Here is a 55301-nt window from a genome sequence, read left to right as displayed (position 1 = left end):
CCCCAACTCAACGACCTGGGTGGGCATGGTGAAGCTGGTGGTTTTTCGAACTGTCCGGACGTTCCTGTGAACCTCCGGACACCGTCCACGCTAGAGAGCAAAGGTTGAAATTACATGGGTGCAAGATGAACAGTATTAAAACGACAATCCCCAGAGCCACACCATCCCCACCAGTCGGCTCGCTCCCTCACAAACCACAAAGAAATGCTCCGCACTGGTTTTACAGTGCGGAGCATTTCTTAGAAAGCTGGCTCTATTGTGAGCCCTCTTAGTTAATGGTGGCCTCGTACTCGCCGGACTCACCCTGCATCCAGGAGATGGTGCCGTTGGCGAATTCCTGTACCCAGCCGTTGCCCTCGGCCTTCTCCGGGGCGGTCGGCAGACCAACCTTGCTGTCCAAGCCGCCTTCCTCGGTCCAAGTCTCAGCGATCTTGCCGATGATCGGCTGGGAGCCATCTCCCTCGCTGAATGCCAGCAGCTTGTCCTTGGCGAAGGTAGCAACGCTACCGGCATCGGTGGACTCGATGGACTCCGGATCGCCCCACTCGGCGGCCTTGTCCTTGATGGCCTGCGCAAAGTCGGCAGGGACCTCTACATCACCGTTAGCGGTGGAGACGCTCTCCTTATCACCCTCGGCACCCTCAGAATCAGCGGAACCCGAATCGGAAGACTCCGCCTCAGAGGAGTCAGCGCCCTCGGAATCGGAAGCCTCAGAATCAGAAGCCTCAGCGGACTCGGAACCGTTGATAGAGTCCTTTGCCTCGTTAGCAGCGGAACCGGCAGCATCGGTAGCATCGGACGCGGCGGACTGTGCAGCGTCGCCAGCGTCCTTAGCGGCGTCCTCAGCATCGGAGCAGGCAACGACACCCAGGGAAAGGGTCGCAGCGGCGATACCAGCAGCGAAACGACGAGTCATCTTCTTCATTATCTAAACCTTTCTCTTTTGTTGAGCACTGTTCTAAGTACTTTTGTTGAGAACAAAGTCCACCGTAGGCTCGGCCGCGGCCGCCCCGCCACCGATGCACCTATGATTTGACAACAAAGAGCCTTCCTTATCTACGTTTCCGCTGCTGAGACCCCCTATATCTTTTCGATAACGGTTTGGAAATCGAGCCCTTGTGAGACTTTCCTTGCGACTTTCTGCGTGCTTGTTTAGCCTTTGCTTTGTCACGGGCACTGCGCTTCTCAGCAACATTGCGGGAAGAATTCCGCGTCCTTCCCTTCGCCACGCCGACGAAATCCTGAATCTCGTCACCATCGTCTGCTCGGCGCCACACCAAAGCGATCTCCGTGCGCGCAACAGTGGGATCCTCCAAGCCCAGTGCCACGACTTGCTTCTTGCTGAGCACCTTCAGCAGCGGTCGAGGTGCGATGGCCACGCCCACGTTGGCTGCCACAACTTGGAGAGCGGTACGCAGGGCAGGGACGTCGACGCTGCCATCCTGCGCAATCCGGTAATTCACGATCTCTTCGGCGACATCCTCCGGTGTAATGTCCTCCCCTACCTCGGCGTACACGGAATCCTTCGGAACTGCGATCCCAGGCGCTTCCTCGTACAGCCGAACCACATGGAAGCTGTCATCGACCCGTAGATCTGGCAGGCGGGTCAGAGCAAGGTCAGCTTCCTGGGCAAGAAGAGCCGCCATCGCATCATCGGCGTCGGCGGTCACCAGGGACTCGAGAGAATGCGAGTCACGGTAGCGGCGAAACCATTTACCGGGTTCTGTACCAGTGCAAAAGACAAGGCGGAGCATGCACCTCATACTACGGTGCTGCTAGCGTGGTGAGCGTGACTGATACCCCGAATAATGAAACCCCAGCCAACGAAACCCAGCAGCCTTCCGGTACCGCCATGCGCGCGCAAACCGCGGCTAAGAAGCTGGGCATCTACCTGCCGGCCGCCCCGGAGGAGTTTCAAGCCATTGCAGTAACGCACGCGCAATTGCGCGACTTGCAGGAGAACCCGCCGGAGTGGCTGGCCACCCTGCGCCGCGAGGGCCCGCACCCGCGCCCGGTGGTGGCACAGAAGCTGGGCATTTCCGTGACCGCGCTGAAGAAGAACGACATGGATCGCCCTCTCACCACCGCAGAAATCAAAGAGCTCCTCAGCGCAATGCCCGAGTGGCTCGAGGCCGCCCGGAAAGCTCACGCCGAGGAGCGTTCGGAAGCTTAGACCAGCTTCCAGTCCTCAAGGCCGTCGTACAGCGGGAAGTCCGCGGCGACCTTCTCCACGCGGGCGCGCAGCTTGGCGACGTCCGCGTTCTTGCCATTTGCCAGCGCGGTACCGATGACATCCGCCACCTCGGTGAAGGCCGCCGTGTCAAGACCGCGGGTGGCCAGGGCCGGGGTGCCAATGCGCAGGCCGGAGGTGACCATCGGCGGGCGCGGATCGTTCGGAACCGCGTTGCGGTTCACGGTGATGCCCACCTCGTGGAGGAGGTCCTCTGCCTGCTGGCCATCGAGCTCGGAGTTGCGCAGGTCCGCTAGGACGAGGTGCACGTCGGTGCCGCCGGTGAGGACGTCGACGCCCGCCTTGGTGCAATCCTCAGCGGTCAGACGCTCAGCCAGAATGCGAGCGCCCTCCAGGGTGCGCTCCTGGCGCTCCTTGAACTCCTCGGTGGCCGCAATCTTGAGAGCAATAGCCTTTGCCGCGATGACGTGCATCAGCGGACCACCCTGCTGGCCCGGGAAGACGTTGGAATTGATCTTCTTGGCAAAGTCCTGCTTGGCCAAGATAATTCCGGAGCGCGGGCCACCAAGCGTCTTGTGCACGGTGGAAGACACAACATCGGAGTGCGGCACCGGGGAGGGGTGCAGACCGGCGGCCACGAGGCCCGCGAAGTGCGCCATATCCGTCCACAGGTAGGCGCCGACCTCATCGGCGATGGAGCGGAAGGCCTCAAAGTCGATGGTCCGCGGGTAGGCGGACCAACCAGCAATGATCACCTGCGGCTTCTCAGCCAGAGCCTGCTCGCGGACCTTGTCCATGTCGAGGCGCATGGTCTCCGGGTCGACCTCATACGCGGCAACGTCGTAAAGCTTGCCGGAGAAGTTCAGCTTCATACCGTGGGTCAGGTGACCACCATGAGCCAAGGACAGGCCCATGATCTTGTCACCCGGCTGGATCAGCGACGCCAGCACCGCAGCGTTGGCCTGAGCACCGGAGTGCGGCTGGACGTTGGCAAATTCGGCGTCGAAAAGCGCCTTGGCACGATCGCGAGCCAGGTCCTCCACGACATCAACGTGCTCGCAGCCGCCGTAGTAGCGGCGCCCCGGGTAGCCCTCTGCGTACTTGTTGGTGAGAACAGAACCCTGCGCCTGCAGAACGGCGCGGGGGACGAAGTTCTCCGAAGCAATCATCTCGAGGGTATCGCGCTGACGAGCAATCTCACCGGAAATAGCATCGAAGACCTCGGGGTCAAGATCGCGCATCTCCTGGTAGCGCACGTCTGAATTGTTCGTAGTCGTCATGAAAGCGTGGTGTCCCTTCCTACAGATGGTCAAGATAGCCAGCGGCGCCCGCTCGCAGCACAACACCACCGACTTTAGAAATCGCCGAAGCTAGTTCTACATCCTAACGCCCCTATCCCCCGCGCGGGGGCCTCTAAGAATCTTTTCATTCGGGGCAATTGCACGAGGCGCCGGATGCAGTGCGACAATAGTCGGCATGGCGCGAATGACCGATGCGAGCCCGTACCTCGATTTTGACCGCGATACGTGGCGTGCCCTGCGTAAATCCATGCCACAGGTGTTGACGGCCACCGAGGTGGAAAAACTCCGTGGTATTGGTGACCGCATCGATCTCACCGAGGTGGCTGAAGTCTATCTGCCGCTATCCCGTCTCATTCACATGCAGGTGGAGGCCCGCCAGAAACTCACCGCCGCCACCGAGGCCTTTTTGGGTAACCCACCGACGCACGTGCCTTTCGTCATCGGCGTCGCCGGCTCCGTCGCCGTGGGTAAATCGACGACGGCGCGCTTGCTCCAAGTGCTCTTGGAACGCTGGGATTCCCACCCGAAGGTCGACCTCGTCACCACCGATGGTTTCCTCTACCCCACCGCCTACCTCAAAGAGCATGGGCTAATGCAGCGCAAGGGCTATCCGGAGTCTTATGACCGCCGCGCGCTCATGCGATTTGTTACCGACGTTAAATCCGGCAAACCACTGGTTACCGCACCGCTGTATTCGCACGTGTCCTATGACATCGTCCCCGATGAATTCCAAGAGGTCCGGCAACCGGACATCCTCATCCTGGAAGGCCTCAACGTCCTGCAGACCGGGCCAACCCTCATGGTGTCGGATCTCTTTGACTTCTCTGTCTACGTCGATGCCCGCGTGGACGACATTGAGAAGTGGTACATCGACCGCTTCCTCAAACTCCGGCACACTGCCTTCCGCGAGCCGGGCGCGCACTTCGCTTCCTTCGCGGACATGACGGATGAGGAAGCCTACGCGCAGGCACGTGAGATCTGGCAGTCCATCAACCTGCCCAACCTCATTGAGAATATTTTGCCCACCCGGGTGCGCGCTTCCCTGGTTCTGCGCAAAGGCTCACACCATTTGGTGGAACAGGTCAGGATGCGCAAGCTCTAGGCAGCGTATCCCGGTTAGCGCCCAAAGCGGCGCGAGCGCTGAGAATAGTCGCGCAAGGCGCGCAGGAAATCCACCCGGCGAAATGCTGGCCAGTAGGTATCCGTGAACCAAATCTCGGAATAGGCTGCCTGCCACAGAAGGAACCCGGACAGCCGCTGCTCACCGGAAGTGCGGATGACGAGGTCGGGGTCCGGCAACCCTTTGGTGTACAGGTTGCCCGTGATGGCCTCCGCAGTCACGTTCTCCGCGATTTCTTCAGCGCTCAGCCCCTTGCGTGCTTCACTGCGGATCAGGTTCTGCACGGCATCCACAATTTCTTGGCGCCCGCCGTAGCCCACCGCGATATTGACGATGACGCCTTGGTGATCCTCGGTAGCCTCAGCCGCACTCTGCATCTTGGCTGTGACCTGTTCGGGGAGCAGATCTAAGTGCCCGACGAGACGGATCTGACAGTCCAAGTCACCCTGGGAGAGGTGCGTGACGACATCCGAAATGATGTCGAAGAGCAATTGCACTTCTTGCTCGCTGCGCTTCAAGTTTTCCGTCGACAGCAAGTAGATAGTGACGACTTCGATGTCGGTGCCTTGGCACCACGAAATCATCTCACTGATCTTCCGCGCGCCTTGCCGGTGGCCGTGGCTGATATCCGTAAAGCCCGCCTCGCGCGCCCAGCGGCGATTGCCATCCGCCATGATTGCCACGTGGCGTGGTTGCGGTTTGTTTTTAATCTCACGCGTTAGGCGCGCCTCATACAGGGGGTATAGGAGCTGGCTTAGGAACTTCACGGTGGGGAAACGTCCTCTGCGTTAAAAGATGGACTTCTTGCTGTTATCGAGGATGCCGGCTTCCTTCATTGCCGCATCGACCGCCTCATCATCAAAAGGATCGATGCCATGATCCTGCGCGAACATGGTGCGGCGGCGGAAGCGCGAATAGCGGCGGTGAAAGTTCCAGCCTGCAAAAAGGACGGCCACTCCCATGAGAACGAGGATCAGCAAACCAATGGGCGAGGCCTTACCGAACTCCGGTCCCACCGGCCCGCTTTGGCTCCCTTGGGCGAGCAGGGCGACGTCATGCGCCGCGAAGTACAAAGCGTTCATACTTTAAGATTCCCCTACTTCCGGGATTCCCGCAAATAGGTCATCCTCCGGCAGCGAGGTCGACACACGGGTTTTGGCCAACTCGAACTCCTCCGTTGGCCAATGCTCCTGCTGCACGGCCACGGGCGTAGCGAGGAAAGCACCAGCCGGATCGATTTGGGTGGCGTGCGCGCGCAGGGCGTCCTCCCGGTTTTGGAAGTAATCCGCGCACTCTACCTGCGTGGTCACGCGCGCCATGATGTCACCAAAAGCGGTGTCCCAGCGCGCCAGCATCGGCTCATAGGGGCTAATCTTTCCCTCTTCTACTAGAAGGTCGTGAAAGATCTTCATCCTCTGGTACACGAAACCGTGCGTGTAGTAGAGCTTCTGCGGCTCCCACGGCTCGCCCAATTCTGGGTGGTACGCGGCATCGCCCGCCTTTTCCCAAGCCAACATAGAAGCACGGTGGACCATGAGATGGTCCGGGTGCGGATAGCCGCCGTTTTCGTCATAAGTAATGATGACCTGGGGGCGGAACTCCCGAATGATCTCCACGAGCTCTTGGGCCACATCATCATCTTCTTTGAGAGCAAAGCAGCCCTCAGGCAGCAGGTCCTTAATATTGGGCGCCAACGGATTACCCGGAAGGCCCGAGTCCACGTGTCCGAGCCACCGGTGCTGTACTCCCAAGGAGGCGGCGGCCTTCGACATTTCTTCACGACGAATACTGCCCATGTTCTCGAGGACGCCAGGGCGGTCCATGGCTGGGTTGATGATGTCCCCCCGCTCACCGCCGGTGCAGGTCACGACGAGGACCTCCGCCCCTTCCGCAGCATACTTTGCGGTCGTCGCAGCACCCTTCGAGGATTCATCGTCAGGGTGCGCGTGAATAGCCAAAAGGCGCTTTGTACTCACTGGGTGATACATCTCCCTACATCGCTTCTTTAAACAGAGGCCCAGTCTAGTGGATAGTAACTTCGTAGCGACCGTTGGATAGAATCAGACTCATGTCTGACGCCCAACCTGCTTCTCGCTCCGCACGCTCACGGTCTCGCTACGGTTCCTCGTCCTCCTCTGCTCACACGGGGAAATCCTGGACCAATCGGGCCCTAGTCCTGATTTTCCTGGGCATGCTGGTGGCGGCCGTCGTCTTTGGCGTGCAGTACGTGCGCAGCCAACAGAAAATTAACGCGGACATCTCCTATGTCACCCACGAGATTCTTTCCGACGATACCGCCCGCGTGTGGGTAGACATCACCCGCAACCGCGTGGAGGAGCCTGCCTATTGCATCGTGCAGGCTTTTGACTATTCCAAGGCAGAGGTGGGCCGCCGCGAAATTGCCGTGCCGGCTGGCGGCGAAGCCGCCCAGCGCGTCGCCGTGGACATCCCTACCAATCACCCTGCCGTCGCCGGTGGCGTCTACGGCTGCTCCGGAAATATCCCCTCCTACCTCGATATCAGCACCATGGATTCTGCGGGTGAGGCAAACGCCGAGTAAAAGCCCAGCTATGCTAGTATGTTGAGCGTTCTGAATGGGCCGCGCCACCTGCGCTTTTAGGCCCAGTCTTTAACAAATAAAACCGTTCATCAGGAACCGTCAACGGAAGGTTGCACTATGGCTGAGCAGCAGAAGCAGTACATCACCCCGGAAACCAAGGCCAAGCTCGAGGCCGAGCTGCAGGCCCTCATCGACCACCGCCCGGTCGTCGCCGCGGAGATTAATGAGCGCCGCGAGGAGGGTGACCTAAAGGAGAACGCGGGTTACGACGCCGCCCGCGAAATGCAGGACCAGGAAGAGGCCCGCATCAAGCAGATCTCCGAGGTTCTGGCTAACTCCACCACCGAGCGCACCGCCGTCCAGGAAGGCGTCGCCCACATCGGTTCTGTCGTCCACGTCTACTACAACGGTGACAAGGAAGACCGCGAGACCTTCCTTATCGGTACCCGCGCTGCGGCCTCCGATAACAAGGATCTGGAGACCTACTCCGAGCAGTCCCCGCTGGGTGCTGCCCTCCTGGGTGCTGCTGAGGGCGAAACCCGCGAGTACACCGCGCCGAACGGCAAGACCTTGTCGGTGACCGTGGTCTCCGCGGCGCCTTATGATTCCGCAAAGGCCGCAACTCCGCGCAAGTCCTAATTTATACTGCTCTTAGGTCATCGTTTTTCTGAGAAAGAGTTTTATCACATGAAGAAGTTCACTCGTTTCGCTGCCGCTGGTCTGGTTGTCTCCGCTGGACTCACCCTGGCCGCTTGCCACCCGCCGAGCGAGCAGGATTCCACTAAGAAGGTCGACACTGGCGCCACCTTCACCGGTGAGGCCCCGGGAGCTGGTGCATCCGAGTCCACCGCAGCAACGGCTGAGACTGAAGCCACGGCTGAGACTGAGGTTGCTCCGGCCGAGTACACCACCGCTCCGGTTCAGCAGTAGACTCACCGTCAGCTTAGAGCGAAAGCGGCGTCCCGATATTCGGGCGCCGCTTTCAGCGTTATGAGGTTATGAGAAAATCCCTCACCCCCAGTCCCCTAGTTTTCTTCCCGGGCCCACTCGCCGATGACCCCGGGCAGCACCGCGGGCGCTTCACCGAGGAGATCTCGGCGGTTCGGATCGCGCTCAACCTGCGTTGTGACGGATTTGATCCTCTTTTCGCTTTCACCGCCGCGGGCTGCGCCGCCCATCATGGGCATCATCCGCATCCCCGCGCCGCGGGTTTGTCCGCCGCCAGCCTTCGCGGCGCCCGCTCCCCCAGCGGCACCTACGACACTGTTTGTACCGCCAGCGTTACCGACACCACCGGCGCTGCCGGCGCCGACGCCGCCAACACCACCAGTGCCGCCGATCACTCCGCCTCCGGCCATACTGCCTCCGCTTAGCGACGCCCTTCCGTCCCTCTTCAGTCCAGTCCCCGCTACGGCCCCGGGTAGGCCACCGATAACCGGATGCGTACCCGTCTGCGGTCCACCGGGCGCAGTACCGAAGCCGCCCAGCCCCGCCGCGGCGGTCGTCGGATTCGCCGACATCTCCGGCAACCGGCCCAGCCCCCGGCCGCCGAGTCCAGCAACGCCCCCAGGCAGCGCGTTGCCGCGGGCATTCGCCAAGCCAACGGCGCCAAGCCCCTGCCCACCGACACCGCTGCCCAGACCTCCTAGCCCGCTCAAACCAGCACCAATGTTCGGCGCGCCAATCTGAGTTGCCGACGTCCCCGGAATACCAGCATGAGACGGGTTCAGTGTTCCTACGCCTGCGCTCGCGGCCGACGTGTTCACGTCCGCCGCACTAACGGGTGCCAACGAATCTCCGAAACCCAACTCGCTGAGGATCGTGCGTCCACGATCATGCAATGCGCTATGAAACTTCGCGATGTCACCAGCATCCATCCCAACGCTTTCAAGCCCCTGGATTTCACCGTCTGCAACGCCGAAGGAACCTGGCCCGACGGCGCCGCTTTCCATCGCCTCAGCAATCTGCTGCGGCCAGGCAACGCCTTCCGTGGTGTAGCGGGATCCATCACCTGCGACCGCGCCGAATTGGGTACTGACATCCCCACCACCGCTGGGTGGTGCCGCATCCATGAGCGCGTGCTGATAGGGCATGGCGGCAATAACCTGCTGTTGAAGCACGCCCTGCATATATCCCAACGCCGCCTGTTCTGCGGCCTCGCGTGCGACGGGATCTGGAATTGCTGCTACCTCGAAGGCCAAGGCGATTGCCTCTGGCTGCACATTCATTAGCTGCGCTTGGAAGCCGAACAGCTTTTGTTGCATGACCTCGGCATTGGCAATGAAGTGTGTGCCCGCCTTCGCAACTTCACGAATCTTCTGGGCCGCTCGCGTGGTGGCTTCGCTATCATTCTCCTCCTCCAACGACGCGGCCGAGTTTTCCAGCCCCGCTACGATATCGGCGACTTCTCCACTCAAGGCTCCCCACCGCGCATTCGCTTCCGAGACATCCCAGAAACGGGTGCTGAACAAGTTGGATGCCAGTCCCATGATTGATGCACCGGTGTCAACGATCGGAACCGTAAACCCAAATGGGCTATATCCCGGATCTGGTTGCGACACGATCGGCATCGCCTCCGCCGCGCCCCCGCCACCGGCGTCTGCGACATCCAGCCCTCTGCTGTTGAGTTCATCCTGTGATTCGAAGCCGGCGAGCTCGGTCTGGAGCGCCTCCCCAAGCCAAGAAACCTGTCCTCTAAACCCTTCCAAAGAATTACGCGCCGACCCCGGGTCCGTTGCCAGCACGCGTTGGTGGATTGCGCCGACTTCGCTTAAGCCAGTAACTGGAGAGAATCCTCCGTCAAGGGGGCTATGTGCCCTGCCAGACGCATTCTCAACCTTCATTCCCAAATCTGCTACACGCGCTACTTCTTGAGCTAGTGCATTCTGATTGATGATCATTTCCCCGAGCCCCTTAATTCATAATAGTTCTAACAATAATTTTCTCGATTGTTCACATTTTTCCTGCATAGAGACATCAGCTCGCAGTTCGGTCCATGCAACCGAAATGACACCCCGAGTTGTCTCGACGTAAGAGGTGCAAGTCGCACCCTTAATAAATGTGTCCTCTACCGTATAGATGCCTTCTTGAGCATTGTCCGGGCCGAAATACGCCTCAGGATAGAGCTCACGAATACGGTCCATTCCTTCATGCTGCGCTGCCAAAGCAATGGCGGCCTCCCTTCCATTACCCAAGTCCTTTGAGAAGAAGCAGGTCCTGTACCCTGACTCCTTTTCCGGCTCCGAAGTCATCTGCAGCTTCAACTCCGAAAAAGTCTCGCCGGGTATTTCTAAACATGGATCAAACACCTGGAAGCCAGGCTCCGTACGATCAAATTCACCAAGTGGCGGTAGTACCCCACCGCCCGCACGAGACTCACTGCTTGAAGCTTGAGACTCTCGCACCTTCGTGGCGGTGGCTTCAGCGACCCCCGAGTCCACTGAGCCACCGCCGGACATGTCGCCAGAAAAGTTGCTAAAGCCCCCCGAGTTTTTACCATTGTCGCGAGCACTAAGGCCCAGCGGAGCTGCGCAGTTTGAAAGCACCCCTATACAAACCGCCACCAACGCAAGGCCCCCGATTCGCTTCATGGTTTCCCTTCAACCAACTTTTCTGACTATCAGAAGCCCTTCGCCAGAGCCAAGCTCAGCGAGCGGCTTCTGCGACCAGAATGCACGAGAATGCGCAATATGTCGCGCCAACCCCACATAGTCCATTTTCAATGGGTTGCAAATAATGATGTATTAGATGCGAGTAATAAAAGGTTCATAAATAGGTGCTGGTCGTCGCCTGTAAAAATTGTGAGTGCGCGCCGTGAGACTCTTGTGCCTGCGCTGCCGATTATGACCATGCAGGTGCCCCCTAATTACAACACTGTTAACATTCGATTGTCGTTTTTCACCCTGCAGGCACGACCCCATCACGCGTTTCGGAAGTAAGTACCAGATTCATCCACGCAAGTGTCCATAAAACCACCTATGACCTTGTATAACTTCCATGGAGAAGGGTGGCAACCAGTCGTAGAAAGTGAATCCAGGCCACACGCCGTACTGCTGCCAAAGTTCACTCCGGAACACCGTGGACGGGATTCTCCATCCGTTTTTCCGACTTGGGTGATCGAACATTTCTCCCAAGACAACGGCATCTTCTCGCCGATTTGCACTTTTTGCAAGGCTTGTTTCTTTCTCTTCGCGCCCCGCCTGGCAAGGTGAGAAATTGCCAATTGAGGCACACAAATAATCGCAAGACCCCTGGCACACGTGTACTAACAATGGGGAAGGCACTCTTCTCATGCCTAGGACATCGCCACCTATCGCGCAGCACTGAGCGCCTTGCTTCCCCACGGGGGTTGTAGTTGCAAGCGAACTGGACATAGAAAACCGGCGGCCGGCACCCAGAAGTCGTTGTGGGTGCCGGCCGCCGGTTCTTAAAGGCGGTGCCGAGGCTAGTCCCTGAAGTAGCTCAGCAGACGGAGAATCTCGGTGTAGAGCCAGACCAGGGTCACAGCCAAGCCGAGAGCGATGCCCCAAGCATACTGAGCCGGAGCGCCCTGGCGGATGAGACGGTCAGCCTGATCGAAGTCCGTCATGAAGGACAGGGACGCCAGCACGATGCAGACGAGGGAGAAGATGATGGCGAGCATGCCGCCATCACGCAGCGGGTTAAAGCCGAAGAAGATGGCACCCAGCAAGTTGCCCAGCGCCATCACAGCCACGCCGGCGATGAGGCCGAACATGATCTTGTTGAACTTCGGGGTGACCTTGACTGCACCGGTCTTGTAGACCATCAGCATGCCGATAAATACGCCAACGGTGCCCATGATGGCCTGGCCGATAAGCGCCATACCATCGGAGTTACCGAAGGATACGCCGGCAAACATGAGCGAGAATCCGCCCACGAAAAGGCCTTCAAACACTGCGTAGATCAACGTCACCGCAGCAGATCCGAACTTCTTACCAAACGTTGAGACCAGAACAGTAACGAAACCGCCCAGCGCACCAACCAAGGTAAGAATCATTGAGATGCCCGGGTTGATCAACTCACCAATAGCGAAGTTGAGTACGGCCATAACGATAATGACGCCCAAGGTGATGCCAGTCTTGGTCACGACATCATCAACCGTCAGCGGACGATCAGCGCTGCGGTTTTCTTGGCTGAATGGATTGTCACTCTGCCCGTAGGGATTACCCTGGGTCTGGCTTTGGCTGGACGAGAGGGAACTCATCACGGGGTTACTAGAACGCACGCGAATCCCGATTCCTTTCACAGTCTTTCTCTAAAAGCAGCCCCGGAGGGGGTGCCGTGTTTGTCATTTCACTGGGATCAACGTGCCCCATTGCTAGGAAGTTCCCAAAAATCCCAAAATTCGCAAAATTGTCCACACGTGCCAACGAAACGTCGGGAAGCACCGCTGCACTGCGGTAGCACACTGTGTCCTTGGCTAAGGACTGTGAGGTCTTCTCCCCGCTCCTCGTCCAAGGACGCTACGAAGAGGCTAGGGTTCTTTTCATTCACTATCACTTCAATGGAAGGCGGCAAGCAGCATGAAGAAATTTAGCCTTGCGGTTGCTGCTATTGCTTTTGCCCTCGGCAGTTGCAGCACCGGGCCCGCACCTGAACCAAGCCCAACGAGTACTAGCAACAACGAAACTGGGCCCGACGAGGCGCCACCAAGCACAAGCCCGTCCAGTACCTCCCCCGCAGACGCCTCCACATCCACGGAACCAGAGTCCCACGTGGAAGAGGCACAACCTGACCCAGAACTTCCCGCATCCGACGCTCCTGTAGCAGTAGAACAAGTACCCGCGGAACCCACCGTCGTGGAATGCCTTGAGGGCACCCCTGGCCCAGCACGATGGTCAGATGGCACAGTCTCTTACTCTCAATGGTGTTTCGACACCCGAGGCGGCGAGCAGTACCTCGAAAATGAGGGCCAGGCCGGACTAGAAGAAACTGAGGAATGCGTCGGCCCGGCGGCAACATGTGGATACGGCACTGCAGATAATGGCGCCCGTAACCCAACCTCGGGCGAAATCCAGACTTACCACGGCTGCCAAGACGGATACATTGATGACCCAGACCTGTGCTCCGCAGTAGAAGATATAGTCCGAGCTGCCGACCCAGACGGCTCCATCTATCAGTAGACAAACCCCGCATCACAACAACCGATCCCGACGCTGAAAGCACGGCCCGAATGCAGGGGCGGTACCGCTAGGGGCTTGTGAGTCAGAGACACAGTTCCAGCAAAACTGTGTTGTCTAGCGATTTTTTAGAGGGTTTTTAGAGGGTTTTCACTTTTTGCTCCAATTTTTCCAGCATTTCCGCTGGTCATGGTGCCCCCAGTGGGACTCGAACCCACACTGAATCGATTTTAAGTCGACTGCCTCTGCCGATTGGGCTATGGGGGCCAAACCGTGCCCACTTATCTTAGGGCACGGGTGGACACATGCCGAAAATAGGGTCGGCAACCGTAGAACTGTGCCGGTCCGCGGGACGGTACCGGCCTAGTTCGCTTAGTTTGCGACAAGGCCGCTAATGATGCCATCGAGGATGTCCTTCTCACTGATGAAGAAGGAACGAGCATCACTGTTGCGCTCAATCATCGTCATGATGCCCTCCACGGCCACGCAGCCGCCGCCGATGACATCGGCGCGGCCCGGGTGGATGACGGGGTTGAGGGCCCTCACGTCCGAGGACAAACCGATCATCTGCCGGGTGAGTACCCGCAGAGCGTCGAAGCGCAGCTCGGATCCGTGGATGGAGTCAGCATCGTAGCGTTCCATGCCCTGAGCCAGCGCCGAGAGCGTCGTGAAGGTACCGGCGCAGCCGACAAAGGTTTGGGCTTTGTCGATGGGCACGATCTTTTCCACTTCAGCCATGCGTTCAGCGACGTAATCAGTAGCGATCTCAATCTCTGCTTCGGTAGGCGGATCGTTGCGCATCATGCGCTCAGTGAGTCGCACGCACCCCATCTGCGCAGAGTGGGAGCCGAGAATCTCGCCGTCGATTGTCCCGACGACGAACTCCGTCGAACCGCCGCCCAAGTCGATGACGCAGTAGGGCCCCTTCTCAGAGCGCAGGTCCCCCACCGCACCGGTGAAGGACAGCAGTGCTTCCTCCTCCCCGGAAATGATCTCCGCGCGGGCACCCGGCTGGACCTGACCAAGAAGCTCCTCGGTCATATCGAAGAACTCGCGGTGGTTTTTGGCATCACGTGTTGCCGAGGTTGCCACCATCCGCACGCGCTCAACCTTCTCAAATTTCATCTGCTTGACGTATTCTTCAAGGGCCGCACGAGTCCGTGCGAGTGCTTCTGGCTCGAACTCACCGGTGGCATCGACGCCTTGTCCGAGGCGGACGATCTCCATCGTGCGGGAGATATCCCGAATCTTGCCATCCTCTTGGATCTCACTGATGAGCAGGCGGATGGAGTTGGTTCCGCAGTCGACAGCAGCGACGCGAGTCATAAGGCTAGCCTTTCTCTTAACCGGCGTTAGAAAAATCAAACCGGGTCATATCAATGCCCAGTTCCCCCACGGTGGGCCAATCCTCCGGGATGGCGCTTCCTCGGAGTTTACCGTGTTCTGCAGCCATCGCGACGGCCTCGGTGCCAAAGCGCACCCGACCAGGGCCTTCTGCCAAGGCATAAGCAATAAGCACGTGGAGGCACTTAACGCGCTCAGGCATGCCGCCACCGGAAAAATCAGTGCCCAAGTCCTCCATGGCATTGCGGGTTTCCAGGTAGTGTTCGTGCGCTGCCTGGTAGTCCTTCTGCAAGTCCTCATCCGCGGCGAGACGCTGCTCCATCCATTTCATGACGTGGGCAACTTCAAGGCGCGATGCCTCGGCGGTCAGGCGCGGATCAGTGAGGTAATAGAGGGTAGGAAACGGAGTGCCGTCGGGAAGCTTAGGCGCCGTCTTAATCACGGCAGGAGCTCCGTCGGGGGTGCGGTAAGCAATGTCCACGACGCCGCGCGGAGTGCGGCCCAATTGTTCGCGGACGACTTCAAGATCAGCATCGGTCACGGTCATAGGAACCATTGTGACACGGAGGCGCGGGTGCGTCCTATTCAGCAGGAGCTTCGACTAAGTCTTCCGGCGGGTTCTCCGCTTCCGGTGGGGTTTCAGTGTTCGGTGGGGTCTCAGCATCCTGTGACACCGAATCCCACAGCACCGTGTACCACGCGCGCTCGTCGACGTCCTCGCGGCGTTCCGAGGTCACCGTATCGCCTGAGTCCATCCGCGGATCCATGATGCGGAACGCGGTTTCTCCTTCATCCATCACACCGAAGCGACGACGTGCTTCTTGTTTGACGTATTCCTCGGATCGATACTTATCAATCTCGGTGAGGAGGTTTTCCTTTTGCTCCTGCTTGGCGGCAATAGAGCTTTCCAGGCGCGCTATCTCCGACTGGCCATGGTAGTAATTGCGCAGCGGAACGGCAATGGATAAGAGGACTATGAGCACGACGGCGATAATGACGCCCACTCCCAGAATGTCGAGCCCCTTAGGCTGGGACGGATTCTTCTTCGGCTTGGTGCGCTGAGCGTCGCGGGCACGCGTGTGGACCGGAACGGTGTTCCGGCGCTTCGTGCGGGAAGAAGTAGTGCGTGCCATCGGGAAGTCATTGTATCCCGCTACAGCCCAGGTAGTGCGCGGCGCGCGTCGTGTCTCAGAAATAACATGCGCCACAGCGCTATGGAGGCCACCCCGACGAAAAAAGGTGCCACAGTTTCCTGTGACACCTTTCGCTTCGACGCTATCTCAGCGAGTGGCCGGTTCCCGGCTACTCCTAGAAATTAGCCCTGGAAGCGCGGGAATGCGGAGCGGCCGGCGTAGACGGCTGCGTCGCTGAGCTCCTGCTCGATGCGCAGCAGCTGGTTGTACTTGGCCACGCGCTCAGAACGTGCCGGGGCACCGGTCTTGATCTGGCCGCAGTTGAGGGCAACCGCGAGGTCAGCAATGGTGGTGTCCTCGGTCTCGCCGGAACGGTGGGACATCATGGTGCGGTAGCCGTTGCGGTGAGCCAGCTCGACGGCGTCGAAGGTCTCGGTCAGGGTGCCGATCTGGTTAACCTTCACCAGCAGTGCGTTGGCTGCCTTCTTCTCGATGCCCTCCTGGAGGCGGGCCGGGTTGGTGACGAAGAAGTCATCGCCCACGATCTGGACCTTGTCACCGATGGCTGCGGTGAGCTTGGTGTAGCCCTCCCAGTCATCTTCCTGCAGCGGGTCCTCGATGGAGACGATCGGGTAGTTGGCAACGAGATCCTCGTAGACCTTGGCCATCTCCTCAGCGGTGTGCTCGCCGCCCTCGAAGTGGTACTTGCCATCCTTAAAGAACTCGGAGGAAGCAACGTCGAGTGCCAGAGCAATGTCCTCGCCCGGCTTCAGACCGGCCTTCTTGATTGCGTCAACGATGAGGTCGAGTGCAGCCTTGGTGGACTCGACGGACGGAGCGAAGCCGCCCTCGTCGCCCAGACCGGTGGACAGTCCCTTGTCCTTGATGACGTTCTTGAGGGCGTGGTAGACCTCAGTACCCTGGCGCAGCGCCTCGGAGAAGGACTCTGCGCCGATCGGAGCAATCATGAACTCCTGGACATCCACGCCGGAATCAGCGTGGGAGCCACCGTTGAGAATATTCATCATCGGAACGGGCAGGACGTGAGCGTTCGGGCCACCGACGTAGCGGTAGAGCGGCAGGCCAGCAGACTCGGCAGCAGCCTTGGCAGCGGCAATGGAGACGCCCAGGATGGCGTTGGCGCCGAGGCGGGACTTGTTATCAGTACCGTCCAGCTTGATGAGGGCCTGGTCGATCAGGCGCTGGTCATCGGCCTCAAAGCCGGCAAGTTCATCAGCAATCTCTTCGTTGACGTTTTCAACTGCCTTGAGAACACCCTTGCCCAAGTAGCGGTCACCCCCGTCACGCAACTCGTGAGCCTCGTGAACACCGGTGGAAGCGCCAGACGGAACGCCGGCCACACCGCGTGCTCCATCGTCGAGGAATACTTCAGCCTCAACGGTGGGGTTGCCGCGGGAATCAAGAATTTCGCGTGCCATTACGTGGATGATGTCAGCCATGCTGCTTTCACTCCTATAGAGCCAAATTGATCTTGGGTTCGTGTTCTGGGAGGGGCTCCCAAACCACCTGCAGCCAATTGTTCCAGAAAACTTCGGAACGTGTCGGGCGGAAACGGACAACGTGATAAAGATCTAGAAAGGCGCTAGGACGTCGCAGGCTGTTCGATGGCATAGGAATTCGCCGCAGCGGCCACTTTACGCAGGTAATCCTCGGATTGGTTGTAATTGAGGATGGCTGAGCGCCAGCCTTCCGGCGTCGAAAGGTCTCTATCGCCGAAACACAACAAGGCGGCAGCGCCCAGCGCGGCATCATCGATTTGATTTGGATCGGCTACGCCATCACCGTTGGCGTCGCGACCAAAATGCTCCCACGAAGACGGGATGAATTGCATGGGGCCTACCGCCCGATCAAACTCAGTATCGCCATCAAACACGCCGCCATCGCTGTCCGGAACGTGGGTGGTGTTGTTCGTACCGTCGAGAGGGATACCCACGATGGGCGGCTCGGGGTGACCGTTCTCATCGAGTGAAGAACGGTGGAATATATTGCCGTTATAGGTCCCGTGACGGGTTTCCACCCAGCCAATCCCGGCGAGGGTATTCCAGCGCAGATTGCAGTTCGGCCACGACTGCCGCGCGATCAATTCGGCGTTGCCATAGGCCCGCAAAGCTTGGGCGGGGATGCTGGTGGCGTCGGCAAGCTGATCAGACCACCACGTCAACTTGTCCGCGGTGCGCCCTGGCGCTTCGACATCAATATTGGGCACCTCTGCCCCACCGACGGGTGGAAGATCCTCCGGAACGGGGGACAGCTGCCGGAACGGGGAAGGCTTATCAAGGAAGGAAAGACTCCACGCCACCAGGGAAATGATCAGAATGATGGCCAAGACAATGCCGAGGCCACAGCCCCCAATCCTCCGTAGCCCCTGTGTCATAAAGGTGAATACTACAGACGGTTTCACGTGTGGGTTAGACCGACACAGAGGGCGCCGCTTGGCGACGAAAGGAACCTAGCTAAGCAAAAATATTTTGAGTAATTATGTCAAAGTATTCCCATGCGTAACATTGTGCGCTACACTGCACCGATGAACGGTCCGCCGCGCCTACGCCGGTCCTGCACGTTCTTTCAACGCCCTTTCTTCAATCTCAAGGAGTTCCATGTTCATCCGCCGTATCGCTGCCACCGCTGCCGCTGTTGTCACCCTGGGTGCTGTCGTGCCCGCCACCGCGTCCGCCGCATCCCTCGAGGAGTTGGGCGGCTTCCTTTCCCAAGGCATCCAGAATGCTGACTGCAACACCCTCCGCAGCACCCTGACGCTGATGGATCAGGCGACCGAGGGCGAGCTGCTCGGCCCGGACACCACCCGCAACCAGCTATCAAAGAACCTCATGGCTCTGGGCAACACCGAGGAACTCGGCCCGCTGGCCCTCGCCGCTGTGAAGTACTCCGGCCAGACCGCTGACCGTGCCCTCGAGTGCAAGATCGTTAAGGAAGACACCATCGTCACCGGCGGCACTGGCCTGTCCTCCACGCTCACCGACTACGCTCCTCTGCTGTCCTCCATCATCCAGAAGGGCTAGTCCTTTTCTCGGGCCTTACCTTCGGCCCACAGGCGCTCCTGCTCCTCTACCTCCACGACGTCCTCCGTGCCGTCAAAAAGGTAGGGCGCGCGGGAGCGCATTTTGTTGACGAAGGACATGGCGACGTCATCGAGGCTAAAAGCTCCGCGGCGCGCCGCTATCTCGGCATGGAAAAGGACTTGTAAGAAAACATCACCGAGTTCCTTGAGCAGCTCGGCCTCAGAGGCGCGCTCCCGCACCGCCTCGGCGAACTCCGCGGACTCTTCCTCCAGATACGGCAGCAAGCTCTCATGGGTTTGATCGCGCTCCCACTCCCCGATGCGCCGGGCCCGCGTCATCACCTCGCGCGCCTGCCACATCGGCTCCTCCAGGGAGGGGGCAAGGATGAGCTCCGCGTGGGCGTCGATAAGCGCGCGCACCTGCGGGTGGGACGGATCTGTGCTCACCACAACACCGTGGCCTGCCGGATCCTCACCGCACAGGAGCTGGTCGAAATTCCACCGCACCTTCACCGGTACTTCATCGGTAAAAACAACAGGTCCCTGCAGTTTTCCAACGGCCTCCAGAGGGATTAGGGTGGGCCAGCGCGGATCTAACAACAGGACAGTCATAAGCAACGAGTATAGGTCCCGGGTTCCATGAGCTTTCGCTGCAGTTGCACAAAAGCCCGCCTTAAGGGGTATTTTTAACCAATGACCACTTCCAATCTCACCGAATCGCCGCGCACGCACTCCGTGACGCTGTGGACGCTTGTCGCGCTCATCATCGGTTCCACGGTGGGCGCGGGTATCTTCTCTCTCCCGCAAAACATCGCCTCCGTCGCCGGCCCGGGCGCCATGCTCATCGGCTGGCTCATCGCCGGCGTGGGCATGCTCTCCGTCGCCTTCGTCTTCCAAATCCTGGCGCACCGCAAGCCGCACCTCGACTCCGGTGTGTACTCCTATGTCCGCGCCGGCTTAGGTGATTTCATCGGCTTCACCTCCGGTTGGGGCTACTGGCTGGGCTCCGTGATGGCCCAGGTCGGCTACGCCACATTGTTCTTCAACACCATCGGCCACTACGTCCCCCTCTTTGACGCCGACCACCGCTGGGTTTCCGCCATTGCGGTGTCTTTGCTGTCGTGGGGTATTTTTGCGGTGCTGGCCCGCGGCATTAAGCAGGCGGCCATCATGAACATGGTCACCTCCGTGGCCAAGATCGTGCCCATCGTGGCCTTCATCGTCATCCTCGCTTTCGTGGGATTTAGCTGGGACAAGTTCACCCTGGATATCTGGGGCAAGGCTTCTGATAAGTCCCTCTTTGAGCAGGTGCAGGGAATCATGCTCTTCACCGTGTGGGTCTTCATCGGCGTGGAGGGCGCTTCGGTCTACTCCAAGCAGGCTCGCACGCGTGCCGACGTCGGCCGCGCCACCGTCATCGGCTTCATCAGCGTCTTGGCGCTGCTGGTGTCCGTGTCCACGCTGAGCTTCGGCGTCCTTACCCAGGAAGAGCTCGCAGCGCTTCCGGATAACTCGATGGCCTCCGTGCTCACCGCCGCGGTCGGCGAATGGGGCGGCGCGCTCATCTCCCTCGGCCTGTGCCTTTCCGTGCTTGGCGCCTATGTGTCCTGGCAGATGCTGTGCGCGGAGCCTATCGTCATGATGGCTGTCGATGGTCTTCTCCCCCGCAAGATCGGCACCGTGAACATCGCCGGCGCGCCCTGGGTTGCGCAGCTGATTTCTACGCTGACGATTCAGCTCTTCGTCATCGTCTTCTTCCTCAACGAGACGTCCTATAACGCAATGGTGCAGCTGGCCACCATCATGTACCTGCTGCCTTACATCTTCTCCTCGCTGTACCTGGTGCTCTTGGCGGTGCGCGGCAAGGGGCTAACCCACCCGCATGCCGGGGTGCGCTTCGACTTGTCTGGCCCGGAGGTGAGCCGCCGTGAGAACCGCCGCCACCTCTACATCGGCCTCGTCGCCTTCATTTATTCCGTCTGGCTCATTTACGCCGCCGACCCGGTCTACGTGCTGCTTGGCGCGCTGGCTGTGGTCCCGAGCATGATCCCTTACGTGGCCACACGCTTGCACAAGAAGGAGCGCGTGTTTAACACCTTCGAATGGTGCGTTGTGGCGCTGGTGATCGTCGGCGCTGTCGCCGCGGTGTGGGGCTTGGGCACTGGGCGTCTCGTTCTCTAGAACACCTCAGGTGCTGAGCGGTGCGAGAGCACCGCGTACGTGATGCAGCTTGCGAGCCACATCACGTGGCCGATGCCGCTGATAACGAGGAGGATGCCGCCGGTGATTGTGGCCGCTTCCTCGTTGCCAAACCACCACGTCGGTACGGTGGCCGGTCCGATATCTCCAAAATCCGGCAGGTTGGCGTTGCCCAGGATGAAGCCGATGAACACCAGGGCCATGGACACCCACGCCCACTCCAGCTTGCTCTCGTAATCACTGCGGATAAAGAGCGGCAGCAGCCCAAGCAACACCCAGACACCAACCAGGATTACCCCAAACATCATCAACATGAAGGTGAGCCAACCACCGTTCTCGCCGCTGAACTTTATGACCAGCGAGACGGGGATGCTGATCAACGCCGCGAACATCCACACCGCCACCATGACGATCCGTTGATTCGCCCGAGGATAGCCAAGGCGGTTGTTCGCGGCGTCCATTACTTCTCTCCTACGCTAATGACGTTTTTCTTAGTCTTAGCACCACTGACGTCAACGTGCTCGAGTTCAAACATCGACGCTAGGAAATCCGCCACCCATTGCAGCAGCTCAATGTCACGCAGCTTGGGGTCTGTGACATTCCGTCCTGCCTTGGGGAAGCTGAGCTGGATTGCTTTAGCCGCCGCACGGTAGTTGGAGCCCGGGTAGAGGCGCTTGAGGCGTACCTGTTTCGAATCCGCCAGCTCCACCGGGTGGACCTTGATGCGCGTGCCCTGCACCGTGATGTCGCTGACCCCAGCCCGGCGGGCCTGGTGGCGCAGGCGGGCCACGGCGAGAAGGCGTTCCACCGGCTCCGGAACGGGGCCGTAGCGGTCCTGCATTTCCTCCACCACGTGTGCCAGGTCCGCGTTGTCTTTGGAGGCTGCGAGCTTGCGGTAAACCTCTAGGCGCAGGCGCTCGGAGTTGATATAGGACTCCGGGATGTGGGCGTCCACCGGCAGGTCGATGCGGATTTCCTTCGGCCCTTCGTCCGTGACCACGGGGGTCTCCCCACGCGCGAGCGCCTTGAAGGTCTCCACCGCCTCACCGACAAGGCGCACGTAGAGGTCGAAGCCCACGCCGGCGATGTGGCCGGACTGCTCCGCGCCCAGCACGTTGCCGGCACCGCGCATCTCAAGGTCCTTCATGGCCACGGCCATGCCCGCGCCCAGATCGTTGTTCTGGGCGATGGTGGCCAGACGGTCATAGGAGGTCTCCGTCAGCGTGGCGCCCTTCGGGTAGAGGAAGTAGGCATAGCCGCGCTCGCGGGAGCGGCCCACGCGCCCGCGCAGCTGGTGGAGCTGGGATAGACCCATGTGGTGGGCGTTTTCCACGATGAGGGTATTCGCATTAGCGATATCCAGACCGGTCTCCACGATGGTGGTACATACCAGCACGTCGAACTCGCGGTCCCAGAAACCTTGGACGGTGCGTTCAAGCACGTCCTCGTTCATCTGGCCGTGTGCGACGACGATGCGCGCCTCCGGCACCAGGTCCCGCAGTTCGCGGGCCTTCTTTTCGATGTCGGCGACTTTGTTGTGGATGAAGAAAACTTGGCCGTCGCGCAGCAGCTCGCGGCGGATGGCCGCTGCCACCTGCTTATCCTCATACGCGCCCACATAGGTCAGGACCGGGTGACGGTCCTCCGGAGGCGTCAAAATCGTAGACATTTCACGGATGCCCGCCATGGACATCTCCAAGGTGCGTGGAATCGGTGTCGCGGACATGGTGAGCACATCCACGCTGGCTTTGAGCGCCTTGATGTGCTCCTTGTGCTCCACGCCGAAGCGCTGCTCCTCATCCACCACGATGAGGCCCAAGTTCTTCCACTGCACGCCCGTTTGCAGCAGGCGGTGGGTGCCGATGACGATGTCCACGGAACCATCCGCCAAGCCGGCGAGAATCTCCTTGGACTCCTTGGCCGAGGTAAAGCGCGAGAGGACCTCAATATCCACCGGAAAGCCCTGCATGCGCTCGCGGAAGGTATCGGCGTGCTGTTGCGCCAGCAGAGTCGTGGGCACGAGGACCGCCACCTGCTTACCGTCCTGCACGGCCTTGAAGGCCGCGCGCACCGCAACCTCGGTCTTGCCATAGCCCACATCGCCGACGACCACGCGGTCCATCGGCACCGTGGATTCCATATCCTGCTTGACGGCATCGATGGCCAGCATTTGGTCTTCAGTCTCGACGAAGGGGAAATTATCCTCCATCTCCGCCTGCCACGGCGTATCGGGCCCAAACTGGTGGCCAGGGGCTGCCTGGCGCTTGGCATAAAGCTCCACCAGCTCACCGGCGATCTCACGCACCGCGGCACGCGCCTTCTTCTTGGTGTTCTTCCAATCCGAGCCGCCCATCTTGGACAGCGTCGGCGCCTCACCGCCGGTGTATTTGCTCAACAGATCCAACGAATCCATGGGCACCCACAGCTGGTCGGCCGGCTGACCGCGCTTGGACGCCGCATACTCCAGCACGATGTACTCGCGGCGCGACGTCTCATCACCGGACTGTACGGTGCGTTCGGCCATCTTGAGGAACTTGCCGATGCCATGGGTCTCATGCACCACGTAATCCCCCTGCTTCAGGGCGAGGGGATCCACGCGGTTGCGGCGCTTTGCTGGGCGACGCTTCGCACCCGCAATATCACCGACGCGGTTACCCGTCAGATCAGTTTCCGTAATAACCACGAGCGGCAGCGCTTCAGCATCCTTCAGCTTGCGCACCTTTGGGAAAACCAGACCCGCATGGGACAAGGCCTGATAGAGGGTGACCTCGCCGGGGCTCGGCTCCCACCCAGGCGTGGCCACCTTGGTGGGAATCCCCTTCTCCGCGAAACGCTCCACCATGCGCTTGATCGCACCCTGGGCAGGAGCAATAAACGCAGCCCGCCCACCAGCGGTGGTGTGCGCTAGAAGCTGCGCCATCATCGCATCAATCTCTGAGATATCACCGCGTGGGGTAGGTCCGGGCTCAAAATCCAGCGGCAGAGTCTCCGATTCAGCGGCGGCGAACATCCCCGGCGGGGCAAAAGTCCACAGCGGGGCCTCGATATTCCGGCACGTCGCCTCAAGCGACTCATAGGAGCGGTAACTCGACGCCGAGGTATCCAAGCCCTCGGCAGCCAGCGGACCATCCGCGCCCATCGCGGCGGCCTCCCAGCCAGCAGCCAAGAACTCCGCATCGGTGGATTCCAGGTCCGCAATGCGCGTGCGGATCTTTTCCGGTGCCACGAGCACCACGTGCGTGCCCGCCGTGAGGAGTTCGGGGAGGGTGACAAAGGGGTCGTCGGCTAGCACGGCAAGCAACGCCTCCATACCGTCGGCAGGGATGTGCTCGCCTACCTTGGTCAGCAGTTCTGCCAGAGCCGCATTCCCGCCAAACTTCTGAGCCAGCTCACGGGCGCGTGCGGCAACCTCATTAGTAATCGGCAGCTCGCGAGCGGGATAGATGGCGACCTCGCCGACCTCAATCTCCGGGATGGCGCGCTGATCCGCCACGGAGAACTGGCGGATATCGGTAATCTCATCGCCCCAGAACTCCACACGCACCGGGTAGTCCGAGGTGGTGGGGAAAACATCGAGGATGCCGCCGCGCGTGGCGTACTCGCCGCGCTTGGCCACCATATCCACGTGCTTGTAGGCGCGAAACTCCAACTCCGAAAGGATATGTGAGAGCTCGTGCTCAGCTTCTTCCTTCAGGAAGATGGGCTCGCGGCCTTCCACTTTGCTCAGGATAGGCTGGCAATACCCGCGGGCAGAGGTCACCACCACTTGGGCTTTGCCCGCCCCCACTAGGTCGAGCACACGCGCGCGCTTGCCGACGATATCCGGGGCCGGCGACAGCCGCTCATGCGGCAACGTCTCCCACGCGGGAAAGTAGGCGACCTTATCCCCCAGCATGGCTGCCAGCTCTGCGGTGAGGTCCTCCGCCTCACGCCCGGAGGCAGTCACCACCAGCACCGGCGCGTGGTGAGCCAGCGTGCCAATGGCCCAGGGGCGCGCCTGGTCGATGCCCGTGATGTGCAGCGACGGTGTGCCCACTTGAGTAGCGAGACCTTTGAGTTTCGGATCTGAGGCGGCTACTTTGAGCAGCCCGCCCAGCATCGGCGTTGCCACCTACTTGGCTCCCTTCAACTTCGGTGCTGCTTCCATGCCAGAAAGACCATTCCAGCACAAATTGACGATGTGCGCTGCGACTGTCTCGCGCGAAGGCTCGCGCTCATCTAGCCACCACTGGGCCGTGGTGGCCACCATGCCGACGAGCGCTTGGCCGTAGAGCACCGACAGCTCGGGGTCGAGACCGCGGTGTTCGAAGGCCTCACCGAGGATATGCGCAATCTGATTTACCGCTGTGTTCAACAGCGTGGAGAAGCTACGCTCCTCCCCTGGCTTGGAGTCGCGCACGAGGATTAAGAAACCATCGGTCTCCTCCTCCACGTAGGTCAGCAAAGCGACGACCCCCTGCTCGATGCGCTGGCGCCACGAACCCGTCTGCAGTGATTCCGTGACGACCTTTTCCAAAGCGACGAGCTCGCGGTCGATGACGACGGCGTACAGGCCTTCCTTGCCGCCGAAGTGCTCATAGACCACCGGCTTGGACACGCCGGCGCGCGCGGCGATGTCTTCCACGCTGGCACCATCGAAGCCGCGTTCTGCGAAGGCCGCGCGCCCAATGGAGATCAATTGCTCACGGCGCTCACGCCCGGTCATCCTTTGTCGAACCATGCCTTCTACTGTATCTCCCCCACCGGACATCGCCCTCACCAGCCAAGAGCGCCGGCAGCAACGTGAAGGTCGGCCACCTGTTTAGGTCTCGTGTACACCCGTCAGGTAACATGTCCCCCAGCGCTCACTACAGTGTGCGCAGTTTCCCCATGGTGTAATCGGCAACACTACGGTTTTTGGTACCGTCATTCTAGGTTCGAGTCCTGGTGGGGAAGCTGATTAAGGTGACCCGTTGACCGGCGTATTTGCTGGTTGCGGGCCATTTTTGCGTTTGATCCCGGTTGCTTTGGCGACGTTTGGCGACCTGCGGAAACGGTTCAATCTCCGTCAATTCTCCGTCATTTGTCCGTCACGGATTTGGCCTAGTTTTCGCTCCCCAGCCTCTAGTCTGTGAGTTCTGTCACTATCACACTACTACGCTTGCTGTAGTACTACTACTCATGTAGCATTAGAGGTGTAAGGCAGAGAGCCACAAAAGAAAAGGACACAGACCAATGACCACCGCAGCACAGGCCCGCTACATCGAATCCCTCCGCGACAACCGCGACGCCCTCACCATCGACGACGACCACATCCAGGACAACATCGACCTGATTAACCAGCGCCTCGTCCGCTTCGGCAAGACCGTCGACCAGGAAGCCCTCAACGACTGGATGGAAAGCCTCATCGAGGTACACAACCACGAGTTGGAGTGCAACCTCGACGAGCTGACCACCGCGCAGGCCAGCGACCTGATTGAATCCCTGAAGGACGGCTACCACCCGGCCCTCATCGCCAACCTCAACGAGGTCGCCATCCACGTCATGCCGTACATCATCAAGCAGCTGGAGGCCTACATCGCCGAGCGCGTCGAGGACGTTGAGGCACAGATCCAGCGCGCCGAGCAGGTCGCCGACGGCGCCGACGTTGCCCACGGCCCCATCCTCGACGACATGGTCGAAGACGCCGTCGCCATCTACGACACCATCCAGATTCAGCAGGCCTTCGGCGTGCAGGGTGACTGCGAGACCACCATCATCAACGAGCAGGCCATGGAGCGCCTGGAGGCTCGCCTCAAGGAGGCCGAGAAGCGGCTCAACAACCGCACCGGCACCCGCGTGGCGGCGGATGTGGTGCGCCGCGCCAGCATGAGCATCCTGGCCGGGGATGCCGAGCGCGACCTGATGCGCCGCTACATCATCTCCTCCACCAACGCGATGGCCGCGATGGCCAAGAAGGGAGCATAAGCATGGGCCAGGATGAATTGCTCGCCCGGGTGGTGGGGATTGACCGCCAGGTGCAAGACGCCGAGGACGCACTGGCCGGGTTGAAGCGTGAGCGTGCGGAGGCCACCCGCGCCGCCCTAGATAGTGGCGTGACTCAGTACAGGGTGGCGCAGGCGACGGGGCGTCAGCAGTCTGCCGTTGCGCAGTGGAAGAAGATGCTTTAGGCTCAGTGGTGTTCCCCGCATTAGCGGGGGTGAGCCGTTGCTGATGCTCAGGCATTCAGGAAAGCTCGAACCTTCCCCGCCTCGGCGGGGGTGAGCAGTTGTCGATGTTCAATACATTGCACTGCAGCTCAATTTTCCCTGCGTTAGCAGGGGTGAGCCGTTGCTGATGTTCAATCATCATGCAGATTGCTCTTATTCCCCGCGTCAGCGGGGATTTTTTAATGCCCGAAAACGCAGAAAAGGACCCCCACCCGGCATAGGGTGAGGGTCAAAATTCAAAGACTTTCACAAGCCTAGTCAGCATCCGGGTAGGTCGATATTTTCCACTCGGGGTAGGTCATCATCGGCGGCGGCGGCAGGGTTATGTCCTTCTCCACAGCCCAGAATTGCAGCTTGCGCCAGTACCCGGCCACGTAAAGCTGATACTCATGGTGTGACTTGTCCTTGGCGCGTAGCTCCCCCACCTCCTCATCCAGGCGCTGAATCGTCTCCTCCATCCGGTCGAGGCGCCGCGCATCACTGGCCTCGTCTGCCGCAATAGCCGCCTGCTTGTGGCGGGTGAGTGCCTTGCTGGCTGCGCCTATGATGCCGCCGTAATTCTCCGCCGCCTTGGAGAACAGCCCTGATACGAAGGCGAGGATGATAGCGATGGAGAGGAAGAAACCCAGGGGGTTCTTGGAGCCGGATAGGAACGTGAGGATTTCGTCAATCTGCACTATGCTCCTTCCGGTTTTTCGCGACTGCCATGCGGACGGTTAAGGCCCAGGCGATGACTCCCCAGATGAAAGCGGCACTGAGGTACAAGGTGAGATAGCGCCAGTCGTCTATCGTGTCATCCATATAGACGTTGTCCACGACCATGAGAGCGAAGGCAAGGTAGATAGCCGCCGACAGCATCGCCCCTGAGCGCACGATATTATCCCGCTTGGTGACCAGCCCCGCCGTGATGACCAGGGCGGCGACGACACAGGCTAGTCCCCAGGCGAAGGCCGGGCCAATACTGTCTATCTCGAAGACGCCGGTGCCGGGCCTGCTGTCACCGAACAGGTAGTCGAGGCCGCGTGACGCCTCTTGGAAGGCGAGCGCGGCGATAATGAGCCGTAGGGTGCGGGTCACGGCGTCACTCCGCTGCTGTGGTGGGGCCGGTGTAGACCGGCAGGCTTGGGGCCGTAGCCTCGGCTTCTGCGGCCTGGGCTTGCTCCGCCAACCGGCCCGCCATGGACGGGGTCACCCCATCAATCGTGAGGCGGTTAACCAGAGTAGTCAGCACGAAGCCGACACCGCCAGCCACGGCAATAAACCACGCCGGGGCCTCAGCCAGATACACCGGCAGGATACCCGCCAACCACGCCAGTGCCTGCAACACCAGCATGATGGTGCCTTTGAAGCGTAGCCACCAGGGCTGAGCCACAAGCTCAGCGGCGACGGCCTCCGCTACCTGCTCCCCTACCGTGGTGAAGATTGGATTCTTGTAGTGCTTGGCCATTTACTTCTTCCTCCGCTTCAATTCGTCCACGTCCGCCTGAAGTTGCGCGAGCTGGAGTCGGATTGCCGCAAGTGCATCGACCGGAGTCAGGTTGCGGCCCTGACTGTCCTGCCCTAACTGAGACCAGCCCTTACCGGCAGGGCCTCTCAATTGCGTCCATATTTCCTGAATCGCATCAAACTGCGGGCCGAAAAAACCGCTGATGAAAGCCCTTGTGTGGGCATTAACTTGCTCTACCGCGTTCATGGTGACGCTACTCCCTCCAGTGGTCTTAGCCGGTTGCTTTGGTGTGGTCTTGCCGGTCATTTGGTCGTACCAGTACTGGGCGCGCCGAATGTACTGGTCGTGGTACTTATGGCCGGGGCGTAGGTGATACGGGCAAGCGGTGGAACCACCAGACTCAATACTGTGGAACCTGACGTTCTTGCCTGACTCTGGCCTGCCCAGCTTGTAGTAGCGGCACAGTGCGGCCACAAGGTGCGCGCCTGCTTCACGGGTGGCCTCCGAGATGGGCCAATCCTCGCTAGGGCCACCACTATTAGAGTGCTCAATGCTGATAGAGCGCTGGTTGGAGTACAAGTTTGCGTTACTCCACGCGGTATCGGAATCGTTGACGGCTTGGCCAATCATTCCGGTTGGGGAGATGGCGTAGTGGGCACTGGCGGGCCGGTCTTGCCACACCCTTACGCAGTCGTCGATGTCACCAATCATGGCCATGTGGTGCAGAGTGACGAACTCAATTTTTGCCCCGCCCCTGCCTGGTGTGTAGTGCTTTCGGAGCAGGTTATATTTGTCCGGCTCCACGTTCATCCAGTCCATACTGTGCCCTCCTTTAGGTATAAGAAAAGCCGCCCGAAGGCGGCGGTCAGTGGGGGTGTGTGGTTAGAGCTTTGTCCAGTAGTCGGTGGCGGTGTCTGGTCTGCGGTCGTCGCGTGTGGTGTGGAGGCGTTGGCAGACGTAGAGGGCACCGTTGTAGAGGCGTGTGGTGCCTTTGGTGATGAGTTCGCCTTCCCGCCATTCTGGGACTGTGGGGGCTGGCTCCACCGGCTCGTCTGGGGCGTCCGGCTCGGTAGGCTCGTCGGGTTCGGTAATCAGCCCCGGGGCGTCCTCGCCCTCGGTATTAATCGGCTCGTCACGCAGGAAGTCACGCGTCACGTCTTCCCAGCCGGAGAAAATTTCGCCTGGTGTTTTCGCATTCTGCCCAAGGCGGCGGTTTCGCCACAGCTTCCCGTCGTGGGAAACAAGCGCTGCTGGCGGGTATGCGGTGGCCCGGCTGGTGGGCTTGGCCCACGCGGCAACCTTCTCAACGAGCTGGTCAATGCTGGTTTCCGGCTCCACCTCCGTCGAAAACTGGGGCTTCAACTCGGGGTGGGTTTCCCAGAGTTCCTTAGCGTCCTCAGCGCGGGCCTGCTCCACAGCCGGTGCTGCTTTGCGGCGGTCGTATTCGTCACCACACACCCAGCCGAAAAGGTCAAAAAAATCGGCCTCGTCGAGGTTGCTGATGGTGGTCTTGAGGTCTTGTACAGACATAAAGTTTTCTCCTTAGATTGGTGTTAGATATGTAGCTGAATACCGCAGTGTGGTTTCCGGTTTCTCCCCATTAACCTGCATGAAGAATCGGTCTCCAGTATTGATGCGGAGTGTGGCGGTCACCGTGGGGGCTTGCAAGGAGGTCACGGGCGCGGATTCCAAAAAGAACGCATTAACGGAGGGGCTAGCGGCCCTGCGGTAGTACAGGCGTACACCATCACAGTCCACACCGGTCACGGTCACCGACCACACCCCAGCGGGGAGGGTCTGATACACCTGCCCACCAAAAGTCACGGTCTGCCAGCCGCTAGAGGTGACACCACCAACAGCCTTGTCGTACTCCAGCACCACCGGCCCGGGCTTCACTAGACGGAGTGCCATTAGGCACCACCGCCTACGGTGGCTAGACGGTGTAGGTGATGACTCCCCACCCTTTGCCCGAGTAGCCTTGCGGGGTGAGATACCCCCTGCTGTTGATGCCTACTCGGGGTGTGTAGGCACTGGTGGTGGATTGGGCGGACACGGGTGCGTACGTCTGCGATGTGGGCGCGTACTGTTCGGGGAAAGACTCTTGGGTTTCTAGCCCTTCGATGCGTAGCTCCACCACGTTGCCCGTCTTTTTGACAGACCAGCCCGCACCACTGGCGGTCTCTGGGGTGGGGGTGATTTTTCTTAGAGCCATGATGCCACCGCCTTAGCCACGCGGCGGCAGATTCTACGAAGAGAGAGAGAGAGAGAGAGAGAGGAATCCAGTTGATAACGATTTCCGCTTTATCGGTGGGGTTCAGCACACGCACCACAGCGGAACGCTGGCTTAAATCAAGCACACCCGAAACCGAATGAACAGTACCCGGCAAGCCAGATTCCAAAAACCGATCCTTCCCCCACTCAATCACCCGCAGGCCCGCCACATTCCACGCCGTCACAGTCATAAGACAATAACCGGAATGCCCAAACCAATACGGATTACTACTGTTGTTCGGGTCGGCACCCGTCACATTCACCCAACCCGAACCGGGCTTCACCACGCCAGGGCGCGTAACCGGCCCCTGCTTCACAAGCTTAAGCATGAACCACCACCCCCTGCGGGGTTAGGCGGGGTAGCTCACGGTGGCGTACACAGAGCCGAGGTAGTCGCCGGTGATGATTGTGACGGAGCCGCTGGTTTTCACGTCGATAGCCCCGAACCTGTATGGCAGGGAATGATTTTCCGCAGGGATAAACCCGGCGGGAAGGTTCAGTGAGCGGCCCGAGAATGCCCAAAACTGGAGGAACACGACGCCCCCGAGCTTCTTCACTGACCATCCCGCACCCGACGCGGATTCCGGTACCGGAACTATTTTCCTTAAAGCCATTTCGCCACCACCTCACGAATGCGGCGGCAAAGTCTCCTAGACCGAGGGGGGGGGGGAGCCAAAAACGTGAGCATCAAAGCATCACCCTTCTTCGCATACATCGCCAATAGCATTTCGCCTTCCTTAAAAGTCACGACCTTTTGATTCTTAATGGCCACACCCGTATTCGTCGGGCGATGCTCCACAGTGGCGTTCTCCGTCAACTCCACCCAATACGTACCCGGCGGCGGATAAATACGACCCAACGACCAGATACGCCACCCATCCGGAGTACCACCCATGATTTCCCACACCTCGCCGTTATAGAAAAACACCACCGGGCCCTGACGAATCTTCTTCAGCATCCCTCAGCTCCTTCCTTTCTTATTCCCACCAGTTACCGGTGGTCGGCACGACCACAACAGCCTGGTAGCCTTTTGCGCGGATTGCGGTGTCCGCCTGCTCCGCCGTTTTATCGTCCGGTGCTGCAAGCACAAGCTTCAACCCTGTGGGGGCCAGTGCGACGATGGCGGCGGTAATAGCCGCATCCATCTGGGATTTAGACACATCACCAGGCGCACCCTTCGGCCCAGTCAGCGGTGGGCTGAGCTTACCGGACACGCCCAGCCGGTCCCCCACCCAGAGGATGTCATTCTCTGTGAATTCATCCCGCCACTTCTGCAAAGCCTTCGTAGTTTCACTCGCGGCGGTTGTTGCTGACCTGCCAGCGGAAGTGGCTGAGCTGGCCGCTTTGGTTTCGGAGGTTTTCGCCGCATCCTGCGAGGATTTAGCGGACTTTGCGGAACTCCGCGCTTCCTTCTCCAAGTCGGAAACGGCGCGCTCCATCTCACCAGCCTGCTGCGCGTAGAGTGTCGCCTCACCCGCCGACGACCTAGCCCGATTCTCTGACGCCTTTGCCGACGATGCTGACGACGAAGCCCGACTAGCAGCCGAGTCGGCGTTCGTCTCCGACGTCTTAGCCTTCGCCGCCGACTCAGCAGCAGTATTCACATTCCGCTGAATTTCACGCAGGATGCGGTCGAGCTCGCGGACACTATTCTCATCCAGCAGGTCAGCGTTTTTCACCGCATCCGCCAGTGTCTGCGAGGACCCGGTGCCGATAAACATTTTCACGCTGTCCACCGGGTTGCCGGCGGACACCATGACCAGGATGGCCGGGCCGGGTGCTACCTGAAACTGCACATTCCCGCCCACTACTTTGTACCTGTCAGGGTTGCGGGTGATAAGGCCACCGGAGTGGCCGCGCACCTCCGGGGCGCGCACCCATACTTCATCAATGGTGTCTGGTCGTTGCGTGACGTGCTGCAAAACACCAGTCACAGTAGGCATAAAACCTTCTCCTTCACTTCTTCTAGTGCGCAGTAAAAGTGCCCTTTACTGTCGCCGACTTAACCTTGCGACTATCAGCCAATAGAGCATTCGAGAAGACCTGCACCTCAATAACAATATTGCTCGGCATATTCGCCCTAGTGCCGCTAACCGACTGACTACGAACACCATCACCAAAGACGGTCATCGGCCCCAGCTCCGTGGAGTACTCAGACCCGAGCATCCTGTCACCCGCCCATAGACGGACACCGTAGCCAGACCCACGGTCTGCTGCCGCCCACGTCACAGTCGCATCAATGACAAGGTTTCCACCGGACTTATGCGTGGAGAACGAGTAAATAGTTGACCAACTACCGCGAGGGACAGAAACATTAGAGAGACTACGGTCAATGACCTCCACAGAGCCTTTCGCACGCGTCCACCGGATATGCGCATAGTCAGTGCTCGGGTTAAAAGTAAAACGGCCGATATCGTCGCTTAACTTCTCCCCTTCTCGCGTCAGAAAGTTCGAGCTGCCCTTCGTGTACCACGTGGTGTGCACCATCGTTCGACCAGAAACGTAGGGCAGGTGCACGGTCCAGGTGCCGTCGGAATTGTTTGTTACCCGCGCATCGTCCCGGTTTGCCCCGGCCTTGGTTGCCATGAGTTCGTCCACAGCCAAAGACTGCGCATTGACCATTTCCTGCTGGAGAGCGGCCAGTCGTTCCATGTACCGGTTCTGCGCGTTGTTGATCTGGTTGTTGACGTAGTTGTAGTACTCCTGCGCCTCGCGGAACCGCTGATTGGCCTCGTTAATCCCCTCCTGCGTTTTCTTGAAACGCTCGTTCGCCAGGTTGATGTCAGCCTGGGCCTTCTGCCACTCATTAATCTTGATGAACTGGACGTTGTTCAGGCTGTTGACCTGCGACTGCATCCGCTTAAAAAGATCATTCGAATCATTAATCTTGGCCTGCTCAGTCTTCCACTCTGAGTCCTTCAGCCACTTAATGTTGTTGAACTCGTTGTATTTGCCCTGCGCGGATAGGGCCAGGGCGATGGCTTTGTTGACATCGTCTTGGTTCTTCGTGACCCAGTCCCCGGCCTTATTGGCGGTGTCGCTGACCCCGTTGATGCGCTGCCAGACTAGGCGGGCTGCGGTGTCCAAATCCTGGTTTTCGCCCTGCAGGGCACGGGTCAAGGCCTGCAGTTTCTTGTTCGATGCTTCCGCATCATCAATGGACTTCTGGATGTTCTCAGAAAGCGAATCGTATTCGCGTTGGTAGTCTTGCCGCTGCTGCTCAAGTTGCGCAACAATCGCATCCCTAGCAGCCACCAGCTCCCTATCCCACCGGCCCGTCGCCGCATTCAGGCTTGCGTTCCACTGGCCTGTGGCCGCATTCAGATTCGAGTTCCACGTCTGTGTCGTGCTGCTCAAATCACGGGAAAAATCCGACCTGGCTGACGAGACTGATGATTCAATCTTTTCGTCCAGGCCGAAGAGGTCCCTGCGGTCGTCGACCAAAGCGCGGCGCACCGCCTCATTCTCCGCCAACCGCGCATCCGCATCAGACACCAACTGCCCACCCACATGCACCACATCGTCATCAATGCGGGTAATCGGCAGGGTGACCACGGTGCCCCAGATTTCCACGCGGGCCTTATCCCCCACCTGAAAGTCCTTGAACGGTACCCACGGCCCGAGGCCTGCTTTGGAGATGTCGGTCTCGAGGAAGAAATCACCGCTGGTACGCTTCGCCGCAGCGTCCAAGACTTCTTCCACGTTGGTGGCCGGCGCCTGCTCACCACCAGCAGTGGTGATGGCCACATCCGAGCGGATAAACCGACGCGCCATACCACCCACACGCGGCCCACCCAGAGAAGCAACATAGCCCAGCTTATTGCCAGGTGCTGCAAGCGTGTACAAGTCCTCCAGAGTGATACCCTCCGGCAGGGTCAAGTCATAGGTACCGAACGCGGTGGATGCCAGGGAACGCATGACAGTGACCTGCGCGCTGTCAGCCACGAAGTATGGGGTGGGCATGTTACTGGACCTCCTTGACGGTCATCACAATCATCGCGTGGGGGAAGGTTTGTAGAATCTCGCGCCGCTGGGATGTTCCCTGCGAGGGGCTAATATCCACCTGCGCCGGGGACATGCGTGAGTTCGCGAGGCTCCATGAGCGCACTGGTTTATCCCCTGGCCACCACAAATACGCACCTAAAATCAGGCCGGCGTTTTCAGCCTGGCCTGTTACCGTCTCCCACAGAAAACCGTCCTTGGCCTCAAGGTCAATCGTTGGGGATAGGTCGGTGCGGGGCACTTCGACGATGTGGTACGGGTCATCAATCCAGCGTTTCCCGTTAGGGTCGGCCTGGGTCATCATCGTCGCGTCAAGTGATTCTTGCGCCAGGCGGCGGATGACGAAGCCCGCGGGGCCGTGTTTCCAGGTGAATGTGGTGCGGGTCGCGAGCTCAATCCTCGCCATGAGCCGGGGTGTTTTGTACATGAGACCTGACTCGTCACCATCATTCGGATACGGCGCCGCCGCCCACCACGCTGCAGGCCACGACGCCGCAGGAATCGTATTCCACACGTCCATGATGTTGAGAGCATGCACGGTAATTTCGGCAGGCACACCATCATTGTCGGTGTCGCTGGCCTCGACGTGAGTAATCATTCCACCGCGGCGCACCACCCCATCCTCACCAGGGAAAGCCACCAGCAGCATGTAGTCACCCTGGGCGGTGGGGAGCTTGCCCGACGGGTCGAAATCCCGCAGCGCTGACATCACCAAAAGGTCAGTCAGCCGGTTAATCTCGCCATCCGTGCCGCGGGCTGAGAAGGTTACCTCGAGGTCGGTGGACTCCATCCACTGGTCAGGGGTGTCCTTATCAATCGGCTCCGGCAGGGTAAAAAGTGGATTACCGTCGCCATCTCCGATGCCGTACCAGACCTCGCGCTTGCTGACGACGTAGTCGACGTGCTTGCGCCAGGACTCCCAATCAATGTCGGCCATTTTGTCCTCCCTTCTATCCCCAGGGGTCGGCTACCAACTGGCACCACTCAAGCTCTATCCGAGACCCCGGCAGTTCCCAGGTGGCGGTATCCCCCGGCTCCACACCCTCCGGGGGAATCCCATCCTCACGCAGCACCATCGGATCCGTGTCGATTACATCAGGCATTTTGGTGCCCGCATAGAAGCGTGCCCCTGAGGGGCTGACGATGTAGCCGTAAGTGCCATTTCTCCGGATTTTGGGGTATATAACCCCATCCCCAGTATTCGTCACTGTGACCGTACCGGACTGCACAAACGCAGCCGACCGAGCCAAACCCCGAGCATTAAAAACCGGAACCTCCAACCGCATCGACAAACGACGCGCAGGCTCCACATCAACACCCGGCAACACGCCACCCAGTACCGCATCCACAAAGAACGTGCCCCGCGCACCATCAATCCGAAACACACACGGGGCTGGGTCCTTCGCAGCCACAGTCTTCAACCACGCCCGACGAAACGACCAATACAACCGCTCCATCTCCTCATGCGACTCAGCCACAAGAAGAAACTCAATCGTGGTGTCCACCGGCTTAAACCGGCGCTTGCCGGGTACCACCCCAGAGCGCGCAGGCACCGCAAGGTCAGACCTCTCAGCCTCACCAGTCAACGACACCAGCGCACCCTCCGGGGCCAGCACCTTAGATGTACGCTCCGACCCGGTCAGCAGATACTCCTCACCAGTACCCGTCACCAAAGTAACCTCCATTAGCGAAGCTCCTTCCTACGAGCACTAGCCAACAACGTCGACGAAATACGAGTCTTAACCCCAGCACCCGTCGACGACCGCACCTCCGACAACATCCGGTCAACCTGGTCAGCGGTGTACACCTCATCACCACGCATCACCACAGTCGTCTCACGACGCACCTGGTCATGCGCGCTTGCGTAGCGCGGGTCCATCTTCCACCGCACACCCAAAGACTCCGCCGAGGCCTGATTAGCACGCGCCAAAGCCAAATACTCACCACGCACCTTCTCATTACCCTCAGCAAACGCCGCCGACGAAGCCTCCAGACCACGGATCGCATAATCCAGGCCCTTAATCTGCTCCTTCAACGGCTGCGTCTTCTCAAAATGGTTCACCTCAGCGCGGAAGTCCTCAGCCGTGCGGTCAATATCGCGCTTCTTGTCGCGAATATCCCAAATCGGCTTCATGGCCTCCTGCGTACGAAGCGCGGTCTCCGCAGCCACCAAATCCGGCATCTGCGAACGCAGCACCGACATTGCGTCCCCGCCGCGGAATGCGGCCTTGGACATCAAATCCAGTGTGCGGTCAATCTGCCCCTTGCCCACACTGACACCGGTTTCACGCATCACCGCATCCAGCGCGGCCTGCAGTGATTCCTGGCGGGCCAGCTGGCCACGGTACTCATTAGCGTGCGAGCCTTGCGCCCCCAGCTTGTAGCCCCAACGGCCGAAAACGTTGTTGTCGAGGTTCTTTTTGTTTTCGGCCATCTCGGCCATGATTTTCGCGACCTGCGCCTGACCAGTAGCGCCCTCCAAATCCATGCCGGAAATGCGGGCGGCCATCTTAATCACACGCTCCTGCGCGGTAATCAAATCGGCCTGGGTGCGGGCATTCTGGCGTACGCGTTCCGCGAGCTCGTACTCGGCCTCCAGCTGGGTCAGCTTCGCACTGAGTTCCTTCTGGAAAGCCTCAGCACGCGCCTTCTCATAGGTGAACAGGGCGGACAGGGCGGCATCCGACCACTGGGCCAGCACACCACGCCCCACCTGCGCCTGGAACGCATTATAAGAATCCCAGTCCTCATGGAGGCCCATCATCTTGAGTTGGGCGATTTTCGCGCCCTTCTCAATCTCACCGTCGAGCTTCATGCGGGCCTGAGCAATCGCCAGCATGCCCTCAGCCTCAGCCACCATCCGGTCACGATTAGCAACCTCAAGGTTGAAAGCGGCGACGCGCTGTTCGTTCAGGCCGCGCACCAGCTGCTGCTGCAGCGCAGCCACATTAGCCTGCAGCTCAAGGTTGAGCGCAGCATAGTCAGCGACGACCTGCAGACCCTCGGCCAGGGTTTTCAGCGCGGTGATACGCGCATCCTGAATCCGATGAATCAGATCCACAATCGCACCGACGATGGACTTGATGATGTTGATGCCGACCTTCAGCATGTCCATGGCCATGCCCAGGGTGATACCCGTCGGCCCGGCCAGGCCGGCGATGCTGGCCAGCTTGCCAACCACCATCCCAAGGCCGGTATTAACCGCGCTTGCTGGGGCGCCCATCCCGACAAGCTTGGAGGCCAGGGCCTCAGCCTGCGGAATAAGACCCTCTATCTGCTGCTGCGAGATGAGGACAACGTTGTCGAGGTCTTCGGCCTGCTTCCGGCGAGCCGTCGCCAACTCGCCCTCGGCCTTCATCACGGCCTCGTTTGCCTTCTCAATGTCCTCAACCCGCTTGGCTTCATCCTCCTCCTGCTTAATGCCCAGGTCCTCGCGGACACGGGACAGCTTCTCCTCGGCCTTGGCAATCTTGTCGTTTGCCTTCTCCGAGGATGAGGTGGACTTCTCACGGGCACGCGCCAGCTTCTCCTCAGCCTTGGCAATCTTGTCGGCATCCCCGCTCTCGCGGGCCTTCGCCAACGCCTTTTCCGCATCAGCTACCCGGCGGGCAGCCGAGGCGGAGCTGCTGGTGGACTTGCCGGCCTCGGCTTGCGCATCCGCCAACGCCTTCTCCGCGTCGGCAAGCTTGCGCTTGTCCTTGACGGAGAGCTCTACCTCACCGGTCTCCAGCTCACGCAGCTTCTTCTTCGCATCAGCCAGGGCCTGTTCCTTTTCGGCCAGCGCCTCCGTATGTCCGACGGCACGAGCGCGGGAATCCCACAGCTCCTTTTCGCCGTCGAGGATGACACGAATCTGCTCCGAGCCGGGAAGGTCGAGGCCCAGGTCGAGGACACGACGCACACCTTGGCGAGCATTAATACCCTCGAAGGTGTTGTAGTCCCCGGCCTTCGCCAGCCACGCCTGCGCGTTGTCAGCAAACTTGGCGAAAGCCTCAGTCTGCTGCTGCAGGGCGGGTACAAGGCGCCCGAGCTCGCGGGCAACATCACCCATGGATGCGCCGGAGCGGATCATCTGGGCAATCAGTTTCCACTGGTCGTGGTTGAGCACCGGCTCAGGCTTGCCAGACAGGTTCATGGCAGCCTTGCCGTGCTCCAGCCAGCCACCCTGGTCGTACAGCTTCATCAGGTCAACGATGCCACCCAGGGCATAGCCCCCGGCACGGTCATACGCCGCAGGCAGCGAACCGTAGGTTGCCACCGCGTAGTTCATCGACGCACGCAAGTTCGCCTCAGGGTCCCAAATATTGTCATACCCAGGGTCCTTATGCGCCTGGAACGTCGGGTCAATAACCTGCATCAAACCCTTCGACGGGGTGCCACGCTGCGCATTGATGTCCCAGTCGTTGATGGCACGCGAGTTACCACCAGACTCTTGGTTCATTCGGCGCAGCACACTGTTGGCGAGGGACAGCGGGAAGCCCTTGTCTTTGAGCACGGCTTCGACCATGGGGCGCCACTGCTCCACACCAGTACCCGGGTCACCCTGGAATGCGGCCTCTTCTTTCGCGGCCTTACCGGACACGAAATTCCAGGCTGCATCAATGAGCTTTTTCGCCATCGCCCCAGGCAGCTTGCCCCACTCGCCAAACTTGTCGGCGCCGGGAAAATCACCAATCTTGTTGATGAATCCGTCCCACAGGCGCTTGACCATATTGATGGGATTCCACCCGCCACCACCTTCACCAGCCACATCGTCCAAGACGATGTCATCACCGTCGAAACGCAGCGGAGAGTTAGTGCCCCAGTGGACGTGGTTACCGTGCTGAGAGTTGGTTCCCGCACCGTAGTCAAAAGGAGCGCCGTTCAGCAGGTTCTGCCACCCGTCGAGCGGGTGGTGAATCAGCTGGGTGGTGTTCGGGAAGTTCTTGTGAATCGCCCTGGCCAGTGCCTTCGACGCCGGGGTCGGCATCTGCGTTGCATACTGCCCATCGGCAGCCTGCCAGTCCGTAGCCGCAGCACGTGAGAAATCGTGCATCGAGCCAGGCTCACTACGTGACGCCGAGGTCAGCGTAAACATGCCTGGAAAGTACTTCGACACGAACTTCGCGTGCGACTCCTGAATCGCAGACAAAGCGCCTGCGATATTGGTGAATCCACCTTTGGCGAAGTTGCCGAGGTCGACGATGCCACCAGTGGCGAAGTGCGAGTGCTTCAGCCGCTCGCGAACAGCGGACACGCCACCCTGCCGGGCGGCAGCATTCACATTGTCTAGCCAGTCCTTACCCAAAGCTCGGGTGGCCTCGGGGCGCAGAATGCCCTCACCACCAGACAGGCCGATACGCATACCTGTATTCGGCTCGATGAAGGTGTAGGGGTCACGGCCCGGGGTGTACCCGGGGAGGATACCGCCGGTGGCGAACTTAATTTCCTGCAGCTCGTCTAGATTGACGAGCTTCGCGACCGCGTTCCACGCCTTGCGGATACCACGGTTGTAGACCACGTCCACAACGAACTGAACCGGGGCTTTGGTCTTTTCTTTGATGCCATCCCAAATCTTGCCGATAGCATCCACCGCGGTGCGGAACCAGTCTTGCATGGTGTCCAAAGCCCACTTGAACGGCTGGAACACGTACTGGTCCACAAATTCCCAACCGGCGCGCAGCAGGTTCTGGAAGCCCTGCCAGATAGCCAACATGTCGTCCACACGGGCGCGGAACCAGTCAGCGACGACCTGCAGGCCGAAGCGTAGCGGGGCAAGCACGTTGCTGTCGATGAACTGCCAGCCTGCCTGCAGCAGCCCCTGGAACCAATTCCACACGGCGACCATGTCGTCTACGCGGGCCTTAAACCACGCGGCGAGGTTGGACAGGCTGTCCATGAATGGGGCGAAGATGTTATCGCGCAGCCAGGACCACACCGCACCCATGGCGTCAGCCATGACCTGCCAAGCACTCTTAATGAAGTTGAAAACACCCTGCAGGATAGGCCACAGGGTGTTTTGTGCGAAGCCCACCAAGGCCTCCCACACCGGCTTAATAATGGTCTCCCACCCAGCCTTAATACCGGCAGACAGCACATTCCAACCCACCAGCAGCGGCGCAAGAATCAGCGTACCAATTACACCGATGGTGACCTTCGCCACCTGCAAAATGGCGTTGAAAATCGGCTGGATGACACTATTCCACGCCCAGGAAATACCATCAGAAAGTAGCTTCCACGCACCCATGAAAGCACCACTGATGAAGCCGGCGACGGCCTGCAGCGCGGGGATAACACCGGAGAGGAAACCTCCAACAACCTTGCCGATGACATCAATCAGCGGCACCAGAGCCTTCTCGACGAGCCACTGCACCACACCCAGCAGCACATTAAGCAGCTTCGCCGCGTACTCGACAGCCTTCACCGCGGCCATAATCGCACCCACGATGACGCCACCGATGATGCCGCCGAGCACCTTCAATGCGGGCAGCAACAAAGGCCCAATGAGGTCCCACAGCCCCTTCAGCACGTTGAGGAGCGCGCCGCCGACGGACTTGCCAAGGCTGACGAGGATTTCTACCAGCTTGCCAGCGGACTCGCGTAAAGCCGCGAAGGATTCGGCCAGGGAGCCGGTGATGAAGTCCTTCAGCCACACCAGGCCCTTAAACACGCCGGAGTCGGAGTCCATGCCGAACATGTTCTCCAGCAGGCCGTTGAAGTCGCCGGTGGACAGGTAGCCCCACAGCTCACTGAGCGTGTCTTTGAGCCACTCGATGCCCTTGGTGACCTTTTCGACAGCCTTATCCCATGCGTCGGAGAGAAAGGTGGTGAAAGTCTCCCAAATCTCCCGACCTGTTTCGGTCTTCGTAAAGAACGCCCACAGGGCTACCCCCAACGCGGCCACTGCAGCAATCACAGCGGCAACCGGAGCCACAGCCGCAATCGTGGATGCTGCCAGACCCATCATTGACGTGTTCGCCGCTGTCGCCGCCGCAGACCAAGCCGTCAGCACGGGAGCAATCATCGCAGCGCCCACAATCGCCGCCGACACCGTACCCACAGCACCAGCAACCGCAATAAAAATCGCCGGGTGCTCACCAATGACCTGGGCTACCGACGCAGCCTTATCAGCCAACTCCGACATGATAGGCAGCAGTGCAGTACCGATAGCTTCCTTCGCATCGTTGTACTTCGCGGTCGCCACCTGCTGCTTATGCGCAGCGGTATCAGTCTCGCGTGCAAACTGCCCCTGGGCGCTAGCCGTCTGCTCAGTCAACAGCTTCAGCAGGGTCTGTGCCTTCGCCTGCTTCTCAGCCTCACCAGACAGATTATCCAGCCCGTCAGCGGCCATACGCGCCTCAATATCAGCCTGCTTAATCGAGACACCATACTTCTCGATCGGGTCAGTCTCACCACGCAGCAGCGAGGTCACCGATTCCACCGCTTCCTTGGTGGTACCACCAAACGTGGCGGCCAGGTCAGCGGCCACACCTACGAGGTTCTGGGACTTGTCCGCAACCTCGTCCATGGGCATGCCCATGTTTTTGAGCATCGCGCCCATATTGGCGGACAGCTCACGATACTCACGACCGGAGACACCAACCTCGGTCGCGGCCTGCTTCGACTTGTCGATAATGCCCTGAGCATGGTCGGCGAAGATGGACTCTACCGCGCCGTAGGACTGCTCAGCCTCAGCCGCGTACGCCATCGACTCCTTCGCGATGAGACCGATACCACCAAGGGCGGCGGTGGCGTGAATCTTGTACTTCTCCGCGAACTCGCCAAACTTTGCCGCGCCGTCCTTAGCGGAGTCGGCCATGGACTGGATCTTGCCCTTCGCCCCACCAAAAGCACCGCTGGACTTCTCCAGCTCACGGTTCAGCTCGGACTGAGAGTCCTGCAGCTTCGCCAAAGTGTCATTGAGGTCTTCAAGCTGGTTCTTGTGCTTCTCCTCAGCCACACGAACATTAATTTCCGCCTGCTCAAGCTTCTCGGTCTCACCGATGACACGGGCCTTAGCCTCCTTGACCTTCGCCAACTCAGCCGTACCCTTATCGCCCTTCTCCAGGGCCTTCTGGTACTTCTCCTCAGCATCCTGCAGGCGCAGGGTAGCCGCCTCCAGCTTCTCCTGCTGTGCGGCACGCTTCGTCACCGACGTTTCATAAGCGCGGTCAAGGTCTTTCAGCTTCGTGGAGGAGGCTTTGACCTGGCGCTCGATGTTCTCCACCGCGCTCTCCAAGCCCTTGCTCATGGCGTCGCCGGCACGCTTACCCGACTCCTCCGCTGGCTTCTCTAGGCGCTGCGAAAACTCCTTGCTCATCCCTTTGAAAGTTGGAACTACGGGGACGGCGACGAAACCGGCAGACATTTAAGCCTCCTCAAAACTAAAAACCACCACCCGTTTATTGGGCGGCGGCAATCTCTTCCAACATGCGCAGCGACTCATCCGTCGACGACTCAAACGACCCACCAGAACCATCCGTGAGTACCGTCTTGCGGTCGTGGCTCATACGCTCGCGCTTCTCCGCGGCGATACGCGCATCCTCCAGCTCCTGGGCCAGCTTCTTCGGCGACTTAAGGAAGCTATGCTCATCCCCCGACTCACTAAAGCTCGCATGAAACATAGCCACAGCCAGGGCAGCCTTATCCGCTGGTTTGATATCCCAGCGCTTGGCCCCCACCAGTGTTTCCGGCCGCTCCAACAAATCCTGATAGAGCGCCACCACACGCCGCGTCGACAGGCCACCTTCGGGGTCGAGCCAGTCACGCACATCAAGACCAATGCGCAGCAAATCAACCTCAAGCAGGTCGATATTCTCTACCGCAAGCGCAGCCAAAGCCACCTTGTACACCGACAGGCCAGTCGCCTCAAAGTAAGCGTCCATCTGCTCATACAGGCCACCCTGCGCGTAGGCGGCGGTCATGGCCCGAATCTGCGAAGACTCATCAAACAGCCGCCAGATGAGACGCGGGTTTTCCGGTAGTTGGGTCACGAACTCGTGCCCGAGGTCCATGGGGTCGCGGCGCGCACGGTAGCGTGCCCCGGCGTGTATGAATTCGACCCAGGTGCCCGGCTCATCCTCGAGAATCAGCCGGGCAGACATTACACACCAGCCAGCTCAGTACCACGCTGCACCACCGGGGCAATCACCTCATGCAAATCCTTGCGCGTCGCGCCGGTAAGGTCGAGTAGCTTGCGGGTCAACGGGGTGACCTGCGCAAGAATCATGCCCTCCAAGTTTCCCTCAAACATCAGCGAAGACATGGAGGCAGGCAGCTGGTCCTTGTCAACAATGACCTCAATCTTGAGGGCTACACCGTTGGTGAGGGTGACTTCTTCGGTGTAGATGCCATCCACGATGGTGGGCTTCTCAGTAGTGGTGTCGGCGTCGAGGACTTCAACGTCCTCGGCCTTCGTGGTGGACTTGCGGGTGGTTTTGTTGTTGGCGGTTGCCATGGCGATTCCTCCTTATGGAATTGGAAAATGAAAGGTGTGGCGGTTCCTAGACCTTTTGGTAAAAGCCTGGGTGGGCTGTGTGCGGAACCGCCAAGAAAACACACAGCCCGGTAAGTCAACGACTACTGGTCAGAAGCGCCAGAAACACCGCCTGAGGTACGAACACCATCATTGGAGTTCTCCGCGGTCTCGCCGGTCTTCGGGTCCTCATACTCATGCAGGGTCACATCACCGGACTCATCGTCCTTGACGACCATCGCGGTCAGGCCATTAGCGGAGGCCTGCGGGTGGAACGCGGTACCAGCCTTAATCTGGGCCTCCACATCCGAGATATCCTTGAAGATCTTCTCCTCAACGCGGGTCACGGAGCCGTCCTTTCCGACGATGTAGAAACGCTCCTCGTAGTAGCGCTCATCGTCACCATTGTTGAAAGTGATCTGTACCGGGCGAGCCTGCGGGTCCTTCGCGACCACACGCTCATTAATGACCAGGTCAGCCTTCTCGCGAGATGCCCAGATATGAACCAATCCGGAGGTGAACTTGTGCACAAAGGCGACGTAGCCCTTGGCAACCTCGTCGGAGTGCTTGCCGTAGGTAGTACCCTCCTGCACGACGGCGCCCGGGTTTTCGATGTAGCGCATGGTTGGGGAGCCAGCGATACCGTCCACCGCGCCAGTGATAGCGCCAGCGGTGTAGGAAGTAGCAGTCTGGCCACCGGTCAGGTTGGTGGTGTTGGAGGACACCTCACGGGTGTGACCATGCTGGGAGTCTGTGGGCTCCAGGCCGAGGGATTCCCATTCACCGATGAACGCGCCGGTCTTCTTGTCAATGATTGCGGTATCGGAGAAGTTGACCAGTACCTCGCGGTCTTCAAGGACTCGCAGGTCAAGGCCAACGCTACGAAGCTTGGACATTGTTTATCCCCTTTCGAAAGGACATAGAAAAAGCCACCCCGCGGGGTGGCTAAAAAGGAAAAGTTAGTTGGTGGGTTTACGTCGACGGCTGGAAGAAAAGCTTGGCGATACCGACCGACAAACTCATCGTCGACACAAACCCGGTTGGCTGGTAGGAGGGCCCCGACCCGAAGAACGTGGAAGCGGACCGGGAAACCCCCAGCCCAACCCCCGTCAACCCTTGGGTCAGGGCGGTGTACAGGTTCCTGCCGAGGCGGCGCACCTGGTCATGGTCAGGCCCATACACACTGACCTTCACAAGGTCCCGCGAATGCGCAGACTCATCAACCTGCGCCACATCGCTAGAGACGACCACGCCCACGCCGTCGTTGTGGCAGTTGTATCCGTCGGGCAGGAAATGCAGGTGCACCATGTCCTGGTCAGCCTCAGGAAACAACTTCAGAACATGCTTATGGACAAGGACGACAGGGTCAGGAGTTACACCGAACTCAGGAAGCATCCTTCACCGCCTTCGTCACGAAGCCGTCCTTCGCCTGCTTCGCCACCGCACCAGGATGACGCACCGTCACCACATGCGTAGGACGGTTCGTGCCCCGCGTGGCTTCAGTGATTTTTACGACCTCGCCACGGTCGTCGTGGAGAAAGTCGCGGTCACGCTCGGGCAGCTCATTGACCTCGGGCCAGCGAATCTCAATGAATCGCTTCACCTGCTCCGCCTTCTTACGAGATGCAGCCTTCACCTGCGGTGTAGCCGCCATCTGCTTAAACAGCTGGTGGTAGTTAAGCGACACCGTCTGACACCTCCCCTCGCTCCACGATGAAGATAACCTTCGGCTGGTGCCAGGACACTACTGGGCGCCGACCAACGCTATAGTCGAAAGACTGGCGCTGCTGCACCGTGTAGTCCTCGCCGCGAATGGTGACCACGTCCCCGTCAGTGACTTCAGTGCCTGGTGGGGCGAGCACCTGAAGCTTCGTAATGTCACCATGCGCGAAACCATCACCGCTCACCACCTGGTCACCGGCTGGGGACACCACACAGTGCTCCACTACCCTGCCCGGCGCGTACTGCGGGCGGCCCCGGTGGTCACGGCCAACCAGTCCACCGCGGATTGTGATGGGCTCGCCGAATTCATCTGGGCGCCAGGCCATCAGCACCGCCCCCGCTCACTGAACTCAGCACCACCCACAGGCCAACGACGCCCGAACGGGACTACCCGGCCACCGCGCCCCAGCGGTACAGCACGCACACCCAACCCCAACAGGTCGAGGATGGCATCATCAAGGCCCACACCACCCCAATGAATGCCTACTCCTTGCGAGTAGGACACTGAATCGGACTGCGGGCCCGTTGTCGACGACGCAGACGCACGCCCCACGTTGTCGCCGATGAGTACCGCCTGGGACACCATGATGCGCACCGCCTGCTTCACAGCAACAGCACGCCACGGCTCGGCCTCAATCTCAGATGTGAGGTCACGTCCTCGGCGGGCGAACTCCATGACGATGAGCTCCAGCGCCTGGGCGATAAGCCCCTCGGCGCGTTTCTTCTCATCCTCGGTTAGTGGCCGGGGGAATACCGACAGGATGTCATCAACAGTGACCTCCATGGGCATAGCACCCCCTTTCTACTGGGCGTTAACAACCTTGATGATGTAGCCCATGATTTCGTTACGCCGCGTCAAACCCGTCAGCTTGATGCCATTGGTGCGGGCATACTCTTTCCAGCGGGCTACCGGTTCGGTGCGCTTCGGCAGCGGCGGATACCCGCCTGTTGGGGTGGCCTCCGGCTCCTCCACAGGCTCCGGCTCGGGCTCCTCAACAGGCTCCGGCTCCGGCTTCTCCTCGACAACCTCGTCGGCAACGACACCACGCTCACGCAGTACCGCCGCCTCATCCTCAGTCACCTCAAGAACCGTGCCAGACGGGTGCACCACCCGTGAATCCAGCGGATAGAACGCCGCTTTCTTCAACACAATCTGCGGCATGCTTATCGCCCCGCTTAAATAGCGCCGGTGAGCTTCACCGCGGCCTTCGGAGCACGCACCGCCAAAGCGCGCCAGTGCGCATAGTCAGAGCGCCACGACATGGTGGAACCACCATGACCAGACTGGCCATGCTCCTCGTAGAACGGGGTGAAAATCGGGTCACCGGTCTGGAAGCGCGTACCCACGGTGCCGTAATCAGAGTCAGCGAACACGTAAGCCACACCGTCCGGCAGGGCCTGGTCGGCCACCAGCTTGAACTGCTCAGCCACCAGCGGCTGCTCACCAATACCAGTAAACAGCGGGTTCGCGTGCGCCATGTCACCAATGTAGAAGCTGGAGGTCTGCTTATTGCGCTTCAGGGCGTTCAGCGTCTTGCGGTTCGCCCACACGTAGCCAGCGGAGTAGTTGAACAGGTTGCCGCGAGTGTCCTTCGCACCGGCAAGGAGGTCATCGGCAGCCCACAGGTCATCTACGGCCTGCGCGTCAGCGGTGTTCCACTTCTTTGCCACCGGCAGCTCCTCGATACCAGCCTCCTCAAGGGCAGCCATTGCATCAGCGGAGTTGCCGCGGCGAATCTCAGCCACGCGGCCAACGAGCTCGCGCTGAATATCCGCACCGGTACCGTAGTCGCGCTGTTCCTTGGAGATACGAAGACCGATAGCCTTCTTCGTCAGGTCAGCGTACTTACGCTCACCAGCATCCGGGTCACCAACCGGAATCTCGCCGAACTCCGGAACGGTCTGCACGGCCTCGTCCAGGCCCGGCGCCACATCAATGTTGTAGCCGATGGTGAGGTGGTCAACGTTGTGTGCGTTGAAGAGCAGGTCGTATGCCTGCGTGCCGATAAGCAGTTCGGAGGCTGCAGCCTCGAGAAGTTCGGAGGAGGTCAGGATGTCCTCGACCGGCAGCACTTCGAGGGCGTCAAAGTAAGAGTTGTTCGTAGCCATTATGGGTGCTCCTTCTAGGCCGCATCAGGGCCCGCGGTCGGCAGGCCATTAAGAATGGTCAGGGTCTTACCGTCAGCAGTGGGGCGGATTGCCACACCAATCTTGACGGTGCCGGTGGCGGATACCTTGCCGTCAGCGGCGGCGTACACCGCAGCACCGGCCTTAATCTCACCGTTGGTCTCCACCTTCACGGCGGCGGTGCCGTAGTGGACGGCGATGTTCTTCGCGCCTGGCTCCTTCGCCTCAAGGCGACCGGTTTCGGTTACAACGCCCAGGGCGCCGGCCTTACCGTCGGCGTAGGCAATCTTGCCGTCCTGGTTGAGGGCGACGACGCGGAACTTGTCGAGGTCGGTGGCGATATCGAAGCCAATCGGGCCATGCTTGAAAGTCGGATTAGACATTACGAGCCTTTCTTGTTGTTGTTGCGGATACTGTCGGCCTTCGCCAACAGCTCTTCAGCCTTCGACTTCGGCATGCCAGCACCAACGTGGCCTGCCTCCGTCATCGGGATAGTGTTCTTCGGGTTCGACCCGTACACCTCGCGGGCAAGGGCCTCGTTCTCGTGCATAACGGACAGCACCTTGTCGCGCTGCGCCGCAGCGACACGACCCTCGGCAATCCAGTTATCCACCTCGGCAATGCGGGCCTCACGGGCTTTATCGGACGCGGCCTGTGCCCCCTGCTTGGCCTGAGTCACCAGCAGGTTGTAGGTATCCCGGTCAAGGGTCACGGTGTTGGGCGACTCCGCCCCAGCCAGGGTCTCCGTGTCTTCAGTGCCAGTCGGCTGTTCATCGTCGTCGGCGAGGGCTCGCACCTTGAAGGCCACCGGCACCTCAGCGGAGTCATTCACCGTGACGGTCGCGGGGGCCGTGTCCCCCGGCTCCACACCAGCCGGAGCCTTGGCTGTGACCGCACCGGTGGACTCGTCCACGGTGATATCCCACCCATCCGGAGTATTAGATACGGCGAACGCCAGCCCCAGGGAGCCACCAGCTTCGCCGTCGGTGTTTGCAATGGTCGGCTCGACCGTTACGCGCTCAGTCGGGGCCACGGCGGTCTCCTCCGGGTAGGCCACATCAACCTGACCGGAGACCTCGACGGTCTCATTGAAAAAGCCGGACAGCTTCTCACGAAGCACATCCGGCTCGACACCCAGTTCCTGGGCGAGATTCTTGATGCTCATCGCATCTCCTTCCTGCCCATCACTGGGCGTAGTGTTTACTGGTGCCGATTCCGACCGGCAACCAATCGTCGGCGGCGGCGCCGCAGACCGGGACGAATACCGAAACTCAGCAACCATCCGGCCCGAATACGCAGCGGCCAACGCCACCGGCTGCTTCGCATCCTCAATCGCGTCCACCAGGCCAGCAGCCACAGCCTCCTCAGCCGTGTACCACGTCTCCGCGGCCATCACATCGAGCCAGTCGTCCAGTTCTCCGCCGGCCTTCTCTGCGTAGATAGCGGCAAGCTTCGCGTCCTGGCGGGATAGGTCAGCGCGCATCTTTTCAATGTCGTCAGCGTTGCCGGACAGCATCGTCCACGCCTTGTGGATCATCACCTCAGCGTTCGGGCGAATCACCACTCGACCACCCACGCCAACAGCGATGAACGACGCCGCCGATGCCGCTAGGGCCTCCACCACGACGGTGACCTCACCGGCGTAGGCGCGCAACGTATTAAGAATTGCGATGCCCTCGTACACGTCGCCACCACGGGAGTTAATACGCACCCGGACGGGTTCTCCGTCGAATTGGTTGAGCTGTTCCTGCACCTGCTTAGCGGTGTTCTCCCAACCAATATCCCCGTAAATCAGTAGGTCATTCATTGGGCACCTCCTCACTGTTTTCCCCACCTGAAGATGGGGGCTTCTCATTATCTGGGGTTAGCGACACCCCGAGTTTCTCCTCAGCGTCGCTGAGAGTCTTCTTGTCTTTCAGTGCTTCAAACAGCGACCGGGCCTTCGGAATACGGAACGACGAGCGCACCCACTGCTCCAGGTTCGGCTCCTTCGTCAGCACACCCTGGGCAGCCAGCTGCGAAATATCACCCGGCGTCAGGTCCTTCTGAACCTGAATCCTGGTAGATGTAATGAACGGCGTTGGCCCCTCATATTCGGGGAACGCCACCCGCACCAGGTCCTCCACAATGTGCTGCGAAGCAGTATCAGCAATCCACTCCGCCATCGACTGCAAGCCTTGAATGAACTCGCCAAGCTGCACGGAGGCCAGCGCGTACGAGCCGCCCCCGCCTGTCAGGTTCAAGTGTGTGGCATTGCAGGCGATAGCGATCTGGTTGGCGTGGTACTCCATCGACGCCGGAATGTCCGGCAGCTGGCCGGTGACACCTTCCACCGGCATCTCAGCGCCAGGGGGTAGTGAGTAGCCGGTGATTGAGCCGGCCGCGTATTCCTCGGCAAGCTGCTGCCCTGCCTCCATCTCCGCTTTAACTTCACTACGGTCAGTTAGCTGAGAAGCCTTATATTTGGCCACACCCAAGCCGTTGCGCTGCAGCACCAGCGAATTCAACTTCTGCAGCTTCTGCAACTCCAGCCAATTGTCGCGAGCCGGGGCGAACACGCTCGCACCCTCCCACGTGCCATCACGCCGACCATGCCGGTAAGCCACAAGACGACTAACCGGGATAAAGACCTCCTCGTGGCCGTTAATCCCCCGCTGGCGGATACCAACGAGGCCACCATCGTCAGCAACCTCGATGCTTCGAATCGACAGGTTGGGGCGCGGGGCGAGCTTGCGCAGATGATTACGACCATCCACACCAACCTCGTACACCTGCTCAAAGAACGCCACACCGGTAAAGATCGCCTCCAAGGCAACCTTCAGATGTTCGTCCCAAGACACGCGACCTGTACGCCGCGGCTGCTGCCCCTCCTCCCCCTCGACCGGTAGTCGAAGGTCATGCGAGACCAGGTCGACAATTTCCTGCGGGGCACCGTTCGGCGCCACCGACCAAGTGGCCTGCTCAATCGGCTTACGGATCGCGTTCTCAACCTGCGCAATCTTCGCCGTCAACCGCATCTGCACAAGCTCACGCTGAAATGCCTCCCACGTCATCCCCTCGGGGCGCGCCACACGCTTACTAAAGCGCGGCACCGCGGCATGGCCAACCTCGCGAACAATCTGCACATTGTCAGGCAACTAAAACACCTCCCTGCTTACGCTTCGACCACATCGGCAACACGCCATGCGGATTCATCTTCTTCTCCTCAACCGGCCGGCCAGCACCCTCACGGGACTCCACCAGCCACCGCTGCAACCCCCACAGCGCGAACGTGGCAGCCACCAGCTCCGACACATCCCCCGAATAGCGGTCAATCGCCGGATACTTACCGCCCTCCTGGCGGCCGCGGGCGACCTCCAACTGCTCCATCCACAACTCGGACGAGTCCAGCGAAATCGCCCCATCCATCACGGCCTGCTTGAACTCGCGGTAAGCCAACGACACCGACGCGCCATTCATCAACACCGGGTCAATCCCCACAGTCTGCAGCGCAGGCACAAGCACGCCCGCCGTAGCATCCTTGTCTAGGAGCACCGCCGCCGGACGGTACCGGTCCACAAACTCGGCCACGACCTTTACCGTGTCATCGACTGAGAACACGGCCTCCGAGGCCGGCCGCGGCTGCAGATGAATACCACCAGCAGCCTCACCAGCAGACACCAACGCCACCCGGTCAGCGGTGGGCGATACCTCGAGCGCCAGGACGCAGTCAGCGACCGAAACAGGCTCCGGTGTGATGAGTGCTTGCATCGCCTCGCGCGGAACAATCAGCTCTTCATCACCAGACGACCCGAACTCGTACCACCGCCCCCAGCCAAGCATCTCAACATCAAAGCCGTTGTCCGTCAGCTTGGAACGCATCGACCGCATCTTTTTCGCATCCACCAGCTTCGGAAACCCATACGATGGGTTCGCCAGCATCCAGGTTCGCGGGTCATCACGGTCCACATCCAACGGGGCACAGAACTCAGAGAACAACATCCCCTCAGCAGCACCACTCAACGCCCGGTATCGAATACGCGACAACTCCGCCCCCTTCGGGTGCTTATCCCGATTCACCGCCGACGAAGCATAAAACGTTTGCGGGTCAGCCGCAGCCAACTGGGTTGGAGCGACCGCATCCAACTCGCCGGACTCGAGGTTGTACGCCTCATCCAGCAACAAAAGGTCAATCTCGTCGAAACCACGGCCCATATCGTTCGACCGCGTAGTGAACTGGATCTTGCCGCCTTCAGCGGTCTCCATCTCAGCCTCACCAGCCGACGCAGTGTTACGAACGATGCGCCGCTCCGCCCACTTACGCGACTTAATACGGCGCCACAGGCGATTACGGATCGACTTCGCTGTACGCCACTGGTGTGCCGAGAAAACAATCTGATGATTGAGCACAAACATGCGGTACAGCATGATGACCTCAAGTACCAGCGACTTGCCGTTCTGCCGCGGGCACAACAACACCACGTCGGTGTGTAGCCACCGGCCATGCTCATCGACAGCCAACGACCACAGCACCTGCTCACGCTGCCACGGCATCAAAATAATACCGAAGCGGCGTGCCAGCTCGATAGCCTTCCTGCCGTGTGTGAAGTCCCCGCCTTCGCATCGCACTAATGCCTGCGGTGATTGGCGGCCTTCGAGCTCCGGGAACTCCATCTCAAGCTCGGAGCGGTAATCAGCGTTGAAATCAGAGTCCGGCGAATCCGTCCTCTTCATCACTAGAGACCTGGTCACCTTGCCTCCTCTGAATCTCCGCCAACAACTGACGAAAAACCGTTGCTAGCTGGCGCTGTTCCGACACCGCGGTGTCCATCTTCAGGACAATCTCGCCCTCACCATGAAAAATGCGGCACCACGTGTCCTCGTCGCCGCTGGTAATCCGGTTCAGCCGGTCCAGGCGGTCCTTCGTGCGCGCCGCCTCGACAATCAGCGCTTGTGTTGAGGCGTCATTGTTGGGATTTGTCAGGTGTTGGTAGAGCGCCTGGCCGCCGGGGCTGAATTCCTCAATTGGTCTATGTTCCATCGTCGCCTCCTAGCTAGTCAAACACACAACTTTTCGAATGCCTGAAGAAAAGCTCGCGAGCAAGGGCCGGAAGGGGGGAGTCGTGGGCAAACCCCGGAATAATTGGTGCACCCCACTAATTATTAGAACGACCATTCGATAACATACCGTTCCCGCTGGTCACATGCCTTTTCGGGCTTTTTCGGGCTTTTTGGTCTAGCTTCCGTCTCCTCCACGCCATACCAGCCGGGCCCATGCTCAACCCAGCGATTCGCAATCGACCGATTGCACCGACGATGGATCAGCCTGTAAGCAGGGCTCGTTTTATCTCCATGCTTGTGGTCGGCTTCCAGCGGCGCCTGGTCAAAGTTCAGGGCTGCTTCTCGGTACATTGGCTTGCCACAGTAGGTGCACTTGGTGCCATCAACGAGGTTGTAGAGCATGCGGGCGCGATTGACTTTGTGTGCGTTGTCGTATCCCCGCTCGGCGGTTGTGCCCTTCGATGGCATGCTCCACCTCCTCCGATTGGTGTCTTACTCCGGTCACGAGCCGGTGGCCTCGCCTCAGGGATGTTGATAGCAGCGTCTGTGTGGACGGAAGTGAGGCAGGCGGTAAGACTAGAAGCCCCTGGCTGGTTGACTCACAAATCACCATTAGGAAACACAGGAAGTGCCAGGGGGCTTAAAACGACGAAAACCCCAGCGCTTGCCGGGGTTCTTACGTCAGCGCAAGCCTATCATTCTAATCCCGGCCCATGTCAAGGTTTGAACCGTATTTCTCTACAAGATGCCGCTTCACCCTCGCGCTACGCAACAGCGCGGCAGCCTGGTCAGCCGGGTTGACCCACCGGTTAATCATCCGCGCCTGGTCGTCGAGCTCTTGCAGCAGGTCGGCCGCCCAGTCCAACTCGGACAATGGTTGGGCGTGCCAGGCGATGAGCCCGCATAGGCGTGGGGCGGTGAAGTCGTCCTCGGCGATGCGGATGCCGATGCCGTCGGCGCCGAAGGCATTGAGGCATAGCTCGCGGAGGTTCTGCTCCATCGTCACGTAGCGGTGCATCCACAGCCAGTTGCCCGGTGACTTTGGGCCCGCGCCTTTGATGCTGTTCCTGGTCTTAACCTCTGGTGGGGCTGGGTTGGTGTCTTTGAGTCGGTGCATTTCTTTGTAGAGCTCTGCAAGCTCGCGGGCCGTGTCACGGAGTTGGAATTCGTCTACTGGTTTCATGCTGCCTCCTCGAGTTGGGCTTTGACTGCTGTGATGAGTGCTTGCTGAGTGGTGTCTTTGCGGGTAAGAGCTTGGTGGACTGTTTGGTCGATGCTGTTGGCGGTGTCGATGTGGATAATGCTGACGGGCTCGGTTTGGCCCTGCCGATGCAGGCGGGCGTTGGCTTGCTCATAGAGCTCGAGTGACCAGGGAGTGGTGTACCACACCATGATGTGCCCGCCGTCTTGGAGGTTGAGGCCGTGGCCCGCGCTGGCGGGGTGGATGAGCGCGACGGGAATATCACCGTTGTTCCAGTCTTCAAAGTCCCGCTGGGTGTCGAGTACGCGCGCGCCCGGGATGGCGTTGAGGATGCGGTCTCGTTCGTGTTTGAACCAGTAGCACACCAGGATGGTGTTGCCTTGGGCTTGGTCAACGAGTTCGGTGAGTGCCTGGATTTTCTCGTCGTGGATGGTGATGTAGTCATCACCGGCTTCGTTGTAGATAGCACCCCCGGCGAGTTGCTGCAGCTTCAGTGACAGGGTTGCGGCGTTGGCGGCGTCGATGGTGTCGTCGTCGAGGTCCAGGACGAGGTCACGCTTGAGGGTGTCGATGTGCTTGCGCGCCTTGGTGGGGAGTTGGACGGTGATGTGTTGGTGGGTGGCTTCGGGTAGTTGGAGGTAGTCGGTGGTGCGCATGCTGACGGTGATGTCGGCGATGTTGTCGTAGATGGCTTGGTCCGCGCCTGGTCTCAGGTTCCAGTTGTAGACGATGGTGCCGTTGCGCCGGCCAGGGGTGAAGTATTGGTCGCGGTAGTGGGTGATGTACTGGACCTGACCCCTGTTTGGTAGACACCTGATATC

The 55301-nt window shown here is 59.9% G+C and carries 59 protein-coding genes and 1 tRNA gene; 10 read left to right on the top strand and 50 right to left on the bottom strand.

From position 1 onward, the window contains the following. Nucleotides 1–268 precede the first annotated feature (268 nt). Together HMPREF2806_RS09785 and HMPREF2806_RS09780 are read right to left on the bottom strand one after the other, a co-directional pair. Nucleotides 269–925: an LGFP repeat-containing protein gene (locus tag HMPREF2806_RS09785; protein WP_070517587.1), complete on the bottom strand. Its 657-nt coding sequence runs from the start codon at nt 923–925 to the stop codon at nt 269–271. 127 nt (nt 926–1052) lie between these two features. Next, a complete protein-coding gene (locus tag HMPREF2806_RS09780; protein WP_049155514.1) occupies nt 1053–1754 on the bottom strand; it encodes a LysR family transcriptional regulator substrate-binding protein in 702 nt (233 codons plus the stop codon). Nucleotides 1755–1852: 98 nt separating this feature from the next. On the opposite strand from HMPREF2806_RS09780, the gene HMPREF2806_RS09775 reads away from it, so the two are divergent. Then, complete coding sequence (locus HMPREF2806_RS09775; protein WP_118779527.1) at nt 1853–2173, top strand: DUF5997 family protein; 321 nt, start codon at nt 1853–1855, stop codon at nt 2171–2173. Here the strand turns inward: HMPREF2806_RS09775 and glyA are convergent. Further along, nucleotides 2170–3471, bottom strand: a complete 1302-nt coding sequence (gene glyA, locus HMPREF2806_RS09770) for a serine hydroxymethyltransferase (protein WP_049155515.1) — start codon at nt 3469–3471, stop codon at nt 2170–2172. The two genes, HMPREF2806_RS09775 and glyA, sit on opposite strands and share 4 nt — an antisense overlap. Nucleotides 3472–3667: 196 nt before the next feature. Here glyA and coaA point away from each other — a divergent pair, with 196 nt between their 5' ends. Continuing rightward, nucleotides 3668–4594, top strand: a complete 927-nt coding sequence (gene coaA, locus HMPREF2806_RS09765) for a type I pantothenate kinase (protein ID WP_046648333.1) — start codon at nt 3668–3670, stop codon at nt 4592–4594. A gap of 14 nt (nt 4595–4608) precedes the next feature. On the opposite strand, the gene HMPREF2806_RS09760 is transcribed toward coaA, so the two are convergent. The 3 genes from HMPREF2806_RS09760 to mca are packed head-to-tail and all read right to left on the bottom strand — an operon-like array spanning nt 4609 to nt 6588. After that, entirely contained in the window at nt 4609–5379 is a 771-nt protein-coding gene (locus tag HMPREF2806_RS09760; protein ID WP_046648332.1) for an isoprenyl transferase, read from the bottom strand. Nucleotides 5380–5400: 21 nt separating this feature from the next. Further along, on the bottom strand, nt 5401–5694 hold the full coding sequence (locus HMPREF2806_RS09755) for a hypothetical protein (protein WP_046648331.1): 294 nt from the start codon (nt 5692–5694) through the stop codon (nt 5401–5403). A gap of 3 nt (nt 5695–5697) precedes the next feature. Further along, on the bottom strand, nt 5698–6588 hold the full coding sequence (gene mca / locus HMPREF2806_RS09750; RefSeq protein WP_070517618.1) for a mycothiol conjugate amidase Mca: 891 nt from the start codon (nt 6586–6588) through the stop codon (nt 5698–5700). A 92-nt stretch (nt 6589–6680) separates the two neighbouring features. Here mca and HMPREF2806_RS09745 point away from each other — a divergent pair, with 92 nt between their 5' ends. The 3 genes from HMPREF2806_RS09745 (at nt 6681) to HMPREF2806_RS09735 (ending at nt 8102) form a co-directional block, all read left to right on the top strand. After that, nucleotides 6681–7172, top strand: coding sequence for a DUF4307 domain-containing protein (locus HMPREF2806_RS09745; RefSeq protein WP_070517585.1), 492 nt, complete (start codon nt 6681–6683; stop codon nt 7170–7172). Nucleotides 7173–7289: 117 nt separating this feature from the next. Further along, nucleotides 7290–7811: a transcription elongation factor GreA gene (gene greA, locus HMPREF2806_RS09740; protein ID WP_046648329.1), complete on the top strand. Its 522-nt coding sequence runs from the start codon at nt 7290–7292 to the stop codon at nt 7809–7811. 48 nt (nt 7812–7859) lie between these two features. After that, nucleotides 7860–8102, top strand: coding sequence for a hypothetical protein (locus HMPREF2806_RS09735; RefSeq protein ID WP_070517584.1), 243 nt, complete (start codon nt 7860–7862; stop codon nt 8100–8102). 95 nt (nt 8103–8197) lie between these two features. Here the strand turns inward: HMPREF2806_RS09735 and HMPREF2806_RS09730 are convergent, their stop codons facing one another. The 3 genes from HMPREF2806_RS09730 to HMPREF2806_RS09720 form a co-directional block, all read right to left on the bottom strand. Continuing rightward, nucleotides 8198–10072 (bottom strand): hypothetical protein, encoded by a 1875-nt coding sequence (locus HMPREF2806_RS09730; RefSeq protein ID WP_083306541.1) that lies wholly within the window; start codon nt 10070–10072, stop codon nt 8198–8200. Between the two features lie 18 nt (nt 10073–10090). Further along, entirely contained in the window at nt 10091–10762 is a 672-nt protein-coding gene (locus HMPREF2806_RS09725) for a DUF3558 domain-containing protein (RefSeq protein WP_070517582.1), read from the bottom strand. Nucleotides 10763–11616: 854 nt separating this feature from the next. Next, complete coding sequence (locus HMPREF2806_RS09720; RefSeq protein WP_046648326.1) at nt 11617–12417, bottom strand: Bax inhibitor-1/YccA family protein; 801 nt, start codon at nt 12415–12417, stop codon at nt 11617–11619. Nucleotides 12418–12907: 490 nt separating this feature from the next. Between HMPREF2806_RS09720 and HMPREF2806_RS13490 the strand changes: the two genes are divergently transcribed. Then, nucleotides 12908–13315, top strand: a complete 408-nt coding sequence (locus HMPREF2806_RS13490) for a hypothetical protein (RefSeq protein ID WP_141756271.1) — start codon at nt 12908–12910, stop codon at nt 13313–13315. A gap of 187 nt (nt 13316–13502) precedes the next feature. Here HMPREF2806_RS13490 and HMPREF2806_RS09715 read toward each other — a convergent pair. The 6 genes from HMPREF2806_RS09715 to HMPREF2806_RS09690 form a co-directional block, all read right to left on the bottom strand. Next, nucleotides 13503–13579 (bottom strand) — tRNA-Leu (locus tag HMPREF2806_RS09715). A 105-nt stretch (nt 13580–13684) separates the two neighbouring features. After that, nucleotides 13685–14638: a Ppx/GppA phosphatase family protein gene (locus HMPREF2806_RS09710; RefSeq protein WP_070510312.1), complete on the bottom strand. Its 954-nt coding sequence runs from the start codon at nt 14636–14638 to the stop codon at nt 13685–13687. 16 nt (nt 14639–14654) lie between these two features. Next, nucleotides 14655–15203: a DUF501 domain-containing protein gene (locus HMPREF2806_RS09705; protein WP_070517580.1), complete on the bottom strand. Its 549-nt coding sequence runs from the start codon at nt 15201–15203 to the stop codon at nt 14655–14657. A gap of 34 nt (nt 15204–15237) precedes the next feature. Beyond that, nucleotides 15238–15789, bottom strand: coding sequence for a septum formation initiator family protein (locus tag HMPREF2806_RS09700; RefSeq protein ID WP_070510315.1), 552 nt, complete (start codon nt 15787–15789; stop codon nt 15238–15240). A 182-nt stretch (nt 15790–15971) separates the two neighbouring features. After that, entirely contained in the window at nt 15972–17249 is a 1278-nt protein-coding gene (gene eno, locus HMPREF2806_RS09695; protein ID WP_049155525.1) for a phosphopyruvate hydratase, read from the bottom strand. A gap of 143 nt (nt 17250–17392) precedes the next feature. Further along, nucleotides 17393–18184, bottom strand: a complete 792-nt coding sequence (locus tag HMPREF2806_RS09690; RefSeq protein ID WP_049155526.1) for a lytic transglycosylase domain-containing protein — start codon at nt 18182–18184, stop codon at nt 17393–17395. A 223-nt stretch (nt 18185–18407) separates the two neighbouring features. Between HMPREF2806_RS09690 and HMPREF2806_RS09685 the strand changes: the two genes are divergently transcribed. Further along, the gene (locus HMPREF2806_RS09685; RefSeq protein ID WP_070517578.1) at nt 18408–18830 is read left to right on the top strand and encodes a hypothetical protein; all 423 of its coding nucleotides are present in this window, start codon (nt 18408–18410) and stop codon (nt 18828–18830) included. Here the strand turns inward: HMPREF2806_RS09685 and HMPREF2806_RS09680 are convergent. Then, nucleotides 18827–19441, bottom strand: coding sequence for a MazG nucleotide pyrophosphohydrolase domain-containing protein (locus tag HMPREF2806_RS09680; RefSeq protein WP_046648321.1), 615 nt, complete (start codon nt 19439–19441; stop codon nt 18827–18829). The two genes, HMPREF2806_RS09685 and HMPREF2806_RS09680, sit on opposite strands and share 4 nt — an antisense overlap. Before the next feature lie 81 nt (nt 19442–19522). Here HMPREF2806_RS09680 and HMPREF2806_RS09675 point away from each other — a divergent pair, with 81 nt between their 5' ends. Continuing rightward, nucleotides 19523–21010 (top strand): amino acid permease, encoded by a 1488-nt coding sequence (locus tag HMPREF2806_RS09675; protein WP_070517576.1) that lies wholly within the window; start codon nt 19523–19525, stop codon nt 21008–21010. On the opposite strand, the gene HMPREF2806_RS09670 is transcribed toward HMPREF2806_RS09675, so the two are convergent. Genes HMPREF2806_RS09670 through HMPREF2806_RS09660 form a run of 3 tightly spaced genes read right to left on the bottom strand, consistent with a single transcriptional unit; the run spans nt 21007 to nt 25748 of the window. Beyond that, nucleotides 21007–21489: a hypothetical protein gene (locus HMPREF2806_RS09670; protein ID WP_046648319.1), complete on the bottom strand. Its 483-nt coding sequence runs from the start codon at nt 21487–21489 to the stop codon at nt 21007–21009. The genes HMPREF2806_RS09675 and HMPREF2806_RS09670 overlap by 4 nt on opposite strands. Then, nucleotides 21489–25127: a transcription-repair coupling factor gene (gene mfd / locus HMPREF2806_RS09665; RefSeq protein WP_070510324.1), complete on the bottom strand. Its 3639-nt coding sequence runs from the start codon at nt 25125–25127 to the stop codon at nt 21489–21491. The genes HMPREF2806_RS09670 and mfd overlap by 1 nt, the downstream gene beginning before the upstream one ends. A 12-nt stretch (nt 25128–25139) precedes the next feature. Further along, complete coding sequence (locus tag HMPREF2806_RS09660) at nt 25140–25748, bottom strand: TetR/AcrR family transcriptional regulator (protein ID WP_046648318.1); 609 nt, start codon at nt 25746–25748, stop codon at nt 25140–25142. A gap of 494 nt (nt 25749–26242) precedes the next feature. Here HMPREF2806_RS09660 and HMPREF2806_RS09655 point away from each other — a divergent pair, with 494 nt between their 5' ends. Continuing rightward, a complete protein-coding gene (locus HMPREF2806_RS09655; protein WP_070517574.1) occupies nt 26243–26974 on the top strand; it encodes a hypothetical protein in 732 nt (243 codons plus the stop codon). 2 nt (nt 26975–26976) lie between these two features. Then, complete coding sequence (locus HMPREF2806_RS09650) at nt 26977–27177, top strand: hypothetical protein (RefSeq protein ID WP_070517572.1); 201 nt, start codon at nt 26977–26979, stop codon at nt 27175–27177. 293 nt (nt 27178–27470) lie between these two features. Here HMPREF2806_RS09650 and HMPREF2806_RS09645 read toward each other — a convergent pair whose 3' ends face one another. From HMPREF2806_RS09645 to HMPREF2806_RS09495, 31 genes are all read right to left on the bottom strand, one after another. Continuing rightward, the gene (locus HMPREF2806_RS09645) at nt 27471–27893 is read right to left on the bottom strand and encodes a hypothetical protein (protein ID WP_070517570.1); all 423 of its coding nucleotides are present in this window, start codon (nt 27891–27893) and stop codon (nt 27471–27473) included. Beyond that, nucleotides 27883–28293 (bottom strand): hypothetical protein, encoded by a 411-nt coding sequence (locus HMPREF2806_RS09640; RefSeq protein WP_070517568.1) that lies wholly within the window; start codon nt 28291–28293, stop codon nt 27883–27885. Before HMPREF2806_RS09640 ends, HMPREF2806_RS09645 begins: the two co-directional genes overlap by 11 nt. 4 nt (nt 28294–28297) lie before the next feature. Further along, entirely contained in the window at nt 28298–28663 is a 366-nt protein-coding gene (locus HMPREF2806_RS09635; protein WP_070517567.1) for a hypothetical protein, read from the bottom strand. Next, on the bottom strand, nt 28664–29482 hold the full coding sequence (locus HMPREF2806_RS09630) for a peptidoglycan recognition protein family protein (RefSeq protein ID WP_070517565.1): 819 nt from the start codon (nt 29480–29482) through the stop codon (nt 28664–28666). Nucleotides 29483–29545: 63 nt separating this feature from the next. Beyond that, entirely contained in the window at nt 29546–30193 is a 648-nt protein-coding gene (locus tag HMPREF2806_RS09625; protein WP_070517563.1) for a hypothetical protein, read from the bottom strand. A 12-nt stretch (nt 30194–30205) separates the two neighbouring features. Continuing rightward, nucleotides 30206–30574 (bottom strand): hypothetical protein, encoded by a 369-nt coding sequence (locus tag HMPREF2806_RS09620; protein WP_070517561.1) that lies wholly within the window; start codon nt 30572–30574, stop codon nt 30206–30208. 22 nt (nt 30575–30596) lie between these two features. After that, nucleotides 30597–30875 (bottom strand): hypothetical protein, encoded by a 279-nt coding sequence (locus HMPREF2806_RS09615; protein ID WP_070517559.1) that lies wholly within the window; start codon nt 30873–30875, stop codon nt 30597–30599. A 409-nt stretch (nt 30876–31284) separates the two neighbouring features. After that, on the bottom strand, nt 31285–31548 hold the full coding sequence (locus HMPREF2806_RS09610) for a hypothetical protein (protein WP_070517557.1): 264 nt from the start codon (nt 31546–31548) through the stop codon (nt 31285–31287). Continuing rightward, nucleotides 31539–31892 (bottom strand): hypothetical protein, encoded by a 354-nt coding sequence (locus HMPREF2806_RS09605; RefSeq protein ID WP_070517555.1) that lies wholly within the window; start codon nt 31890–31892, stop codon nt 31539–31541. Before HMPREF2806_RS09605 ends, HMPREF2806_RS09610 begins: the two co-directional genes overlap by 10 nt. Before the next feature lie 19 nt (nt 31893–31911). Continuing rightward, nucleotides 31912–32877, bottom strand: a complete 966-nt coding sequence (locus HMPREF2806_RS09600) for a hypothetical protein (protein WP_070517553.1) — start codon at nt 32875–32877, stop codon at nt 31912–31914. A 22-nt stretch (nt 32878–32899) separates the two neighbouring features. After that, nucleotides 32900–34897: a hypothetical protein gene (locus tag HMPREF2806_RS09595; protein WP_070517551.1), complete on the bottom strand. Its 1998-nt coding sequence runs from the start codon at nt 34895–34897 to the stop codon at nt 32900–32902. Nucleotide 34898: 1 nt separating this feature from the next. Then, nucleotides 34899–35873: a hypothetical protein gene (locus tag HMPREF2806_RS09590; protein WP_070517549.1), complete on the bottom strand. Its 975-nt coding sequence runs from the start codon at nt 35871–35873 to the stop codon at nt 34899–34901. 13 nt (nt 35874–35886) lie between these two features. Further along, complete coding sequence (locus tag HMPREF2806_RS09585) at nt 35887–36621, bottom strand: hypothetical protein (protein ID WP_070517547.1); 735 nt, start codon at nt 36619–36621, stop codon at nt 35887–35889. Continuing rightward, nucleotides 36621–43283: a transglycosylase SLT domain-containing protein gene (locus HMPREF2806_RS09580; protein ID WP_070517545.1), complete on the bottom strand. Its 6663-nt coding sequence runs from the start codon at nt 43281–43283 to the stop codon at nt 36621–36623. The genes HMPREF2806_RS09585 and HMPREF2806_RS09580 overlap by 1 nt, the downstream gene beginning before the upstream one ends. A gap of 34 nt (nt 43284–43317) precedes the next feature. Then, on the bottom strand, nt 43318–44019 hold the full coding sequence (locus HMPREF2806_RS09575; RefSeq protein WP_070517544.1) for a hypothetical protein: 702 nt from the start codon (nt 44017–44019) through the stop codon (nt 43318–43320). Then, nucleotides 44019–44372: a hypothetical protein gene (locus tag HMPREF2806_RS09570; protein WP_070517542.1), complete on the bottom strand. Its 354-nt coding sequence runs from the start codon at nt 44370–44372 to the stop codon at nt 44019–44021. Before HMPREF2806_RS09570 ends, HMPREF2806_RS09575 begins: the two co-directional genes overlap by 1 nt. A 122-nt stretch (nt 44373–44494) precedes the next feature. Beyond that, nucleotides 44495–45286, bottom strand: coding sequence for a hypothetical protein (locus tag HMPREF2806_RS09565; protein WP_070517539.1), 792 nt, complete (start codon nt 45284–45286; stop codon nt 44495–44497). Nucleotides 45287–45362: 76 nt separating this feature from the next. Next, nucleotides 45363–45722: a hypothetical protein gene (locus HMPREF2806_RS09560; protein WP_232745397.1), complete on the bottom strand. Its 360-nt coding sequence runs from the start codon at nt 45720–45722 to the stop codon at nt 45363–45365. A gap of 52 nt (nt 45723–45774) precedes the next feature. Continuing rightward, nucleotides 45775–46077, bottom strand: coding sequence for a hypothetical protein (locus HMPREF2806_RS09555; RefSeq protein ID WP_070517535.1), 303 nt, complete (start codon nt 46075–46077; stop codon nt 45775–45777). Beyond that, nucleotides 46067–46438 (bottom strand): hypothetical protein, encoded by a 372-nt coding sequence (locus HMPREF2806_RS09550; RefSeq protein WP_083306540.1) that lies wholly within the window; start codon nt 46436–46438, stop codon nt 46067–46069. Before HMPREF2806_RS09550 ends, HMPREF2806_RS09555 begins: the two co-directional genes overlap by 11 nt. Next, complete coding sequence (locus tag HMPREF2806_RS09545; RefSeq protein WP_070517615.1) at nt 46438–46896, bottom strand: Gp19/Gp15/Gp42 family protein; 459 nt, start codon at nt 46894–46896, stop codon at nt 46438–46440. Before HMPREF2806_RS09545 ends, HMPREF2806_RS09550 begins: the two co-directional genes overlap by 1 nt. Nucleotides 46897–46914: 18 nt before the next feature. After that, nucleotides 46915–47274, bottom strand: a complete 360-nt coding sequence (locus HMPREF2806_RS09540) for a hypothetical protein (protein ID WP_070517533.1) — start codon at nt 47272–47274, stop codon at nt 46915–46917. 14 nt (nt 47275–47288) lie between these two features. After that, a complete protein-coding gene (locus HMPREF2806_RS09535; protein ID WP_070517531.1) occupies nt 47289–48221 on the bottom strand; it encodes a hypothetical protein in 933 nt (310 codons plus the stop codon). A gap of 14 nt (nt 48222–48235) precedes the next feature. Beyond that, nucleotides 48236–48622: a hypothetical protein gene (locus tag HMPREF2806_RS09530; protein ID WP_070517529.1), complete on the bottom strand. Its 387-nt coding sequence runs from the start codon at nt 48620–48622 to the stop codon at nt 48236–48238. Continuing rightward, complete coding sequence (locus HMPREF2806_RS09525; protein ID WP_070517527.1) at nt 48622–50046, bottom strand: head maturation protease, ClpP-related; 1425 nt, start codon at nt 50044–50046, stop codon at nt 48622–48624. Before HMPREF2806_RS09525 ends, HMPREF2806_RS09530 begins: the two co-directional genes overlap by 1 nt. Beyond that, the gene (locus tag HMPREF2806_RS09520; protein ID WP_070517525.1) at nt 50039–51376 is read right to left on the bottom strand and encodes a phage portal protein family protein; all 1338 of its coding nucleotides are present in this window, start codon (nt 51374–51376) and stop codon (nt 50039–50041) included. The genes HMPREF2806_RS09525 and HMPREF2806_RS09520 overlap by 8 nt, the downstream gene beginning before the upstream one ends. Then, the gene (locus tag HMPREF2806_RS09515) at nt 51369–52970 is read right to left on the bottom strand and encodes a terminase large subunit (RefSeq protein WP_232745394.1); all 1602 of its coding nucleotides are present in this window, start codon (nt 52968–52970) and stop codon (nt 51369–51371) included. The genes HMPREF2806_RS09520 and HMPREF2806_RS09515 overlap by 8 nt, the downstream gene beginning before the upstream one ends. Then, the gene (locus HMPREF2806_RS09510; RefSeq protein ID WP_070517521.1) at nt 52924–53259 is read right to left on the bottom strand and encodes a hypothetical protein; all 336 of its coding nucleotides are present in this window, start codon (nt 53257–53259) and stop codon (nt 52924–52926) included. Before HMPREF2806_RS09510 ends, HMPREF2806_RS09515 begins: the two co-directional genes overlap by 47 nt. 122 nt (nt 53260–53381) lie before the next feature. Next, nucleotides 53382–53747: a hypothetical protein gene (locus HMPREF2806_RS09505; protein WP_070517519.1), complete on the bottom strand. Its 366-nt coding sequence runs from the start codon at nt 53745–53747 to the stop codon at nt 53382–53384. A gap of 232 nt (nt 53748–53979) precedes the next feature. Beyond that, complete coding sequence (locus tag HMPREF2806_RS09500) at nt 53980–54462, bottom strand: hypothetical protein (RefSeq protein ID WP_070517517.1); 483 nt, start codon at nt 54460–54462, stop codon at nt 53980–53982. Then, nucleotides 54459–55301 (bottom strand): DEAD/DEAH box helicase (locus HMPREF2806_RS09495; protein ID WP_198531338.1); only part of this gene is annotated, 843 nt, incomplete at its 5' end. The genes HMPREF2806_RS09500 and HMPREF2806_RS09495, both read right to left, overlap by 4 nt.

It is taken from the genome of Corynebacterium sp. HMSC076G08 (genome assembly GCF_001811515.1).
GTDB lineage: Bacteria > Actinomycetota > Actinomycetes > Mycobacteriales > Mycobacteriaceae > Corynebacterium > Corynebacterium hiratae.
This window is presented reverse-complemented; position numbering and strand designations above follow the sequence as displayed.

What these genes read in the sequence shown, in the direction of transcription:
- HMPREF2806_RS09785 (WP_070517587.1), bottom strand. Translation starts at nt 925, where the DNA reads ATGAAGAAGATGACTCGTCGTTTCGCTGCTGGTATCGCCGCTGCGACC.
- HMPREF2806_RS09780 (WP_049155514.1), bottom strand. Translation starts at nt 1,754, where the DNA reads ATGCTCCGCCTTGTCTTTTGCACTGGTACAGAACCCGGTAAATGGTTT.
- HMPREF2806_RS09775 (WP_118779527.1), top strand. Translation starts at nt 1,853, where the DNA reads ATGCGCGCGCAAACCGCGGCTAAGAAGCTGGGCATCTACCTGCCGGCC.
- glyA (WP_049155515.1), bottom strand. Translation starts at nt 3,471, where the DNA reads ATGACGACTACGAACAATTCAGACGTGCGCTACCAGGAGATGCGCGAT.
- coaA (WP_046648333.1), top strand. Translation starts at nt 3,668, where the DNA reads ATGGCGCGAATGACCGATGCGAGCCCGTACCTCGATTTTGACCGCGAT.
- HMPREF2806_RS09755 (WP_046648331.1), bottom strand. Translation starts at nt 5,694, where the DNA reads ATGAACGCTTTGTACTTCGCGGCGCATGACGTCGCCCTGCTCGCCCAA.
- HMPREF2806_RS09745 (WP_070517585.1), top strand. Translation starts at nt 6,681, where the DNA reads ATGTCTGACGCCCAACCTGCTTCTCGCTCCGCACGCTCACGGTCTCGC.
- greA (WP_046648329.1), top strand. Translation starts at nt 7,290, where the DNA reads ATGGCTGAGCAGCAGAAGCAGTACATCACCCCGGAAACCAAGGCCAAG.
- HMPREF2806_RS09735 (WP_070517584.1), top strand. Translation starts at nt 7,860, where the DNA reads ATGAAGAAGTTCACTCGTTTCGCTGCCGCTGGTCTGGTTGTCTCCGCT.
- HMPREF2806_RS09730 (WP_083306541.1), bottom strand. Translation starts at nt 10,072, where the DNA reads ATGATCATCAATCAGAATGCACTAGCTCAAGAAGTAGCGCGTGTAGCA.
- HMPREF2806_RS09725 (WP_070517582.1), bottom strand. Translation starts at nt 10,762, where the DNA reads ATGAAGCGAATCGGGGGCCTTGCGTTGGTGGCGGTTTGTATAGGGGTG.
- HMPREF2806_RS09710 (WP_070510312.1), bottom strand. Translation starts at nt 14,638, where the DNA reads ATGACTCGCGTCGCTGCTGTCGACTGCGGAACCAACTCCATCCGCCTG.
- HMPREF2806_RS09705 (WP_070517580.1), bottom strand. Translation starts at nt 15,203, where the DNA reads ATGACCGTGACCGATGCTGATCTTGAAGTCGTCCGCGAACAATTGGGC.
- HMPREF2806_RS09700 (WP_070510315.1), bottom strand. Translation starts at nt 15,789, where the DNA reads ATGGCACGCACTACTTCTTCCCGCACGAAGCGCCGGAACACCGTTCCG.
- eno (WP_049155525.1), bottom strand. Translation starts at nt 17,249, where the DNA reads ATGGCTGACATCATCCACGTAATGGCACGCGAAATTCTTGATTCCCGC.
- HMPREF2806_RS09690 (WP_049155526.1), bottom strand. Translation starts at nt 18,184, where the DNA reads ATGACACAGGGGCTACGGAGGATTGGGGGCTGTGGCCTCGGCATTGTC.
- HMPREF2806_RS09685 (WP_070517578.1), top strand. Translation starts at nt 18,408, where the DNA reads ATGTTCATCCGCCGTATCGCTGCCACCGCTGCCGCTGTTGTCACCCTG.
- HMPREF2806_RS09680 (WP_046648321.1), bottom strand. Translation starts at nt 19,441, where the DNA reads ATGACTGTCCTGTTGTTAGATCCGCGCTGGCCCACCCTAATCCCTCTG.
- HMPREF2806_RS09675 (WP_070517576.1), top strand. Translation starts at nt 19,523, where the DNA reads ATGACCACTTCCAATCTCACCGAATCGCCGCGCACGCACTCCGTGACG.
- HMPREF2806_RS09670 (WP_046648319.1), bottom strand. Translation starts at nt 21,489, where the DNA reads ATGGACGCCGCGAACAACCGCCTTGGCTATCCTCGGGCGAATCAACGG.
- mfd (WP_070510324.1), bottom strand. Translation starts at nt 25,127, where the DNA reads ATGCTGGGCGGGCTGCTCAAAGTAGCCGCCTCAGATCCGAAACTCAAA.
- HMPREF2806_RS09660 (WP_046648318.1), bottom strand. Translation starts at nt 25,748, where the DNA reads ATGGTTCGACAAAGGATGACCGGGCGTGAGCGCCGTGAGCAATTGATC.
- HMPREF2806_RS09655 (WP_070517574.1), top strand. Translation starts at nt 26,243, where the DNA reads ATGACCACCGCAGCACAGGCCCGCTACATCGAATCCCTCCGCGACAAC.
- HMPREF2806_RS09650 (WP_070517572.1), top strand. Translation starts at nt 26,977, where the DNA reads ATGGGCCAGGATGAATTGCTCGCCCGGGTGGTGGGGATTGACCGCCAG.
- HMPREF2806_RS09635 (WP_070517567.1), bottom strand. Translation starts at nt 28,663, where the DNA reads ATGGCCAAGCACTACAAGAATCCAATCTTCACCACGGTAGGGGAGCAG.
- HMPREF2806_RS09630 (WP_070517565.1), bottom strand. Translation starts at nt 29,482, where the DNA reads ATGGACTGGATGAACGTGGAGCCGGACAAATATAACCTGCTCCGAAAG.
- HMPREF2806_RS09625 (WP_070517563.1), bottom strand. Translation starts at nt 30,193, where the DNA reads ATGTCTGTACAAGACCTCAAGACCACCATCAGCAACCTCGACGAGGCC.
- HMPREF2806_RS09620 (WP_070517561.1), bottom strand. Translation starts at nt 30,574, where the DNA reads ATGGCACTCCGTCTAGTGAAGCCCGGGCCGGTGGTGCTGGAGTACGAC.
- HMPREF2806_RS09615 (WP_070517559.1), bottom strand. Translation starts at nt 30,875, where the DNA reads ATGGCTCTAAGAAAAATCACCCCCACCCCAGAGACCGCCAGTGGTGCG.
- HMPREF2806_RS09610 (WP_070517557.1), bottom strand. Translation starts at nt 31,548, where the DNA reads ATGGCTTTAAGGAAAATAGTTCCGGTACCGGAATCCGCGTCGGGTGCG.
- HMPREF2806_RS09605 (WP_070517555.1), bottom strand. Translation starts at nt 31,892, where the DNA reads ATGCTGAAGAAGATTCGTCAGGGCCCGGTGGTGTTTTTCTATAACGGC.
- HMPREF2806_RS09600 (WP_070517553.1), bottom strand. Translation starts at nt 32,877, where the DNA reads ATGCCTACTGTGACTGGTGTTTTGCAGCACGTCACGCAACGACCAGAC.
- HMPREF2806_RS09595 (WP_070517551.1), bottom strand. Translation starts at nt 34,897, where the DNA reads ATGCCCACCCCATACTTCGTGGCTGACAGCGCGCAGGTCACTGTCATG.
- HMPREF2806_RS09590 (WP_070517549.1), bottom strand. Translation starts at nt 35,873, where the DNA reads ATGGCCGACATTGATTGGGAGTCCTGGCGCAAGCACGTCGACTACGTC.
- HMPREF2806_RS09585 (WP_070517547.1), bottom strand. Translation starts at nt 36,621, where the DNA reads ATGGAGGTTACTTTGGTGACGGGTACTGGTGAGGAGTATCTGCTGACC.
- HMPREF2806_RS09580 (WP_070517545.1), bottom strand. Translation starts at nt 43,283, where the DNA reads ATGTCTGCCGGTTTCGTCGCCGTCCCCGTAGTTCCAACTTTCAAAGGG.
- HMPREF2806_RS09575 (WP_070517544.1), bottom strand. Translation starts at nt 44,019, where the DNA reads ATGTCTGCCCGGCTGATTCTCGAGGATGAGCCGGGCACCTGGGTCGAA.
- HMPREF2806_RS09570 (WP_070517542.1), bottom strand. Translation starts at nt 44,372, where the DNA reads ATGGCAACCGCCAACAACAAAACCACCCGCAAGTCCACCACGAAGGCC.
- HMPREF2806_RS09565 (WP_070517539.1), bottom strand. Translation starts at nt 45,286, where the DNA reads ATGTCCAAGCTTCGTAGCGTTGGCCTTGACCTGCGAGTCCTTGAAGAC.
- HMPREF2806_RS09550 (WP_083306540.1), bottom strand. Translation starts at nt 46,438, where the DNA reads ATGGCCTGGCGCCCAGATGAATTCGGCGAGCCCATCACAATCCGCGGT.
- HMPREF2806_RS09545 (WP_070517615.1), bottom strand. Translation starts at nt 46,896, where the DNA reads ATGGAGGTCACTGTTGATGACATCCTGTCGGTATTCCCCCGGCCACTA.
- HMPREF2806_RS09540 (WP_070517533.1), bottom strand. Translation starts at nt 47,274, where the DNA reads ATGCCGCAGATTGTGTTGAAGAAAGCGGCGTTCTATCCGCTGGATTCA.
- HMPREF2806_RS09535 (WP_070517531.1), bottom strand. Translation starts at nt 48,221, where the DNA reads ATGGCTACGAACAACTCTTACTTTGACGCCCTCGAAGTGCTGCCGGTC.
- HMPREF2806_RS09530 (WP_070517529.1), bottom strand. Translation starts at nt 48,622, where the DNA reads ATGTCTAATCCGACTTTCAAGCATGGCCCGATTGGCTTCGATATCGCC.
- HMPREF2806_RS09525 (WP_070517527.1), bottom strand. Translation starts at nt 50,046, where the DNA reads ATGAATGACCTACTGATTTACGGGGATATTGGTTGGGAGAACACCGCT.
- HMPREF2806_RS09510 (WP_070517521.1), bottom strand. Translation starts at nt 53,259, where the DNA reads ATGGAACATAGACCAATTGAGGAATTCAGCCCCGGCGGCCAGGCGCTC.
- HMPREF2806_RS09505 (WP_070517519.1), bottom strand. Translation starts at nt 53,747, where the DNA reads ATGCCATCGAAGGGCACAACCGCCGAGCGGGGATACGACAACGCACAC.
- HMPREF2806_RS09500 (WP_070517517.1), bottom strand. Translation starts at nt 54,462, where the DNA reads ATGAAACCAGTAGACGAATTCCAACTCCGTGACACGGCCCGCGAGCTT.